The sequence below is a fragment of the Actinoplanes xinjiangensis genome, from assembly GCF_003148685.1.
Lineage (GTDB): Bacteria > Actinomycetota > Actinomycetes > Mycobacteriales > Micromonosporaceae > Actinoplanes > Actinoplanes xinjiangensis.
The window spans coordinates 1-54,939 of record NZ_QGGR01000040.1; the positions used below are offsets into that span (position 1 = coordinate 1).

61 protein-coding genes and 1 pseudogene (1 of these 62 only partly in view) are annotated in these 54,939 nt (G+C 70.8%); 31 read left to right on the forward strand and 31 right to left on the reverse strand.

From position 1 onward, the window contains the following. Positions 1–1,001: glycogen debranching protein (locus tag BC793_RS44365; RefSeq protein WP_249037420.1), on the reverse strand; the 1,001-nt coding region annotated here is incomplete at its 3' end. 156 nt (positions 1,002–1,157) lie between these two features. Between BC793_RS44365 and BC793_RS44370 the strand changes: the two genes are divergently transcribed. Beyond that, positions 1,158–1,766 (forward strand): TetR/AcrR family transcriptional regulator, encoded by a 609-nt coding sequence (locus BC793_RS44370; RefSeq protein ID WP_158319554.1) that lies wholly within the window; start codon positions 1,158–1,160, stop codon positions 1,764–1,766. A 31-nt stretch (positions 1,767–1,797) separates the two neighbouring features. Here BC793_RS44370 and fdxA read toward each other — a convergent pair whose 3' ends face one another. After that, positions 1,798–2,121: a ferredoxin gene (gene fdxA, locus BC793_RS44375; RefSeq protein WP_109602664.1), complete on the reverse strand. Its 324-nt coding sequence runs from the start codon at positions 2,119–2,121 to the stop codon at positions 1,798–1,800. Between the two features lie 202 nt (positions 2,122–2,323). Between fdxA and BC793_RS44380 the strand changes: the two genes are divergently transcribed. Continuing rightward, entirely contained in the window at positions 2,324–2,674 is a 351-nt protein-coding gene (locus tag BC793_RS44380) for a hypothetical protein (RefSeq protein ID WP_109602665.1), read from the forward strand. A 239-nt stretch (positions 2,675–2,913) separates the two neighbouring features. Here BC793_RS44380 and BC793_RS44385 read toward each other — a convergent pair whose 3' ends face one another. Beyond that, positions 2,914–4,500 (reverse strand): FG-GAP repeat domain-containing protein, encoded by a 1,587-nt coding sequence (locus BC793_RS44385; protein ID WP_109602666.1) that lies wholly within the window; start codon positions 4,498–4,500, stop codon positions 2,914–2,916. A 190-nt stretch (positions 4,501–4,690) separates the two neighbouring features. On the opposite strand from BC793_RS44385, the gene BC793_RS44390 reads away from it, so the two are divergent. Beyond that, positions 4,691–5,341 carry a class I SAM-dependent methyltransferase gene (locus tag BC793_RS44390; RefSeq protein WP_109602667.1) on the forward strand — a complete coding sequence of 217 codons (651 nt, stop codon included), beginning with the start codon at positions 4,691–4,693 and terminating at the stop codon, positions 5,339–5,341. Between the two features lie 46 nt (positions 5,342–5,387). On the opposite strand, the gene BC793_RS44395 is transcribed toward BC793_RS44390, so the two are convergent. The 3 genes from BC793_RS44395 to BC793_RS44405 form a co-directional block, all read right to left on the reverse strand. Next, positions 5,388–7,172 (reverse strand): DUF1996 domain-containing protein, encoded by a 1,785-nt coding sequence (locus BC793_RS44395; RefSeq protein ID WP_109602668.1) that lies wholly within the window; start codon positions 7,170–7,172, stop codon positions 5,388–5,390. Between the two features lie 132 nt (positions 7,173–7,304). Further along, on the reverse strand, positions 7,305–8,630 hold the full coding sequence (locus BC793_RS44400; RefSeq protein WP_109602669.1) for a hypothetical protein: 1,326 nt from the start codon (positions 8,628–8,630) through the stop codon (positions 7,305–7,307). Next, complete coding sequence (locus BC793_RS44405) at positions 8,627–9,676, reverse strand: NAD-dependent epimerase/dehydratase family protein (RefSeq protein WP_239170671.1); 1,050 nt, start codon at positions 9,674–9,676, stop codon at positions 8,627–8,629. The genes BC793_RS44400 and BC793_RS44405 overlap by 4 nt, the downstream gene beginning before the upstream one ends. A gap of 156 nt (positions 9,677–9,832) precedes the next feature. On the opposite strand from BC793_RS44405, the gene BC793_RS44410 reads away from it, so the two are divergent. The 9 genes from BC793_RS44410 (at position 9,833) to BC793_RS50000 (ending at position 16,415) form a co-directional block, all read left to right on the forward strand. Beyond that, positions 9,833–10,492, forward strand: coding sequence for a glycosyltransferase family 2 protein (locus BC793_RS44410; RefSeq protein ID WP_109602670.1), 660 nt, complete (start codon positions 9,833–9,835; stop codon positions 10,490–10,492). Continuing rightward, positions 10,489–11,139 (forward strand): TIGR04282 family arsenosugar biosynthesis glycosyltransferase, encoded by a 651-nt coding sequence (locus BC793_RS44415; protein WP_109602671.1) that lies wholly within the window; start codon positions 10,489–10,491, stop codon positions 11,137–11,139. Before BC793_RS44410 ends, BC793_RS44415 begins: the two co-directional genes overlap by 4 nt. Beyond that, a complete protein-coding gene (locus tag BC793_RS44420; RefSeq protein WP_109602672.1) occupies positions 11,136–11,777 on the forward strand; it encodes a methyltransferase domain-containing protein in 642 nt (213 codons plus the stop codon). Before BC793_RS44415 ends, BC793_RS44420 begins: the two co-directional genes overlap by 4 nt. Next, positions 11,750–12,958 carry a molybdopterin-dependent oxidoreductase gene (locus tag BC793_RS44425; protein WP_109602715.1) on the forward strand — a complete coding sequence of 403 codons (1,209 nt, stop codon included), beginning with the start codon at positions 11,750–11,752 and terminating at the stop codon, positions 12,956–12,958. Before BC793_RS44420 ends, BC793_RS44425 begins: the two co-directional genes overlap by 28 nt. Then, a complete protein-coding gene (locus BC793_RS44430; protein ID WP_109602673.1) occupies positions 12,955–13,401 on the forward strand; it encodes a hypothetical protein in 447 nt (148 codons plus the stop codon). Before BC793_RS44425 ends, BC793_RS44430 begins: the two co-directional genes overlap by 4 nt. 10 nt (positions 13,402–13,411) lie before the next feature. Further along, positions 13,412–14,122, forward strand: coding sequence for a response regulator transcription factor (locus BC793_RS44435; protein ID WP_109602674.1), 711 nt, complete (start codon positions 13,412–13,414; stop codon positions 14,120–14,122). After that, positions 14,119–15,132 (forward strand): sensor histidine kinase, encoded by a 1,014-nt coding sequence (locus BC793_RS44440; protein WP_109602675.1) that lies wholly within the window; start codon positions 14,119–14,121, stop codon positions 15,130–15,132. The genes BC793_RS44435 and BC793_RS44440 overlap by 4 nt, the downstream gene beginning before the upstream one ends. 76 nt (positions 15,133–15,208) lie before the next feature. Then, positions 15,209–16,177, forward strand: coding sequence for an aldo/keto reductase (locus BC793_RS44445; RefSeq protein ID WP_109602676.1), 969 nt, complete (start codon positions 15,209–15,211; stop codon positions 16,175–16,177). 70 nt (positions 16,178–16,247) lie between these two features. Next, a complete protein-coding gene (locus BC793_RS50000; RefSeq protein ID WP_158319555.1) occupies positions 16,248–16,415 on the forward strand; it encodes a hypothetical protein in 168 nt (55 codons plus the stop codon). A gap of 62 nt (positions 16,416–16,477) precedes the next feature. On the opposite strand, the gene BC793_RS44450 is transcribed toward BC793_RS50000, so the two are convergent. Then, on the reverse strand, positions 16,478–17,272 hold the full coding sequence (locus tag BC793_RS44450; protein WP_109602677.1) for an RNA polymerase sigma factor SigF: 795 nt from the start codon (positions 17,270–17,272) through the stop codon (positions 16,478–16,480). Between the two features lie 213 nt (positions 17,273–17,485). Here BC793_RS44450 and BC793_RS44455 point away from each other — a divergent pair, with 213 nt between their 5' ends. The 5 genes from BC793_RS44455 (at position 17,486) to BC793_RS44475 (ending at position 19,975) form a co-directional block, all read left to right on the forward strand. Continuing rightward, a complete protein-coding gene (locus BC793_RS44455; protein ID WP_109602678.1) occupies positions 17,486–18,094 on the forward strand; it encodes a flavodoxin family protein in 609 nt (202 codons plus the stop codon). Between the two features lie 127 nt (positions 18,095–18,221). Then, a complete protein-coding gene (locus tag BC793_RS44460; RefSeq protein ID WP_109602679.1) occupies positions 18,222–18,653 on the forward strand; it encodes a phage holin family protein in 432 nt (143 codons plus the stop codon). Next, positions 18,650–19,033 carry a DUF3618 domain-containing protein gene (locus BC793_RS44465; protein WP_109602680.1) on the forward strand — a complete coding sequence of 128 codons (384 nt, stop codon included), beginning with the start codon at positions 18,650–18,652 and terminating at the stop codon, positions 19,031–19,033. Before BC793_RS44460 ends, BC793_RS44465 begins: the two co-directional genes overlap by 4 nt. A gap of 67 nt (positions 19,034–19,100) precedes the next feature. Next, complete coding sequence (locus BC793_RS44470) at positions 19,101–19,514, forward strand: hypothetical protein (RefSeq protein ID WP_109602681.1); 414 nt, start codon at positions 19,101–19,103, stop codon at positions 19,512–19,514. Positions 19,515–19,621: 107 nt separating this feature from the next. Further along, the gene (locus tag BC793_RS44475) at positions 19,622–19,975 is read left to right on the forward strand and encodes a VOC family protein (RefSeq protein ID WP_109602682.1); all 354 of its coding nucleotides are present in this window, start codon (positions 19,622–19,624) and stop codon (positions 19,973–19,975) included. Positions 19,976–20,015: 40 nt separating this feature from the next. Here BC793_RS44475 and BC793_RS44480 read toward each other — a convergent pair whose 3' ends face one another. Then, a complete protein-coding gene (locus tag BC793_RS44480; RefSeq protein ID WP_109602683.1) occupies positions 20,016–20,684 on the reverse strand; it encodes a cytidylate kinase family protein in 669 nt (222 codons plus the stop codon). 154 nt (positions 20,685–20,838) lie between these two features. On the opposite strand from BC793_RS44480, the gene BC793_RS44485 reads away from it, so the two are divergent. Continuing rightward, the gene (locus BC793_RS44485; RefSeq protein ID WP_109602684.1) at positions 20,839–21,063 is read left to right on the forward strand and encodes a hypothetical protein; all 225 of its coding nucleotides are present in this window, start codon (positions 20,839–20,841) and stop codon (positions 21,061–21,063) included. A 94-nt stretch (positions 21,064–21,157) separates the two neighbouring features. Here the strand turns inward: BC793_RS44485 and BC793_RS44490 are convergent, their stop codons facing one another. The 10 genes from BC793_RS44490 to BC793_RS44535 form a co-directional block, all read right to left on the reverse strand. Beyond that, positions 21,158–21,955 (reverse strand): SigB/SigF/SigG family RNA polymerase sigma factor, encoded by a 798-nt coding sequence (locus tag BC793_RS44490; protein ID WP_239170674.1) that lies wholly within the window; start codon positions 21,953–21,955, stop codon positions 21,158–21,160. A 247-nt stretch (positions 21,956–22,202) separates the two neighbouring features. Next, a complete protein-coding gene (locus BC793_RS44495) occupies positions 22,203–22,910 on the reverse strand; it encodes a GAF and ANTAR domain-containing protein (RefSeq protein ID WP_109602686.1) in 708 nt (235 codons plus the stop codon). Between the two features lie 190 nt (positions 22,911–23,100). Continuing rightward, positions 23,101–23,559, reverse strand: a complete 459-nt coding sequence (locus tag BC793_RS44500; protein WP_109602687.1) for a hypothetical protein — start codon at positions 23,557–23,559, stop codon at positions 23,101–23,103. Positions 23,560–23,562: 3 nt separating this feature from the next. Beyond that, entirely contained in the window at positions 23,563–25,881 is a 2,319-nt protein-coding gene (locus BC793_RS44505; protein ID WP_109602688.1) for a molybdopterin oxidoreductase family protein, read from the reverse strand. A gap of 11 nt (positions 25,882–25,892) precedes the next feature. Next, entirely contained in the window at positions 25,893–26,291 is a 399-nt protein-coding gene (locus BC793_RS44510; RefSeq protein WP_109602689.1) for a ChaB family protein, read from the reverse strand. Between the two features lie 147 nt (positions 26,292–26,438). Then, positions 26,439–27,155 carry a GAF and ANTAR domain-containing protein gene (locus BC793_RS44515; protein WP_109602690.1) on the reverse strand — a complete coding sequence of 239 codons (717 nt, stop codon included), beginning with the start codon at positions 27,153–27,155 and terminating at the stop codon, positions 26,439–26,441. 52 nt (positions 27,156–27,207) lie between these two features. Then, positions 27,208–27,936: a GAF and ANTAR domain-containing protein gene (locus tag BC793_RS44520; RefSeq protein WP_109602691.1), complete on the reverse strand. Its 729-nt coding sequence runs from the start codon at positions 27,934–27,936 to the stop codon at positions 27,208–27,210. Positions 27,937–28,095: 159 nt separating this feature from the next. Beyond that, positions 28,096–28,509, reverse strand: a complete 414-nt coding sequence (locus BC793_RS44525) for a CBS domain-containing protein (RefSeq protein WP_109602692.1) — start codon at positions 28,507–28,509, stop codon at positions 28,096–28,098. Positions 28,510–28,574: 65 nt separating this feature from the next. Further along, positions 28,575–29,306 carry a cytochrome c oxidase assembly protein gene (locus BC793_RS44530; protein WP_203896619.1) on the reverse strand — a complete coding sequence of 244 codons (732 nt, stop codon included), beginning with the start codon at positions 29,304–29,306 and terminating at the stop codon, positions 28,575–28,577. Beyond that, positions 29,303–29,755, reverse strand: coding sequence for a DUF2243 domain-containing protein (locus BC793_RS44535; RefSeq protein WP_109602717.1), 453 nt, complete (start codon positions 29,753–29,755; stop codon positions 29,303–29,305). Before BC793_RS44535 ends, BC793_RS44530 begins: the two co-directional genes overlap by 4 nt. A 108-nt stretch (positions 29,756–29,863) precedes the next feature. Between BC793_RS44535 and BC793_RS44540 the strand changes: the two genes are divergently transcribed. Both BC793_RS44540 and BC793_RS44545 read left to right on the forward strand, forming a co-directional pair. After that, positions 29,864–30,289, forward strand: coding sequence for a hypothetical protein (locus tag BC793_RS44540; protein WP_109602718.1), 426 nt, complete (start codon positions 29,864–29,866; stop codon positions 30,287–30,289). After that, a complete protein-coding gene (locus BC793_RS44545) occupies positions 30,286–31,455 on the forward strand; it encodes a zinc-dependent alcohol dehydrogenase (protein ID WP_109602693.1) in 1,170 nt (389 codons plus the stop codon). Before BC793_RS44540 ends, BC793_RS44545 begins: the two co-directional genes overlap by 4 nt. A 13-nt stretch (positions 31,456–31,468) precedes the next feature. On the opposite strand, the gene BC793_RS44550 is transcribed toward BC793_RS44545, so the two are convergent. From BC793_RS44550 to BC793_RS44570, 5 genes are all read right to left on the reverse strand, one after another. Continuing rightward, positions 31,469–32,458 carry a radical SAM protein gene (locus tag BC793_RS44550; RefSeq protein WP_109602694.1) on the reverse strand — a complete coding sequence of 330 codons (990 nt, stop codon included), beginning with the start codon at positions 32,456–32,458 and terminating at the stop codon, positions 31,469–31,471. 55 nt (positions 32,459–32,513) lie between these two features. Further along, positions 32,514–32,867 carry an STAS domain-containing protein gene (locus BC793_RS44555; protein WP_109602695.1) on the reverse strand — a complete coding sequence of 118 codons (354 nt, stop codon included), beginning with the start codon at positions 32,865–32,867 and terminating at the stop codon, positions 32,514–32,516. Positions 32,868–32,947: 80 nt separating this feature from the next. Continuing rightward, positions 32,948–33,241, reverse strand: coding sequence for a hypothetical protein (locus tag BC793_RS44560; RefSeq protein ID WP_109602696.1), 294 nt, complete (start codon positions 33,239–33,241; stop codon positions 32,948–32,950). Positions 33,242–33,301: 60 nt separating this feature from the next. Further along, positions 33,302–34,102 carry an MBL fold metallo-hydrolase gene (locus BC793_RS44565; protein WP_109602697.1) on the reverse strand — a complete coding sequence of 267 codons (801 nt, stop codon included), beginning with the start codon at positions 34,100–34,102 and terminating at the stop codon, positions 33,302–33,304. A 59-nt stretch (positions 34,103–34,161) separates the two neighbouring features. Then, positions 34,162–35,412 (reverse strand): PP2C family protein-serine/threonine phosphatase, encoded by a 1,251-nt coding sequence (locus BC793_RS44570; RefSeq protein WP_109602698.1) that lies wholly within the window; start codon positions 35,410–35,412, stop codon positions 34,162–34,164. A 278-nt stretch (positions 35,413–35,690) separates the two neighbouring features. Here BC793_RS44570 and BC793_RS44575 point away from each other — a divergent pair, with 278 nt between their 5' ends. From BC793_RS44575 to BC793_RS50010, 4 genes and pseudogenes are all read left to right on the forward strand, one after another. After that, the gene (locus BC793_RS44575; RefSeq protein ID WP_203896620.1) at positions 35,691–36,410 is read left to right on the forward strand and encodes a GAF and ANTAR domain-containing protein; all 720 of its coding nucleotides are present in this window, start codon (positions 35,691–35,693) and stop codon (positions 36,408–36,410) included. Then, positions 36,391–37,578, forward strand: a complete 1,188-nt coding sequence (locus BC793_RS50005; RefSeq protein ID WP_158319556.1) for an ATP-binding protein — start codon at positions 36,391–36,393, stop codon at positions 37,576–37,578. The genes BC793_RS44575 and BC793_RS50005 overlap by 20 nt, the downstream gene beginning before the upstream one ends. Positions 37,579–37,595: 17 nt before the next feature. Next, positions 37,596–37,952 (forward strand): annotated as a pseudogene (locus tag BC793_RS44585) (VOC family protein). A gap of 567 nt (positions 37,953–38,519) precedes the next feature. Beyond that, positions 38,520–38,696 (forward strand): hypothetical protein, encoded by a 177-nt coding sequence (locus tag BC793_RS50010; protein ID WP_158319557.1) that lies wholly within the window; start codon positions 38,520–38,522, stop codon positions 38,694–38,696. Between the two features lie 151 nt (positions 38,697–38,847). Here the strand turns inward: BC793_RS50010 and BC793_RS44590 are convergent, their stop codons facing one another. From BC793_RS44590 to BC793_RS44610, 5 genes are all read right to left on the reverse strand, one after another. Beyond that, on the reverse strand, positions 38,848–39,360 hold the full coding sequence (locus tag BC793_RS44590; RefSeq protein ID WP_109602699.1) for a hypothetical protein: 513 nt from the start codon (positions 39,358–39,360) through the stop codon (positions 38,848–38,850). Between the two features lie 63 nt (positions 39,361–39,423). Further along, entirely contained in the window at positions 39,424–40,134 is a 711-nt protein-coding gene (locus BC793_RS44595; protein WP_146246747.1) for a hypothetical protein, read from the reverse strand. 117 nt (positions 40,135–40,251) lie between these two features. Next, positions 40,252–41,742: a sensor histidine kinase gene (locus BC793_RS44600; RefSeq protein ID WP_109602701.1), complete on the reverse strand. Its 1,491-nt coding sequence runs from the start codon at positions 41,740–41,742 to the stop codon at positions 40,252–40,254. A gap of 105 nt (positions 41,743–41,847) precedes the next feature. Further along, entirely contained in the window at positions 41,848–43,455 is a 1,608-nt protein-coding gene (locus BC793_RS44605) for a GGDEF domain-containing protein (RefSeq protein WP_109602702.1), read from the reverse strand. A gap of 40 nt (positions 43,456–43,495) precedes the next feature. After that, entirely contained in the window at positions 43,496–44,341 is an 846-nt protein-coding gene (locus tag BC793_RS44610; protein WP_109602703.1) for a transporter substrate-binding domain-containing protein, read from the reverse strand. Positions 44,342–44,417: 76 nt separating this feature from the next. Between BC793_RS44610 and BC793_RS44615 the strand changes: the two genes are divergently transcribed. Together BC793_RS44615 and BC793_RS44620 are read left to right on the forward strand one after the other, a co-directional pair. Beyond that, positions 44,418–45,992, forward strand: a complete 1,575-nt coding sequence (locus BC793_RS44615) for a methyl-accepting chemotaxis protein (protein WP_109602704.1) — start codon at positions 44,418–44,420, stop codon at positions 45,990–45,992. Positions 45,993–46,109: 117 nt separating this feature from the next. Then, positions 46,110–46,574, forward strand: coding sequence for a beta-sandwich lipoprotein (locus tag BC793_RS44620; protein ID WP_203896621.1), 465 nt, complete (start codon positions 46,110–46,112; stop codon positions 46,572–46,574). Here BC793_RS44620 and BC793_RS44625 read toward each other — a convergent pair. Together BC793_RS44625 and BC793_RS44630 are read right to left on the reverse strand one after the other, a co-directional pair. Continuing rightward, a complete protein-coding gene (locus BC793_RS44625; RefSeq protein WP_203896622.1) occupies positions 46,567–46,944 on the reverse strand; it encodes an ankyrin repeat domain-containing protein in 378 nt (125 codons plus the stop codon). The two genes, BC793_RS44620 and BC793_RS44625, sit on opposite strands and share 8 nt — an antisense overlap. Positions 46,945–46,978: 34 nt before the next feature. Beyond that, positions 46,979–48,223 (reverse strand): low temperature requirement protein A, encoded by a 1,245-nt coding sequence (locus BC793_RS44630; RefSeq protein WP_203896623.1) that lies wholly within the window; start codon positions 48,221–48,223, stop codon positions 46,979–46,981. A gap of 187 nt (positions 48,224–48,410) precedes the next feature. Here BC793_RS44630 and BC793_RS44635 point away from each other — a divergent pair, with 187 nt between their 5' ends. From BC793_RS44635 to BC793_RS44650, 4 genes are all read left to right on the forward strand, one after another. Then, the gene (locus BC793_RS44635; RefSeq protein WP_109602705.1) at positions 48,411–49,478 is read left to right on the forward strand and encodes a DUF2855 family protein; all 1,068 of its coding nucleotides are present in this window, start codon (positions 48,411–48,413) and stop codon (positions 49,476–49,478) included. A gap of 156 nt (positions 49,479–49,634) precedes the next feature. Next, entirely contained in the window at positions 49,635–51,215 is a 1,581-nt protein-coding gene (locus BC793_RS44640) for a cellulase family glycosylhydrolase (RefSeq protein WP_109602706.1), read from the forward strand. An 85-nt stretch (positions 51,216–51,300) separates the two neighbouring features. Next, positions 51,301–52,131 (forward strand): carbon-nitrogen hydrolase family protein, encoded by an 831-nt coding sequence (locus tag BC793_RS44645; RefSeq protein WP_158319558.1) that lies wholly within the window; start codon positions 51,301–51,303, stop codon positions 52,129–52,131. After that, the gene (locus tag BC793_RS44650) at positions 52,128–52,874 is read left to right on the forward strand and encodes a L,D-transpeptidase family protein (protein ID WP_239170675.1); all 747 of its coding nucleotides are present in this window, start codon (positions 52,128–52,130) and stop codon (positions 52,872–52,874) included. Before BC793_RS44645 ends, BC793_RS44650 begins: the two co-directional genes overlap by 4 nt. Before the next feature lie 69 nt (positions 52,875–52,943). Here BC793_RS44650 and BC793_RS44655 read toward each other — a convergent pair whose 3' ends face one another. Further along, positions 52,944–53,987: a glycoside hydrolase family 26 protein gene (locus BC793_RS44655; RefSeq protein ID WP_239170676.1), complete on the reverse strand. Its 1,044-nt coding sequence runs from the start codon at positions 53,985–53,987 to the stop codon at positions 52,944–52,946. A 349-nt stretch (positions 53,988–54,336) separates the two neighbouring features. Here BC793_RS44655 and BC793_RS44660 point away from each other — a divergent pair, with 349 nt between their 5' ends. Further along, a protein-coding gene (locus BC793_RS44660) for a hypothetical protein (protein ID WP_109602708.1) crosses the window boundary here: on the forward strand, positions 54,337–54,939 show its 5' portion. 54 nt of this gene lie beyond the right edge of the window; the window shows 603 of its 657 coding nt (coding positions 1–603); its start codon is at positions 54,337–54,339; its stop codon lies beyond the right edge, outside the window.

Consider the following 54,939-nt stretch of genomic DNA (forward strand, 5'->3'; position numbering starts at 1 on the left):
TCCGTCACCCAGTACCGCAGACTGTCCATGATCAGCCGCAGCGACTCGTGATGCCGCACGTTCAGACTGTTCCCGGTACCCGTGGTGTCGTAGTAATACTGCTTGTCCTCGTCGACCAGCCGGTAATACGCCGGATTGTCGATACCCCGGAACGACAACGTCGGCCCCAGATGATTGCCCTCCGCGGTGTGGTTGTAGACCACATCCAGAATGACCTCGATACCGGCCTGATGCAGAGCCTTCACCATCGCCTTGAACTCCTGCACCTGCCCGCCGCGGCCACCGAACGAGGTGTAGTCGTTGTGCGGGGCGAAGAAGCCGATGGTGTTGTAACCCCAGTAATTGGTCAGACCGCGCTCGATCAGCCCGCTGTCGTGCACGAACTGGTGCACCGGCATCAGCTCGACCGCGGTGATGCCGAGTTGCTTGAAATGCCTGATCATCGCCGGATGGGCCAGGCCGGAGTAGGTGCCACGGACATCGTCGGGCACGTCCGGGTGCCGGACGGTCATGCCCTTGACGTGCGCCTCGTAGATCACCGTCTGATGGAACGGGATCTTGAGCGGCCGGTCGTTGCCCCAGTCGAAGAACGGACTGATGACCACGGACTTCATCGCGCCAGCCGCGGAATCCATGTCGTTGACGGAGGAGGGATCACCGAAACGGTACGAGAAGAACGACTCGTCCCAGGCGATGGTCCCGTCGACGGCCTTCGCGTACGGGTCCAGCAGCAGTTTGCTCGGGTTGCAGCGCAGTCCCCCGGCCGGGTCGTACGGGCCGTGCACCCGGTACCCGTAGCGCTGACCCGGCACGATCCGCGGCAGGTAGCCGTGCCACACCATCGCCTCGCGCTCCGGCAACTCGATCCGCGTCTCCGTACCGTCGTCGGCGAACAGGCACAGTTCCACCTTCTCCGCCGACTCGGAATACAACGCGAAGTTCGTTCCGCCCCCGTCGTAGGTTGCGCCCAGTGGATAGGGCACACCGGGCCAGATTCTCATCATCGACTCAACTCACATTTCGGACCGGACAAGGTCGGCGGGTTACCCGCGGGTCGGGCCTCCATGCATGGCGGACGGCCTCTTCTGCGCGGACACGCCGGACGGCACCGGCACCCCATCCAGCAGGAACGTTCGTTCGCGTTTAGGGTTCGTGCCATGCCACGCGTATCCGAGCAGTACCGGGAGCAGCGCCGCGGTGAGATCGTCGCCGCGGCGGCGCGCCTGTTCGCCGTCAACGGCTTCCACGCCACCTCGATGGCCGACGTCATCGCCGAGTGCGGCCTGTCCGCCGGAGCGGTGTACCGGTATTTCGCCGGCAAGGACGACCTGATCCTGGCGGTGTCCGAGGCCGCGCTGACGGCCGCGGACGAGGCATTTCAGGCGTTGCTCGCCGACGGCGCCGCGCCGTCACCCCGGCACGCCCTGACCTTCCTGATCCGGGTCATCGACGAGCGGGTCGTCCACAACACCGACACCGGCGTGGACGTGAGCCGCATCGGTGTACAGGTGTGGGCCGAGGCGCTGCGCAACCCCCGGATGGCGGCCCGCGCCGACGAGGTCTACCAGCGCCTGCGCGGCTACTTCGCCGAGGTCGCCCGGCGTCGGCAGGCCGCCGGCAAGCTGCCGGCCGACGTGGTTCCGGAACAGATCGGGGCGGCCATGCTCAGCCTGGTGCAGGGCTACATCCTCCAGCGGCTGCTGATCAGCGACACCGACACCGAGGACTACCTGGCCGGTGTCACCGCCCTGCTGACGGACCGGTGAGCGTCTCCCGCAACCCGGGGATCGGCACGGGTCACGGTGCCTGCTGTGGCGCCAGTGCGGCCACCAGGGCATGGTCCCGCGGCAGCGGCCCGACCAGAGCGGCCCCGCCCGGCGTACCGATCTCGTCGAAGAACTCGGCGTTGACGGCCTGGTAGGCCTTCCACTGCGGCGGCAGATCATCCTCGTAGAAGATGGCCTCCGCCGGGCAGATCGGCTCACAAGCACCACAGTCGATGCACTCGTCGGGATTGACGTACAACATACGATCACCCTCATAGATGCAGTCGACCGGGCATTCGTCGACGCATGCCCTGTCCTTGAGGTCCACGCACGGAACGGCGATCACGTAGGTCATACCGGCGAAGGCTAGAACTTCAACCGGGGTTCACCTCAAGCCGGAATCCGGGATCGTCCGGATGCCCCGGCCCGGTGCCGATCCACCACGGCTTCCGCCGCCACTCCGGCGACGGCGGCATGGTGGCGGTACCGCACTGGGCGGCCCGATCATCGCTGCGGTTACGCTGGGTCATCAACAAGCCGAGGAGTGTGGTTTGCAAATGATCGATGTGCAGGAGTTCGCTCGGCGGCTCAGCACCCTGGGAGCCAAGGAATTCACCAGCGACGACGTCGTCGACCTGGCGATCGCCGCCGATGTGCGCATCAGCTCGGACATCGACATCGACGGCACCCTGGCACAGCGCCTGCTCGACCGCATCACGCCGCCCGTGCCGGTCACGGGGGCGGAGATGGCGGCGTCGGAGTGGCCGCCACCGGTCTCCCAGCGCCCCGCGGCGCCACCGGTGACCTTCTCCAGCCCGGGCGCGGTGGACGGTCCCGCCGACCAGCCGAGCCACTCCGGGCGGCCGCGCACCGGCCGGCGGCCCGACTCGCGCCGATCGGGCCGGTGACCGGGAGACGGAGACCGGCGAGGCGCCGCACCGGCCGGGCCGCCAGGCTCGCCGGAGCACGCCCCCGCCTGTCCGGCGTCGCCCGGACCCTCCGCTCGGGCTGAAGGCCGGGTGCCGCCTCGTGGGGTGGCCGGCCTTCAGCGGTGACCGACGCAAAGGGGTGGCCGACGCGGAGGCCGCGTGTCACCGATGTCCGGCCGCCTCGACGCCGGATCGGGGCGGCCCCCGCGTGCGGCGGCCTATCCGCCGAGGATGACCAGTTCGGTGCGGCCGCTGGCGGTGCCGGTCTTCTGCACCATCATCAGGTCCGGACGGCGGTCGGTGTTCCAGTCGGTGATCAGCAGGTCGAGGTGGGCCGAGACGCCGGGTGCGGTGTCGGCCCCGGCCAGCCGGCGCTGGAGGTTCGCCGCGCCGTCGAGGACCGTGAGCCGGGTCCTGCCGTCGGCGGTGACCGACGCCTGCATCACGACCAGGTCGGGGCGGCGGTCGTTGTTGTAGTCCGTCACGGCCACCCGGTGGTCGGGGTTCGCCGCCTCGGTGGTGACGATGGTCGGCGTGAGGTGCCGCTGGAAGTTCGAAGCCCCGTCGAGGACCTGCACCTGGATCTTGTTGCCGGCGGTGCCGGACGTCTGGATGACCACCAGGTCGGGCCGGGAGTCGCCGTTCCAGTCGGTCACCGCGAACCGGTGACGGTCGTCGGTGGCGGTCAGCGCCGTACCGGCCTGCTTCAGCAGCAGCTGCCGGAACGCGGACGCCCCGTCGAGGATGCTCACCTCGGTGTGGCCACTGGCGGTGCCGGACCTCTGCACCACCATCAGGTCGGGGCGGCTGTCGCCGTTCCAGTCGGTGATCGCGTACGCGTGCCGGTCGTCGGTGGCCTCGAGTGCGGTGCTGCGGGTCAGCAGGAGGGTGGCGAAGTCGGTGGCGCCGTCCATGATGCGGACCTCGGTCCGGCCGGTGGCCGCCGACGCACCCTTGACGAGGATCAGGTCGGGGCGCTTGTCGTCGTTCCAGTCGGCCAGTGCCAGGTCGGTGCGCCCGTCGAGGGCACCCAGTTCGGTGCCCGTCGCGACGAGCGCCTTCTGGTACGGGCCCGACGGCACCGCCGGGACTGTCGTCGGTGCCGGCGCCGCCGGTGCGGGCGCGGCCGGCACGGAGGGGGCCACGGTCCACAGTTTCGCCACGATGAGCTGGGCGTCGTGTGCCTCCGGCGTGTACGCCAGGGGGTACGCCGACCGCTGCACCGTCTGGCAGATCGCCCCGATGTCGCCGGTCATCCAGCTGTCGCCCGGATACTTGCGCAGCATCGAGCTGAGGAACGCGTTGGTGGCGTACTCCGGGTCGACCAGCTGATCGGGTCGTCCCCATCCCTGCGAGGGCCGCTGCTGGAACAGGCCGAGGCTGTCGTGGTCGTAGGCGACGGCGTGGTTGTGCAGGGTGCTCTCGGCGATCGCCGTGGTCACGGCGATGATCGCCGCGCGGGGGCCGAGGCCGCGGGCCTGGACGGTGCCGATGATCGCGCGGGCGCAGGCGATGCTGCGGCCGTTCACCGACGCGCCGAGCCGGGGCCCGTTCATCGACGGCCGGAGTTGGTCGGCGATCGCCTGGTCGGCTGCCGTCACGGTGCCCGGCAGGCAGGGTGCCTGCGCCGCCGCGGCCGGCATCGCGGGCAGGCCGGTGTGCACCGGTACGCCCGCCTGTGCGGTGACGGGCGGGTAGAGCACCGCCGCCGCGATCGTGGCCGCGGACAGCACCCGCGGGCCGGTGTGGGATCGGCTCGGCGCGGCCGCCCGCCGCTGCCGGGATCGTGTCTGTTTCGATGCCATCGTTGCGCTGACCCCCGTGTCGAGCTACGTGCTGCACCAATGTGCCACACATCCTCGTTCACCCGAAAGGCGTACCGCCGCGCGGGCTGTCCGGTTCCCGGAGACGCCGGGGGCGGGCGGCACGGATCGATGCCCGCCCCCGCCCGGGAGCCGGTCGACGGCGGCGGGCGGGTGGGGCCAGGATGGCCCGATGACCCGGGACTGGTTGCGCTGGCACGAGGACTACGACACCGCCGGTTCGTCGCTGGCCCGGCGGCTGGAAGTCGTCCGGCGACACCTCGGGCGGGCGTTGACCGAGGCGCCGGCCGGGCCGGACGGGAGCCGCAGTCTGATCAGTCTGTGTGCCGGCGACGGCCGTGACGTGCTGCCCGTCCTGGCCCGGCACGCCGCCGGCCGTCAGGTCCGTGCCGTGCTGGCGGAACTGGACCCGGAGCTCGCGGGACGGGCCCGATCGGCGGCCGGCCGGCTGGGTCTGGCCGGGGTCGACGTGCGAACCGGCGACGCGGGTCTGGCGGATGTCTACCTCGATGCCGCACCCGCACACGTGGTGATGGTGTGCGGGGTGTTCGGCAACATCAGCCGCGAGGACGTGAGCCGTACCATCGCGGCCCTGCCCGCCCTGTCGGCCGCGGGTGGATTCGTGATCTGGACCCGCGGCCGTGGCACCCAGGACACCGACCCGAGTATGGCGATCCGAGCCGGGCTGCGGGAGCACGGCTTCGCCGAGATCGCCTTCGAGGAGCCGGCGGACGCCCGGTTCCGGGTCGGCATGCACCGGCTGATCGCCGCGCCGGTACCGGCGCGGCGACTGTCCGGGGAAAGGCTCTTCGCCTTCGCCTGAAGCCTGCGCCCCGGCCCCGGTCACCGCCGGCGCCGGGACGGTGCCGTCATGAGCAGTTCTTGGCCTTGTTGATGCAGGTGGTGATGCGCTGCATGGTCTGGGCGGAGTTGACGTTGATGAAGTCGTTGTGGTCGGAGAACGGGTTGTGGTTCTCCTCGGGGAAGGAGTCGAGGGCGTACTGGCCCTTGACCTGGACGTCCTGGGGGATGTCGTAGGCGACGGTGATCCGTAGTTGCGGGATGGCGCGGAAGCCCTGCGGGCAGGCGCCGGTGGCCTTGTCGGCGAAGGCGACGTGTTTGCGGTGGTTGTCGCTGTCGATGTTGCTGCCGTCCCAGCAGCCGGGGAAGTCGTGGACCCGCTGCACCTGGCTGCCGCGCGGGCAGATCGGGTACTTGTCGGAGAGCCGGTCGGTGAAGCCGGAGCAGGTCCAGGTGGCGCGGGCGTTGGCCGGTCCGCGGCTGGTGGGCTTGGCGTCGCCGGTGAGCGCCCGCAGGAACTTCGGCATCGGTGTCACCTTGCTGACCGGGTTGCCGCGGTACTCGATGAGCACCTTCGCCGGACGGACGATGCCGCCGGTGTTGCCGGGCAGTTCGAGGTTCGGTCCCTGCGGATCGGGCAGCGCCGCGGGGCTGGTGGGGGCCGCGCCGGTGGGGGCCGCGCTGGGGGCGGCCGGCGTGCCGGGGGCGGCGGGACTCTGGTTCAGCGTGCAGCCGGCGAGGGCCTCCAGGCCCTGCGGGCGGGTGCCCTGCCTGCCGATGGCGATGCCGATCCGGTCGAGGACGGCGGTGCGCTTGGCCTTCAGGGGGCCGAGGATGGCGTTGTCGATGAACGCGGCACCGCCCTGGCCGCGAGTGGTGACCAGGCGTTCGTTGGCCTCGGAGATCTGCCGGTCGAGTTCGTCGAGGTTGCGGTTCACCTCGGCGAGGGCACGGTCGGGTACGCCGGGCAGCCGGTCGCGGACGGTGGGGCACTGGACCCGCGGATTCGCGGCCTGGCCGGCTTTGACGCCCGCGGCGTGGGTGGCGCTGTGCATCGCGGCGTGCATGGCGTCGTAGCTGACGTCGCAGTCGACGAGCGAGACCAGGCCGGGCCGGTTGCCTCCGGCGGCGGTGACGGCGGCGCTGACGTCCTTGATCAGCGCCGCGCGACGGGTCCGCAGCGAGTCGAGGACCTGCTTGTTGACGCGGGCGTCGATGCGGCCGCGGCTGACGGTCATCCGCTGGTTGGCGTCGGTGGTCAGCCGGCCCAGCTCGGTCAGGAGGCCGTCGACGCGGGCCCGGGCCCGGGCGGGTACGGCGGGCAGCCGGTCACCGACGGAGGGGCAGACGACCATCGGCTGGGTCTGGGCGAGGGCCTGCTGGACCTGGCTGCCGCTGCGGACGGACCTGTCGATGCGCACGACGGGCCAGAAGTACGACGACTTGTCGCCGTTGCGGCAGGTGGTGCCGGACGCGTCGAGGTCGGCGTTGGAGGAGTCGGCGGTGATCGCCAGGTTGCCGACGAAGTCATGGACGTGTTCGGCACCGTTCTTGATACCGGGCTGGGCCACCGGGTTGTCCGGGCTGAACTTGCCGTTGCCGTTGGTGCCGCAGTTCACCGTGAACCGGCCCGTCGACCCGGTGGCGGCCGGTTTCGGGTTCTGCACGTTGGGCTGCACGTTCTGGATCGCGACGAACTGGTCCAGGCTGGTGGCCGCGTCGGCGGTGCCCTTGCCACCGGAGGACACGAAGGTGACCGTGAGCGCCCCGGTGGCGGCCAGGACCGCCGCCGCCATGGCCAGCCTCGCCGGCCGTGACCTCATCAGTGGGGACCAGGTCCTTCTGCGTTTCATGGGGGATCTCCTCGAGGCTTGCGGGGCCGGCGCCGGTGATGCGCCGACGTGCACAGGTACGGGCCTCCGGCGGGAGAAAGATGAACTTCCTCCGGGTACGTCATCATTTGGTAAGAAGTCGCCGGACCGTGGCTACCAGACGGTCAGGAGCAGGTGGTTGACCGTCAGGGCCACCGCCGCCTGCACGGCCAGCCAGACACGGCGGTCGGCGGGCGGGAGCAGCGCCGCCCCGGCCATCAGCCAGACGGCGAACGGCAGCCAGATCCGTTCCACCTCGGCTTTGCTGTAGCCCGACAGGTCGGCCGCGACGATCGCCGCCGCCGCCGCGAGCGGCAGCACCCAGGTGGCGTTGCGGGCACGCGGGCGCACGGCTGTCACCGCCCGGCGCAGGATGACCGCCGCCGCGGGACCGGCGCAGACCGCCATCAGCGAGAGGTTGGCCCAGACCCAGTAGCCGTAGGCGCGGTCGCTGGCGATGCCCTGGTAGTAGCGCTCGATGAGCAGGTGATAGCCGGCGAGCCAGGAGAAGCCGGCGACGGTGAACGCGGCCACGACCGGCACCGCCCCGGCGAACGCCCAGCCCGCGGTACGCCACCGCGGGCCGGCCGCGACGACGACGCCCAGGGCGAGCGCCGCCATCAGGACGAGTCCGTAGGACAGGTAGCAACCGAACGCCAGCACCGCTCCCCCGGCGAAGGTGACCACCGCACGCCCGCGTGTCACGCCGTACGCCAGCAGGGCGACACCGGTGGCCGTCACGCCCGCGAACAGCCCGTCGGCCGACACCCCGGACCAGACCGCGCCGGGGAACAGCACCACGAACGGCACCACGGCACGGGCCGCCGCACCGGTGCCGAGCGACCGCACCGTCTGCGGCACCGCGACCGCCACCAGGCTCGCCACCAGGATGCACAGCACGGCGGCCCAGGCGCCGCCGCCGAGTCCGGCCCGGTCGAGCCAGACGAACACGAGCAGCGCCCCCGGCGGGTGAGCCGACACGTGGGTGGCCCAGGAGTCCGGCTGGAAGTCGAGGATCCGGGTGGTGAACACGGCCAGGGTGGCGGGGATGTCGGTGATGCCGGGGACCTCGTGCAGGTATTCGTGCTCGGTGGTCAGCCGGTCGGCGACGCCGCGCTGCCAGCCGTCGATCAGCGCGAGCGACAGCGTCCACGCCACGGCGCCGGCGTACGACAGGGCCAGCAGCGGCCGCCAGGACATCCGGGCGGCCAACTCGGGGCCCCGCCACCAGACGAGTACGGCGACCAGCAGGGCGAACGGTGTGCCGGGGCCGACGTGCGGCAGCCATTGGGCGAGCAGTGGCGGGGCGCCCGCGTACACCGGCCGTCCCAGCCCGTGCAGGATGCCGCCGACGACGGCGGCCACCGCGAACAGGCCGACGACGGCGGCGGCGGCGATCAGGTCGGCGCGGGCCGGCCGGGTCCGCTGGTCGACGCTCATCCGCGCAGCGCGGCGGTGGCGAACTCGGCGATCCCGTCGGTCAGCCCGACCGTGGCCTGGAAACCCAGTTCGGTCCGGGCCCGTCCCGGTGAGGCGACCACATGACGTACATCGCCGAGCCGGAACTCGCCGGTGACGACCGGGGCCGGCCCGCCGGCGGCGCGCGAGAGTTCGGTGGCCACCCGCCCGACGGTGGCCGGACGGCCGGAGGCGATGTTGTAGGCACGCCAGCCGGTACGCGTACCGGTCGCGTCCAGGGCGGCGAGGTTGGCGGCGGCCACGTCGCGCACGTGCACGAAGTCGCGGCGCTGACCGCCGTCCTCGAACACCCGCGGCGCGTTCCCCGCCTCCAGAGCGGACCGGAAGATCGCGGCGACGCCACTGTACGGGGTGTCGCGGGGCATGCCCGGCCCGTACACGTTGTGGTAGCGCAGGGCCACGGTGGCAGCGCCGGTCTGCCGGGACCACGCCGCGGTCAGGTGCTCCTGGGCCACCTTGGTCGCGGCGTACACGCTGCGCGGGTCCACCGGTGCCTCCTCACTCACCAGACCCGGCTCCAGCGGGGTGCCGCAGTCGGGGCAGGGCGGCTCGAACCGGCCGGCGGCCAGATCCGCGACAGTCCGCGCCCCGGGGCGTACCGCGCCGTGCCGCGGGCAGGTGTAGGCGCCTTCGCCGTACACCACCATGGAGCTGGCCAGCACCAGCCGGTGGACGCCGGCGCGGGCCATCTCGGCGAGCAGGACGGCGGTGCCGAGGTCGTTGCAGCCGACGTATTCGGGCAGGTCGTCGAGGTCCACGCCGAGTCCCACCATGGCGGCCTGGTGGATCACGGCGTCGACGCCGGCCAGCACACCCGCGACCGCCGCCCGGTCGCGCAGGTCGACCCGGTGCAGCGGGGCCCCCGCCACGGTGTCCGGCAGCGGCGCCCGGTGTGCGCCGGGATGGCCGGCGTCGGCGACGGTCACCTGGTGGCCGGCGCCGTGCAGGGCGGTTACGACATGGGTTCCGATGAAACCGGCTCCACCGGTCACGAGTACGTGTGTCACGGCGCCGACGGTAGAGCCGCCGACCGGCCGGCGGGTCCCGTTCGGGCCGCGCCGTCAGCGGATCGTAAGGACTTCCGGGAGCACGTCATCATTCCGTAAGACCTCGTCATCGGCACGTAAGGAAATATCGGCGGATCGCGTCCTAGCGTCCGCTGCATGACCGATGTGGTGCTTCCCTGCCGGGACGAGGCTGCGGCCCTGCCCGGCCTGCTGGCCCGGATGCCGGCCGGCTACCGGCCGATCGTGGTGGACAACGGCTCGACTGACGGATCGGCCGCGGTCGCCCGCGCCCACGGTGCCGAGGTGATCAGCGTCGCCCAGCCCGGGTACGGCGCGGCCGTGCACGCCGGTGTGCTGGCCGCCGACCCGGACGACGGTGTGGTGTGCGTGATGGACGCGGACGGCTCGTTCGATCCGGCGCAGCTGCCCCGGCTGGCCGATCCGGTCCGCCGCGGTACCGCCGAACTGGGTACCGGGCGGCGGCGTCCGGCAGCGCCCGGGGTGTGGCCGCTGCACGCCCGGGTCGCCAACGCCGTCCTGGCCCGCCGGTTGCGCCGTACCACCGGCCTCGACGTCCACGACATCGGGCCGATCCGGGCCGTGCGCCGCGACGACCTGCTCGCGCTGGGGCTGCGTGACCGCCGGTTCGGGTATCCGCTGGAACTGCTGATCGCCGCGGGGCGGGCCGGGTGGCGGGTGGTCGAGGTCGACGTCGACTACCACCCGCGGGCGGCCGGTACCCGCTCCAAGGTGACCGGCACCGTCCTGGGCACGGTCCGGGCCATCCGCGACATGAGCGCGGTGCTGGCCCGATGACCGGTTCGCAGATCCTGCTGATGGCGAAGACCCCGGTTCCGGGCCGGGTCAAGACCCGGCTGTGTCCACCCTGCACTCCCGGTCAGGCGGCCCGGATCGCCGCCGCCGCACTCGCCGACACCGTCGACACCGTCGCCGCGAGCACCGCCGGCACCCGCATCCTGGTCGTCGACGGCGACCACCCGGCGCCGCCGGGCTGGGCGCGGGTCGCACAACGCGGCGGTGCGCTCGGTGACCGCCTCGCCAACGCGTTCGCCGACACCCGGGTGCCGGGCACGGCCACCGTCCTGATCGGCATGGACACCCCGCAGCTCACCGCCGTCCACCTCGACACGGCGCTGCGGCGGCTCGCCGACGTGGACGCGGTACTGGGACCGGCCGAGGACGGCGGCTGGTGGGCGCTCGGCCTGCGCGAACCCGGCCATGCCGAGGTGCTGCGCGCGATACCCACCTCCACTCCGGCCACCGGGGAGCAGACGCTCGCCGCGCTGCGCCGGCACGGTCTGCGCGTGCATCTGCTGCCCCCTCTGCGCGACGTGGACACCGCCGCCGACGCGCTCGCGGTGGCCGCGATGTGCCCGCCGGGCAGCCGTTTCGTCGGTGCCGTCGCCGCCGGGGTGCCGTCACCGACGGCGGTCGTCCGATGAGCGCCGTCGCGGTCTTCGACGCCGCCATCAACCGGGCCGCGGCCGGCATCCCCGCCACGTTCACCGCCCGGCATGCCGGCGGTGGTGTGCTCCGGTTCGACCCGGGCACCTGGTGTCAGGACGTCCTCGCCGGCGACGCGGCGCTGCTGGACCGCTGCACCGGTCCGACCCTGGACGTCGGCTGCGGCCCCGGCCGGCTCACCGGCGCGCTGACCGCCTCGGGCCGGCCGGCTCTCGGCATCGACGTCAGTGCCGCAGCGGTCCGGCTGGCCCGACGCCGCGGCGCGGTCGCGTTGCAGCGCGACGTCTTCGACCCGGTACCGGGCACCGGACGCTGGCGGCACCTGCTGCTGGCCGACGGCAACATCGGCATCGGCGGCGACCCGCGCCGGCTCCTGCGCCGGTGCCACGAGCTGCTCGGGCCCGCCGGGCGCCTGCACGCGGAACTGGCGCCGCCCGGCACCCCGGCCTGGGCCGGTATCGCGACCGTGCAGACGCCGGCCGGGCACGACAGTCCACTGCCCTGGGCCTGTGTGCCCGTCGACGGGCTTGCCGCGCTGGCCTCGACGGCGGCGCTGCGCGTCCTCGGGACCTGGACGGAGGCGGGTCGATGGTTCGCCACGTTGACACCCCGCTGAACCGATGGTGGCGGGCGCCGGTGCCGGCACCACCGGAGACGCTGCGGCGGGGACCGTTCCGGCCCGGACGGTTCGGGTCGGCGCTGCGCTCGGTGCGGTTGACCAGCCTGCTCGGCATCGCCCTCGGGGTGGCGTTCGGCGTCTGTTTCGTGACCGGCCTGATCAGTCATCTGGTCCAGCACCCGCCGGGGTGGTTCTGGTGGCCGTCGCGGCCCGCCGGGCTCTACCGGTTCAACCAGGGCGTGCACGTGGCGACCGGGCTCGCCACGGTGCCGTTGCTCGGTGCCAAACTGTGGTCGGTCTATCCGCGTCTGTTCGCCTGGCCGCCGGTCCGGTCGATCGCCCACGCCGCCGAGCGCGCGAGTGTCGGGGTGCTGGTCGCCGCCGCCCTGTTCCAGCTGGTCAGTGGGGTCCTGAACGTGTCCCGCTGGTATGCGCCGATGCGGTTCTACTTCCCGGCGGCGCACTACTGGGTGGCCTGGCTGGTGGTCGGGGCGATGCTGGTGCACATCGGCGTGCAGCTGCCGGTCGTCCGTACCGCCTTGGCCCGCCACGTTCCGGTGCCGGAGCGGGAGGGGCTGAGCCGGCGCGGGCTGCTCGGTGCCGTCGGCGCCGCCGCCGGACTGATCACCCTGACCACGGTCGGTCAGACCGTCCGGCCGCTGTCGCGCCTCGCGGTCCTCGCACCCCGTCTGCCCCACGTCGGCCCGCAGGGGCTGCCGGTCAACGCGACGGCCACCGGCGCGGGCGTCGCCGGCCTGGTGAGAGACCCGTCGTACCGGCTGGTGGTCACCGGCCCGCGGGGGCAGGTCGGTCTCGACCTGGCCGCCCTCGCCGCTCTCCCCCAGCACACCGCGGAACTGCCGATCGCCTGCGTGGAGGGCTGGAGCGCCTCCGGCCGGTGGACCGGCGTCCGGTTGCGGGACCTGGTGGCGCTGGTCGAGACCGACCCGGACCGGGCCACCGTGCTGGTGGAGTCGTTGCAGACCGGCGGACGGTACCGGTCCGCGACCGTGCCGCCCGAGCACATCCGTGACCCGCTCACCCTGGTCGCGTTGCGGCTGGGCGGCGAACCCCTGCACCCGGACCACGGGTACCCGGCACGGCTGATCGCCCCGAACCGGCCCGGCGTGCTGCAGACCAAATGGATCGGGCGGATCACCGTGCAGGGTGCCCGGTGAGGGCCCGGGTCGTGCTGGTCACCGCCGGAATCCTGATCATGGGGTACGCCGTGGCCGGCGCCGCCGCCGATCCGGACGTGGCGCCGGCCGGGGTGCTGTCGTTCCTCGCTGGGGTCCTGCTCGTCCACGACCTCGTCTGGATGCCGGCCGTCCTCGCCGTGGGCGCCGTGATCACGCGTCTGGTCGCACCGCGCCGGCGTCCCGTGGTGATCGCCGCGACGATCAGCGCCGCCGCTGTCACGGTGGTGGCGTTGCCGCTCGTTCTCGGGTTCGGGCGCCCGGCCGACAACCCCTCGGCGCTGCCGTCGCCGTACGGCTGGAATCTCGCCCTCGTGCTTCTCGCCGTCGTGGCCGTCGCCGCCCTGGCGCGGTGGCGCGGGCCGGCGGGCCGTAAGAATTCCGAAAGGCCGGGTGGGGAGGTACCGGGAGCCGGTGGTGAGTAGCGTGGCCGGAATGGGACATCGGGTGCTGGTGGTCGACGACGACGCCACGGTCAGTGACGTGGTCCGGCGCTACCTGGAGCAGGCCGGCTGTGAGGTCCGGCTGGCCGCCGACGGCGCGGACGGGCTCGCGGCGATCGCCGCGCAACTGCCGGATCTGGTCGTCCTGGATCTGATGATGCCCGGCATCGACGGTCTGGAGGTGTGCCGGCGGATCCGCCGGCGGCTGCCCGGTCTGCCGGTCATCATGCTCACCGCCCTCGGTGAGGAGGCCGACCGGGTCCTCGGGCTGGAGGTCGGCGCCGACGACTACGTGACCAAGCCGTTCTCCCCTCGTGAGCTGGTTCTGCGGATCCAGTCGGTGCTGCGCCGCACCGGCGGGCAGGCGGCCGATCCCGGCCCCGCGACGACGCTGCGCGAGGCGGACCTGACCGTCGACACCGCACGCCGGGTCGCCGAACGCCACGGCGCTCCGCTGTCGCTGACCGTTCGCGAGTTCGATCTGCTGGTCTTTCTCATGCGCCATCCCGGCCGGGCCTGGTCACGGGCGGACCTGCTGGACAAGGTGTGGGGATGGCAGTTCGGTGACCAGTCGACCGTGACCGTGCATGTGCGCCGGCTCCGCGAGAAGATCGAGGCCGACCCGGCCGACCCCACCCGCATCCGTACCGTCTGGGGTGTCGGTTACAGCTACGAGCCACTCGACCCGGGCCGGCAGCGGTGAACGACACTCTGCTCATCGGGTTGTACGCCCTCGGCGCCGGCGGGGTCGTCGGCCTGGCGGGGGCGGGCGCGCTGCGGCTGCTGCGCGGCCGGTCGATCCTCGTCCACGTGCTGGTCCTGCTCGTCGTCACGGTGCTCGCCGTGGTCGCCGGTGTCGGCACGGTCGCCCACGCCATGTTCCTGTCCACCCACGACCTGTGGGTCGTTCTCGTCACGGTGACGGCCTCGGCGGTGATCAGCCTCGCCGTCGGCGCCGTCTTCGGCAGCCGGCTGGCCGCCGCCGCGGTCTGGGCACAGGCGGCCCGGGAGCGGGAACGGCATCTGGAGGCGGGCCGGCGGGAACTGGTCGCCTGGGTGTCGCACGACCTGCGCACCCCGCTGGCCGGGCTGCGGGCGATGGCCGAGGCTCTCGAGGACGGCATCATCGACGATCCCGCCACCGTCGACGAATACCATCGGCGGATCCGGATCGAGACCGACCGCATGACGCAGCTGGTCGACGATCTGTTCGAGTTGTCCCGTATCAACGCCGGCGCACTGCATCTGGTGCCGACGACGGTGCCGCTGAGCGAGATCGTGTCGGACGCGATCGCCGGTGTCGCCCCGCTCGCCGCGAGCCGGCGGATCCGGCTGGTCGCCGCGGACACCGGATGGCCGCTGGTACGGGCCGGTGAACGCGAACTCGCCCGTATCGTCAGCAATCTGCTGATCAACTCGGTCCGGTACACCCCCGCGGACGGGACCGTGCACATCGCCGCGGGCCACGAGCAGGACAGCGTGTGGCTGGCCGTCTCCGACACCTGCGGCGGCATCCCCGACGGCGATCTGGGCCGGGTCTTCGACGTCGCGTTCCGCGGAGAACGCGCCCGCACCCCGGGAACCGACGGATCCGGCGGCGGCGGTCTGGGGCTGGCGATCGTGCGCGGGCTGGTCGAAGCCCACGGCGGCCGGGTCGGCGTACGCAACACCGGCCCCGGCTGCCAGTTCGAGGTGCGCCTCCCTGCCGCCTGACGGTGACGGGCGGCCGCGCGTGCGAGGCTGAGCGGTACGGCCGCCGATACGCGGGGGCGATATGGGAGGTACTGCGGTGGAGTTCACACGTCTCGGCGGGACGGGGCTGAGAGTGAGCCGGATCGGCCTGGGCTGCATGAGTTACGGCCGGGCCGCGGCCGGGATGCACCGGTGGACGCTGGACGAGGAGGCGGCCGCGCCGTTCTTCCGGCAGGCGGTCGAGCTGGGCGTGACGTTCTGGGACACCGCGAACGTCTACCAGGGCGGCACGTCGGAGGAGTTCGTCGGACGGGCGATCACCCGGTTCTCCCGGCGGGAGGACATCGTGCTGGCCACCAAGGTCAGCGGGCGGATGCACGACGGGCCGGGCGGTGGTGGCCTGTCCCGCAAGGCCGTCCTGGAGCAGGCCGACGCCTCGCTGCGCCGGCTGGGCACCGACTACATCGACGTCTACTACCTCCATCGCTTCGACCCGGAGACACCGGTCGAGGAGACGATGCGGGCCCTGGACGACCTGGTCCGGGCCGGCAAGGTGCGTTATCTCGGGGCGTCCTCGATGTGGGCGTGGCAGTTCGCGAAGTTGCAGCATGCCGCCCGGTCCGGCGGGTGGACGTCGTTCGCGGCGATGCAGGACCAGTACAACGTCCTCAAGCGCGAGGAGGAGCGGGACATGATCCCGATGTGCCTCGATCAGGGTGTCGGCCTGACCCCCTACTCGCCGCTGGCGAAGGGCCGGGCCACCCGGCCGTGGGGCGATCAGACGGCCCGGTCGTCGTCGGACGAGGTGGCCAGGGCGTTCGACCGCGAGGTCGACGAACCGGTGGTCAACGCGATCCAGCGGGTCGCCGAGGCTCGTGGCGTCGCGATGGCCCGGGTGGCGCTGGCCTGGGTGTTGTCCAAGCCGGTCGTCTCCTGCCCGATCGTCGGGGCCACGAAGACGCACCACCTCCAGGACGCGGTCGCCGCGCTCGATCTGGTGCTCACCGATGAGGAGATCGCCGCGCTGGAGGCTCCCTACCAGCCGCAGGACAACTACTGGTGGTGATCGCCGGCCGGTCGGCCATCGGATGGCGACCTGTCCCCGTAGAACAACCGTTCGATGCTAGCGTGATCCCATGAACGACCAGAATCGCGACAATTCCGTGCCCGCGCAGGCACCCGCCCCCCGGCCGGGGATCCCGCCGGTGGTGTTCTCCAACCCGGGTGCCGTCGACGACCCGGAGCCCATGCCGGCGCGTCCTCAGCACCGCCGGCCGTCGACGACGCGGCGGCGCGACGGGTGAAGGCACCGATCCGCCGGCGTGGCCGACGGATCGGGACTTCGATCTGAAGAGAGGGAGGGCGCTCAGGCGTCAGCGGCGGCCAGGTGACCGCGCAGCTTCGCCAGCGCCCTGGTGAGCAGCCGGGACACGTGCATCTGGGAGATGCCGATCTGGTCGGCGATCTGCTGCTGGGTGAGGTTGCCGTAGAAGCGGAGCGTGACGATCTTCTGCTCCCGCTCGTCGAGGGTGGCCAGTGCCGGCGCGAGGGCGATACGCGCCTCGGCCTCCTCGAACGCGGTGTCCTCGCCGCCGAGGGTCTCGCCCAGTTCGGTGCCGCTGTCACTGATCGGCGTGGACAGGCTCGTCGAGTTGTAGGCCCGGGCCCCTTCGAGGCCCTCGATGACCTCGTCCTCGCTGATCTCGAGGTGGGCGGCGATGTCAGCGACGGTCGGGGCGCGGCCGAGCGTGTGGCTGAGGGTGTTGTTGGCGGCGGTGATCGCCAGGCGCAGTTCCTGCAGCCGGCGCGGTACCCGTACCGACCAGGTCTTGTCGCGGAAGTGCCGCTTCAGTTCCCCGACGATGGTCGGGATCGCGAACCCGGCGAAGTCGACCCCGCGGTCGGCTTCGAACCGGTCGACGGCCTTGATCAGGCCGAGCACGGCGACCTGGTAGAGGTCGTCGCGGGGCTCACCGCGGTTGGCGTAGCGGCGCGACAGGTGCCCGGCCAGGGGCAGCCATGCCTCGATGGCGAGATCGCGCAGGCCGGGACGCGAGGGGTGGCCGGCCGGGAGTGACGCCATCGCCACGATCAGCTCACTGGCCCGGTCGGTGCTCGTCGCGGCATCGACGGGTACAGCGGTGTCAGCGATGACAGTCATGGGGGGTACTCCTCTGGGTCGGCCACTACGTCAGGAGCGAGAGCCTCCTGCCTGGTTCTTATATCCCCGGCCTTTCGTCAGCGAAAACCAGCCTTTCGTACATCTAAACCAGACTGAAAGAAGGTTGTCTTCAGACGATCTTTACTTCGTTTCGATGGGCCGGTTTCGGGCACCGGGTGAACTTCGTGTTCCCTGGATGACGTCGGGAGTCCCATGCCCACCCTGAAAGCTCTGGTCCTCGGCTGCTCGCTCAAGTCCTCGCCGGCCCCGTCGAGCTCGGAACTGCTCGGCCGCGAGGTGCTGGCCGCGCTCGCCGACCACGATGTCGACGGTGAGTTCGTCCGGGTCGCCGATCACGACGTACGGTTCGGCGTCTCCACCGACGAGGGCGACGGCGACGCCTGGCCATCGATTCGGTCGAAGGTGCTCGCCGCGCAGATCCTGGTCATCGCCACGCCGATCTGGATGGGCCAGCCGTCCAGCATCACCAAGATGATCCTGGAGCGCCTCGACGCCGAACTGTCCGAGACCGACGATCAGGGGCGGCCGTCGATGTCCGGCAAGGTCGCCGTGGTCGCGGTCGTCGGCAACGAGGACGGCGCCCACCACGTCGCCGCCGAGGTGTTCCAGGCCCTCAACGACGTCGGCTTCACCGTTCCCGCCGCCGGCAGTACCTACTGGGTCGGCGAGGCCATGCAGACACTCGACTACCACGACGCCGGCCCTAAACCGGACACCACCGGCGCGGCCACCGCCACCCTCGCGGCCAACGCCGCCCACCTGGCACACCTGCTGGCCGCCACCCGCTACCCGGCCGGGTGAACCGCGCCCATACCCCCTCCAGGCCGGTGAACGCAATCAACAACACGTCGGTCACCGGAGCGGGTCAATCCGTTTTAGCTGCTCGAGCGGTGGGCAACCAGCAACCCGTCAGCAAGGAGGAAGCGTTGTGACAACAAGCGCGGCACATGGCGGTGGGCCGACCGGATCGTCGTCGACGGCGGATCTGGTGAGTCAGGCCGCAGCGCAGATTTCCACACTGGTACGTGACGAGTTGGCCCTGGCCAAACTGGAACTGACCGAGAAGGGCAAGCGGGCCGGCGTCGGCGGCGGCCTCGTCGGCGGTGCCGCGGTGCTGGGCTGGTTCGGCCTGGCCCTGCTGGTGACCCTGGCGGTGGTCCTGCTGGACCTGGCCTGGCCGCTGTGGCTGGCCGTCCTGGTGGTCATGGTGGTCGTGTTCGCCGCCGCGGCGGTGGCCGCGCTACTCGGCCGGCAGAAGCTGAAGGACGCGGCCCCGGCCCTGCCGAGCGACGCGGTCGCCGGTGTGCAGGCCGACATCCGCACGGTGAAGAACGCAGCCCAGAAGGGACGGCACGCATGACCACCCCCGAGGGTGACACGCAGCAGTTGGCCGACGAGATCGCCCGGACCCGTTCGGATCTGGGGGCGACCGTGGAGGCCCTGGCGGCCAAGACCGACGTGACGGCCCGGGTGAAGCGATCCGCGGCGGACGCCGCGGTCCGGGGCCGTGCCCAGCTGGCCGTCGCCAGGATCCGTGCCGCCGAGACCGCCGGCACGGTCAAGAACCGCCTCGCCACCGGTACCGCTCCGGTCCGGGAGCAGGCCCGCACCCTCCAGACGAAGGCGGCCACGGCCGCCCGCCGCCCGGAGGTGCGCCGGAAGGCGGCACCCACTGCCGCCGTGATCGCGCTGGTCGCGGGCGTGATCGTGCTGGTGGTCCGCCGGCGGCGGACGTCCTGATCTCCGCGGGCCGCCTCGGTAGGCCGCACCGCACGAATCTCAAGGTACGAGAAATGGGAGCAGACACATGAAGGTATTGAAGCTGGCCGCCGGATTCGCCGTCGGTTACGTCGTCGGCAGCCGCGCGGGCCGGGAGAAGTACGAGCAGATCGCCGCCTACGCCCGCAAGACGAGCAGCCACCCCACCGTGGTGCAGGCCCAGGAGAAGGCGAAGGGTCTGCTGTCCAACGGTAGCCAGGCGGTCGTCGCGAAACTCCCCCACGCCGACTCGGCGACCAGCGGCAAGTCCGGTAGCGACTCGCACACCACCAGCCGTCCGGCCGCGGTCTCCCCGAGCCCGGCGACGCCGTCGAGCACCTCGAGCCCGGTGACGCCGTCGAGCACCTCGAGCTCGGGCACCTCGAGCACCTCGAGCCCGGCGCGTCCGCCGAAGCCGGCCCGGACGACGCCGTCGACCGTCGGCGGCGACCCGCTGGCGTAATCTCGCGCACTAACGCGGCGGGGCGCAGGTGCATCGGCACCTGCGCCCCGCCGCTTCTCGCCGTCCGGACGGTGTTTAACCGGCCGTCGAGTGGTGATCCGGTCCTCATGGTGAGTGCATTCACACAGTGGACACTGGACGTGCACGATGTCGATCGGATGGCCGCCTTCTGGTCGGCGGCGCTCGGCTACCGGATCGACCGCGGCGACGACGGCGACGCCCACCTGTGGCCGCCGGACGGCGGGCTCAGCGTCTGGTTGCAGCCCACCGGCGTACCGAAGAAGGGCAAGAACCGCAATCATCCCGACCTGGTCGCCGCCGACGGGGACGTCGAAGCGGAGGTGTCGCGGTTGCTGGCGCTGGGTGCCACCCGGGCGGACGTCGGGCAGCGGGGTGATGAGGGCTTCACCGTGCTGGCCGATCCGGAGGGCAACGAGTTCTGCCTGCTGCATCGCCGGTGATCCGGCGCACCCGGTTGTTCCCGCTGCCCTGTCCGGGGACTCAGCGGATCTCCCAGGCCGGGCGCTGCGGCTCGTCGTTGTGCACGATGACGTCGGCGCGGTCGGCCGGGCGGGCCAGGGTGGAGTAGAGCCGCTGGGCCGGGAGGTAACGCTCGCGCCAGCGCCGTTCGACATCGGCCCGGGAGGACACCCGGCTCTCGCGCAGCACCGCGCGGTCCACTGTCTTCTCCAGCGGGGTCGACACGAGGATGCGCAGGTCCCACCGGTCGATCAGCTCCGGGCGCATCAGGAAGACGCCGTCGAAGAGCAGCACGGCGCCGGCGGGAACGGTCACCGCCGGCGGTGACAGCACGGCATCCGCCGTACGGTCGTAGACCGCGTGCCGGATGCGCCGGTCACCGCCGGGGCCGAGCGGATCGAGCAGCACCCGGTTCAGCCCCTGGTGATCGTGGGCGTCGAAGTAACAGCCTTCGGCCGAGTACTCACCGCGCCGATATCGCCGCGCCCGGGGGACGAGGAAGTCGTCGATCGTGGCGCGGACGACGTGACGGCCACGGCTGCGCAGCAGGGTGGCCAACTCGTCGGCGAGAGTGGTCTTGCCGGTGGCGGGTGGCCCGTCGACGGCGACCCGGACCGGGTGGGCGACGGTGACGGATCCGACCGTCTCGGTCAGGCGGCTCAGCAACTCGTCGCGGGTGCCGTGGTGCATGTCGTGCCCCCGTCCCGGTCCCGGTCCCGGTCCCGGTCCCGCGACGATCACGGAACCCGACGATAGCGCGGGCGGCCCGTGCCGGCGGTCTCCTCTGGCCGGTCCCGGGGTGGCGGGAGTGGAGTGCGCGTCCGGAGGGTAGGTGCCTGCTGTGATGAACGATGAGCACGATGAGCACACGGCACGGCCGCAGGAGCGCACGACGACGGCCATGCACCGCACCGCGGAGGAGTTGGAGGTCGTCGAGGAGCGCCTGCACGACCTCGCCGAGCGTGCGCGCGGCGCTGATGCCACCGAGCGGCTGCATGCCCTCGGTCACGAGGTCACCGCTCAGGCCGCGGCCATCGAACGGCGTGCGGACATCCTCGACGAGAGATGACCTGCCGCGCTGCCGGCGGTGACCCGTGCCCGGCCGGGTTCGCAGCGGACGCGGGGCGCACGCCACAGCGTGCGCCCCGCGTCGGTGCGGTGCGTCAGCCTTCGCCGAGTTGGACCCGGAGCTTGGCCAGGGCCGCGACGAGCACGCGGGAGACCTGCATCTGGGAGATGCCGACTCGTTCCGCGATGGCCGCCTGGGTGAGATTGCCGTAGAAGCGCAGGAGAACGATGTCGCGTTCGCGTGCGGTCAGGGCCTTCATGGCCGGCGGGAGTGAGACGGTGAGGTCGGTCAGGTCGAAACCGCGGTCCTCGCTGCCGAGCATGTCGCCGAGCTCGAACCCGTCGGCCTCTCCGACGGGTGTGTGCAGTGAGGTCGGACGGTACGCGTGGCCGCTCTCCATCGCCTCCAGGATCGACTCCTCATCGACATCGAGATGCCTCGCGATGTCGGTCACCGTCGGCAGTCGATTGAGGTGGTGTTCGAGTTCCTGCCGGGCGGTGTTGATCGCCAGGCGCAGTTCCTGAAGTCGCCGGGGAATGCGCATGGTCCAGGCGCGGTCCCGGAAGTAACGCTTGACCTCGCCGAGAATGGTGGGGATCGCATAGCTGACGAAGTCGCTGCCCCGGGACGCGTCGAAGCCGTCGATCGCCTTGATCAGCCCGATACAGGCCGTCTGATGAAGGTCTTCGAAGGATTCCCCGCGGTTGGCGTAGCGGCGGGCCAGTCGTCCCGCCATCGGCAGCCACGCCTCGATGGCCCGTGCCCGCAGCTCGGCCCGCCCCGGGTGGGTGGGCGGCAGGGCCGCCATCAGGTCGACGATCTCAGCGGCGCGCCGGTCGGCCTCTTCGGCCTCCGGCGTGAACCGGCGAGGAAGGATTGTCTGGGTGGTCACGGTGTCTCCTCGCATCGCGCGGAAGGGTTCTAACCGGGCGTGCGAGGCACGATCGCGGCGACACCGTCGTCGAAGGCGCCCGCGTGCGAGAGGTCTCGCACGTCCGGGTCGGCGCCTTCTTGACCGACGGATGGGACTCTACCCGAACAGGCGAGGAGCGGCCAGCCGTAAAGATGTCTGAGTTCAACCGTTCGGACTATTCCCCTTCAGCACTGCGAGTAGATTTCGGAGAAGGTGCGGCCGGTGCTCAGGGTCGGCTGCGGATGTCGGCGACCAGCGCCGCGGCGACGTCGCGCAGTTTGCGATTGCTGGTCTGCGAGATCCGGGTGAGCAGGGCGAACGCCTCATCGGCGGAACATCGCTGCTGGACCATGATCATGCCCTTGGCCTGCTCGATGACGGCACGGCTGTCCATCGCGGCCTGCAGGTGGCCCACCATGTCGGCGGTGGTGTGGTAGACGTACGCGTTGGCCAGCGCGACCGCCGCGTACCCGGCGAACGACTGCGCCAGCGCGACCGCATTGTCGTCGAACGCGTGCGGCCGGCCGCCGTAGATGTTCAGCGCTCCGCTGACCTCGTCGATGATCGGCAGACCGACCGAGAGCACACTGCCGGCGCCGGCCGCCGCCGCCCGCAGCGCCCAACCCGCCCAGCGGGTGTCGTTCGCCGCATCGGCCACCATGATCGTGCTCTGCTCCGCCGCGGCCTGCAGGCACGGTCCGCGGTGATGTTCGTACTGCCGTTCGTCCAGCTTCAGGGCCAGGTCGCCGGTGCAGGCCGCGGTGTACGGGCCACTCGGCCGGACCAGGGTGATGGACACGTCGACAGCGCCGGGTAGCGCCCGCCGGGCGACCGACGCGACCCTGCTGAGGATCTCGTCGAGACTGTGCTCGCTGAGTTTGGTGTTGCCCAGGTCGGCGAAGGCCGCGAGCAGGTCCGTGTGATCGTGCGTCATGAATGCGGCGTGGTCCTTGCAGCGGGCACGATGCCATGGTGAGGGCATCGTGGGAGTCGGCGGGAGGGTGGGTCCCGGGTGTTCCGGGACCCGAGCCGCGCCGCTGCTTGACGCCGGCCGGCAGCCCCACGGGACTGCCGTGACGACGATATTACTTACCCGCCGTCCGTTGCCGGGATCCGGCCATGGGTCAGCGGGCGACGACCAGGGCCTGCGGGGCGGCCTGCTTCATCCGGGTACGCAGCCATTGCATCTGGACTGCGGTCTCCTCGTCGCAGCGGGCGACCACCTCGATCAGCTTCTCGTCACGGGCACCGCGGGCCGCCTGTCCGACCAGCGTCCAGCAGATGTCGCACTCGGCGGCCATCAGGTAGAGATCGTGCAGGTCGCGCAACAGGCCGATACCGCCGGTGCGGGTGCCCCGGAACAGTTCCGCGTGCAGGCGGTCCGGCTCGTCGGTGGCCTCCTCGGCGTACCGCTCGGCGAACGGGTGGAGCAGCTCGGCGTGCCGGTCGCAGACCTGCGCCTGCCGCCGGCAGAGGATCGCGACGTCGGGTTCCCCGTGATGGGCGACGGCGACCTGCCGGAACGCGTCGGCGAGGTTGACCTGGGACCGGTGCAGCAGACCGAGGTAGTGGGCGAGATGCACGGGTCAGTGCTCCTTCTCCAGCCGTACCGCCGTGATCTTGAAGATCGGCTGCCGGGAGACCGGGTCCCACGCGGTGGCGGTGAGTTCGTTGGCGGCCCGGGGTGTCCGCCGATCCCCGGGGAGGTCGAAGTAGCCGTAGTGGAACGGCACGAACACCACCCCGGGGCGGATGCCGGTGGTCCGGGCACGAACCCGGATGCCTCCGCGGGGTGAGGTGATCGTGACCCGGTCGCCGTCGGTGACGCCGTGGCGGGCGGCGTCGTCCGGGTGGATCTCCACCCACACGTCCGGGGCGGCCGCGTTCAGCTCCGGCGCCCGGCCGGTCTTGGTACGGGTGTGGAACTGGTGCACCGTCCGGCCGGTGGTCAGCAGCATTGGATAGTCGTCACTCGGCACCTCCGAGGAGGGTTGGTAGTCGGCGGCGTGCAGGAACGCCCGCCCGGCCGGCTCCTTGGCCCGGTACTGCGCGGCGGTGAACTCGGCGCCGGTGGACAGGTCCTGGCCGTACGTCTCGCAGTAGTCCGGATCGGTGTTGAACCGTCCGTCACCGTAGAGCCGTTCGGTGCCGTCCGGGGCGTCGTCGGTGCACGGCCACGGGATACCGCTGCCCTCACGCAGTTTCGCGTAGGTCAGGCCGGTGTAGTCGCAGGGCCGGCCGGCCGAGCACCGCTTCCAGGCCTCGAAGGCCTCCTCCGGGCCGGCCCAGCCGATCAGTGGCCCACCGTCCCGGTCGCGGAAGTCCATCCGGCGGGCGTAGTCCAGGAAGACGTCGAGGTCGGACCGGGCCGCACCGGGCGGGTCGACGGCCTGCTCCGACAGGTGCACGGTGCGGTCCGCGTTGGTGAACGTGCCGGTCTTCTCCCCCCAGGTGGCGGCGGGCAGCACCACGTCGGCCAGTTCCGCGGTCTCGGTCAGGTACAGATCCTGGGCGACGACGAACAGTTCCGGCTGGGTGAGGATCCGGCGGATGCGGGCCAGGTCGGGCAGCGAGACCGCGGGGTTGGTGGCGGAGATCCACAACAGTTCGATCGAGCCCTGTTCGGCGTACCGCCAGATCTGCATCGCGTGGGTCGGCGGTGACCAGTGCGGGATGACCGCCGGGTCGACGTTCCACAGCTCGGCCAGCTCCTGGATGTGCTGCGGGTTGTCCCAGTTGCGCATCCCGGGCAGATCGCCGTCGGCGCCGGTCTCGCGGGTGTTCTGCGCGGACGGCTGGCCGTTCATCTGCAGCACGCCGGCACCGGGCCGGCCGAGCATGCCACGGACCAGGTGCAGGTTGTTCACCGCACACGCCGACGCGGTGGCCTGGTTGGACTGGTAGAAGCCCTGGAGCACGGTGGACAGCAGCCGCCGGGAGGTGCCCAGCAGCTCGGCGGCCCGCTCCACGTCGGCGGCCCTGACGTCACAGATGCCGGCGACCCGGTCCGGCGGGTATCCGTCGACGATCCGGCAGAGCTCGTCGAATCCCGTCGTGTGGGCGGTGACGTACTCCTCGTCGTACCACCCGTTCCTGATGATCTGCCGGAGCAGGCCGTTGACCAGGGCGAGATTGGTGCCGGCCCGGACGGCCAGGTGCACGTCGGCCTCCCGGGCCACCGGGGTCGGGCGGGGATCGACGGCCAGCATCGCCGGCGGGTCCGTGCCGTGCCGGCGGTCGAGCATCCGCATCCAGAGCACCGTCTGCGTCTCGGCGACGTTGTGCCCCCACAGCGCGATCGCGTCACAGTGGTCCACGTCGGCGTACGACCCGGGCTGCCCGTCGGTGCCGAAGCTCGCCTTCAGCGCGGCCGCCGCGGTGGCCGTGCACAGCCGGGTGTTGCCGTCCATGTGCGGGGTCCCGATGCCGGCCTTGCCGAGCACACCGAGGGTGTAGTACTCCTCCAGGAACAACTGGCCGCTGGTGTAGAACCCGAAGCGGCCCCAGCCGCCCGGGGAGCCCAGCAGTTGCCGGGACCGGTCGACGATCCGGTTCATCGCGGTGTCCCAGTCGGTCTCCACCAGCCGCCCGCCCTCGCGGACCAGCGGCCGGGTGAGACGGTCACGGCTGTTGTTCGCCTGCCAGCCGTACAGGTCCTTCGGGTCGAGCCGGCCCCGGTTCACCCGGTCCGCGGCGTGCCCGCGGACCCCGGCGATCCGGCCGTCCTTGACCGCGATGTCCATGGCGTCGCCGTTGGAGTGCAGGATCGACGCGGAGCGGGCCCAGCGGTCCACCTCGTGCTCGGACAGCCCGTCGGCCAGGTGCAGGTCGACCCGCACCGGCCACGGCTCCCCCGGCCCGTACGGCGTCCGCTCACCCCACGGGTCGGCGATGCGGTCAGCCATGCGACGCTCGGTCACTTGTCGCGCGACTTCTTCGTGGCCTTCCGGTTGGCCTTCTGGATGGCGTCGACGAGTTCGGACTTGGTCATTTTGCTGCGGCCGCTGATGTCGAGCTTCTTCGCCACATCCTGGAGATGCTGCTTACTCGCGTTCGCGTCGACACCACCGGCGGTCTTCTTCGGGGTGTCCCGGCCGCCCGCGGCCTTGGCGTCACTCGGGCCCTTGCCGCTCTTGGGCTCCCAGTGGTCGCCGACCTTCTCGAACGAGTGCTTCACCGCGGCGAACGCCGTCCGATGTGCCCGCTCGCCCTCGCCGTACTCCGCGACGGCGGAGTCGTGGGCCTTCACGTACGTGTCCTGCGCCTTCTTCGGCGACCGCTTCAATGTGCCCGGCATGTCCTTACGGGCTGGCATGTGAACCTCCTCCTGACGTGATATCCCTCGATTCCCACCGGGAGCCGGCCGAAACGACGCGGGCGTTCACCGGCGTACGACGCGGAAGGTCTTCAGTTCCGGGTCGGAGGCGTCCGGCAGGACCATGCCGGCGGCGACGCCTGATGATCAGGAGCTCTTCGAGTTCTGCACGCTGTCCACCAGTGCGGCGGCGACGTCACGCAATTTGCGGTTGGTGTCCTGGGACAGTTTGGTCAGGATCATGAACGCCTCCTCGGCGCTGCACCGCCGTCCGCCCATCAGGATTCCCTTGGCCTGCTCGATCACCGCCCGGCTCTGCATCGCCGCCTGCAGGTGCTGTGCCAGGCTGGCGTTGGTGTCATACAGGTGCGCGTTGGCCAGCGCGACGGCGGCGTAGCCGGAGAACGCCTGCGCCAGCTCGATCGCCTCCTCGTCGAGGGCCCGGGCCTCGGTGGCGTAGATGTTCAGCGCCCCGGTGACGTCGGTGTGCACCGGCAGGCCGACCGACAGCGAACTGTGGATCCCGGCGTCTGCCGCGCGGCGGGCGAACTCCGGCCAGCGCGACTCCTCGGCCATGTCGGGCAGAGAGAAGGTGGTGGCCGTGGCGGCGGCGTCCAGGCACGGCCCGTACCCCGCCTTGTACTGCGATTCGTCCAGACCCAGCGCGGACTCGCCGGTGAACACGGCGGTGTGTGCGCCGACGTTGCGGACCAGTGTCACCGACACCTCGGCGGCGCCCGGAATGGTTCGCTGTGCCAGCACCGCGATTCGGTTGAGAACGCCTTCGAGGTCGGTCTCGGCGAGTTTGATGCGGCCGAGCTCCGCGAAGGCTTCGGCGGGGTCCGCCGGGCGGTCATCGGTCACAGCACGCCTCCTGGACGATCGGATTCGGTACGGAACCGGCCGCTGGTGGCGGTCATCGGCGCTCCGCCAGCAGGCCCGTTGCGGTCTCTCTCAGGGTGACACCGGCGGCGGCGGCACTGGCCTGAAGACGGCGATAGGCCTGCTCCGCCGTGCAGTTCTCCCGGCCCATGGTGACCCCGATCGCCCGTTGGATGGTCGCGCGGATCGTATGGGCCTCGACGAGTCCGGCGACCAGTTCCCGGCCGCCGTCGTCGAGGGCCGCCGGTAAGGGCTCGTCGCCGCTCCGATCGTCGAACACGGTCAGGACGGCGTCGATCAGGACGCCCATCGAGGTGTGGTCCCGACCGTAGAGGTTGAGCGCGGCCAGGGTGGCCCCACTTCCCGCGAACAGCGGAATGGACAGGGACGCCCGTAATCCCATGGCGATGGCCTGTTCCCGGAAGCCGGGCCACCGTATGGCGTTTCGGATGTCCGGCACCGCGACCGGTGTGCCCGTGTCGACACTGTCGAGGCAGGGTCCCGCGTCGCTGCTGTACTGGGCGTCGTCGACGGCGCGTGCCAGTTCGCTGCTGGCGGCCACGGTGGCGTATCCGTCGCCGTCCAGCGTCGTGACCGAGGCGTAGTCGGCGGCCTCGACCCGATCGGCGACCAGCAGCGCGACCGTGACGAGCTGCGCCCGGACACCCGCCGCGTCATCCGGGGTGTCGGCCAGGTCGATGAGGCAGCGCGCCAGCGGCCTCGACTCCCGGGGTTCCGTCGCCCCGGACCATTGCATCGTCATGTCGTGTCGTTCCTCCGTGAATTTCGCCTCCGACTACCCACCGTCGTCCGCTCTATTCACGCGAACCCGCCCGGTCACGAGGCGGCCCGTCCCCCGGTGGGTGACGAAGCGGCCCGGGGAACCGGTTCCCGGGCCGCTCAGGTGTCGATACCGAGGGGATCACTCGCTGATGGCGTCGATCAGGTCGCCGACCGGGCGGTCCGGCAGTGCGCGGGCCACGTCGGCGACCGCGACGATGCCCACCAGCTGGTGGCCGTCGATGACGGGCAGGCGGCGAACCTTGTACTGGCTCATGGTGCGCAGGATCTCGGCCGCGTCGTCGTCGGCGCCGATCGTGACGGGCTTGCCCTGCGCCAGGTCGGCGGCGGTCATTTCGGCCGGGTTGCGGCCCTGACCGAGCGCCTTGACCACGATGTCGCGGTCGGTGAGCATGCCGTGCAGCCGGTTGTCCTCACCGCAGATCGGCAGCGAGCCGACGTTGAGCTCGGCCATCTTGCGGGCGGCGTCCGCGAGGGACTCCTTCTCGCCGACGCAGGTGACGTCCGGGCTCATGATCTCACGGGCGGTCGTCATGACAGGAAACTCCTTTCAGGCGCAACAGTGTCGTAACTGCGCGTACCCGTTCCCGGCACGCCCAATCACCGGTGGACCGGTGTCGGTTGCGGCAGCGGTCCCTGCCGGGTCGCCGTGGCCCGGGACGTCCTGGTGGTACGGGACTGGACCACCGCGAAGGCCAGCAGCAGTTCGGCGAGGTCGCCGCCGTAGTACATCAGCGTCGCGCCGGCCTGCTGGTCGGGGCCGGGCGCGGTGGCGTACAGATACTGGGAGAAGGCGGCATGCGCGGCGATCGCCACGCCCAGTGTCACGAGCCGGGCTGTCACCGAGGCCCGGTGCGGTGCCGGGTCGGCGCCGGCGATCACCCACGCGAACAGGCATCCCGCCAGAAGGAAGTGCACGGTCACGAGCGGGTGCGCCATCGCCTGCGGGACGGTGAGCAGCGGCAGCCCGCCCACGGTCAGCAGCAGCGCCGCGATCGGGTGTGTGATGATCCGGACCGGCCGGGACCGCATCACCGCGGTCAGCCGCCGGGCCACCGGGACCGGCAGTGTGCGCAGCAGCAGCGTGACCGGTGTGCCGACGACCAGACCCAGCGGAGCGACCATGGCGATCAGCAGATGCTGTGCCATGTGCCCGGTGAAATCGTGTGCGGGCAGGGCCAGGCCGATGATCAGCGCGACGCAGCCGGCCTGGAACGCGGCGGCGCGCCACCGGTTCCAGCCGGGGACACGCAGAGCGAGGGCGTCGTACGCCAGAGCGAGCGCGACCACCAGCCACGGCCCACTGCCGACCGCCTCGGCGTGCCCGGTCACGAGTCGGTGCGCCGCTGGATCAGCCAGCCGGCGGCGATCAGCGCCACACCGAGCGCGAGGAACCCGAGGTCCCAGGCGAGCTGGTGCGGGCCGCCGTGAACGTGGTGCACGCCGAGGATGTGGTGGTCGATCAGACCTTCGACGAGGTTGAACAGACCCCACCCGACGAGTGCCCAGCCCCAGAGCACGCCGGAGGACCAGGCGCGCCGGTGGTCACGCTGCACCCGCGAGTAGAGGGTGCCGATGCCGGCCAGGACGAACAGCCAGGCGACCACATGGAACAGGCCGTCGGCAAGCGTGTTGATCCGCAGGTTGGGCACCGTATCCGGGGAATACCGGCTGGAGACCATGTGATGCCACTGAAGCACCTGGTGCAGCACGATGCCGTCGAGGAACCCGCCGAGGCCGATGCCGAGCAGGATGCCGGGGGTACGCAGCAGTTGTCGCATGGTGTGCGTACTTCCCACTGACGGTCCGGGATCACGTCATCGATCTCGGATGTGCCGTTTGGTTCCCGTCCAGTGCGGTATGGCGGTGGTGAGGGAAAGGAGACGGCTGTGAGCCGTACCGGAAAATTGTTGTTGATTGCCGTGCCCGTGGTGGCCGGCGCCGCGGTAGCGGCCCGGAGGCGACGCGTGCCGGGCGCCGGCGAACAGCGGCGACGGCACGTGGTGACCGTCTTCCGGCCGTTGGCCGAGTTGCAGGCGGAGCCACTGCCCGGATCGCTGAAGGAGATCGCGGACGACGTGGAGATCACGCTGTCCGCCGCGCCCGGTGGCCGGGGCACCGAGATCGCCGTTCGCATTCCCGAGGGTTCCAGCGTCAGCAGCGGTGATGTCCGCCGCGCCCTGCGTGAGACCCGTTCGTTGATCGAGGTCGGCGACGTACTGCTGCCCTACGGCCCGCCGACGACGGTGCCGACGCTGCTCAACCGGCCGTTGCAGACGGCCACCCGGCACGGCCGTGAAGGAGGACTGCTGTGAAGGCGTTGCAGTGGCAGGGCGTCAACAAGCTGGCCGTGGGTGAGGTCCCCGACCCGGAACTGCGCAACCCCGGTGACATGATCGTCAAGGTCGGCAAGACCGTCACGTGCGGTTCGGACCTGCACCTGCTCGGCGGCTACATCCCGTTCATGGAGAAGGGCGACGTGCTGGGGCACGAGTTCCTCGGCGAGGTCGTCGAGGTCGGCCCGGACGTGCACAAGCACCGGGTCGGTGACCGGGTGGTGGTGTCGTCGTTCATCGCCTGCGGCAGCTGCTGGTACTGCGATCAGAAGCTGTTCTCGCTGTGCGACAACGGCAACACCAACCCGGCGATCACCGAGACCCTGTGGGGGCACGCGCCGGGCGGCTGTTTCGGCTACTCGCACGCGATGGGCGGCAACGCCGGCAGCCACGCCGAGTACGTCCGCGTCCCGTTCGCCGACGTCGGCGCGTTCGCCGTGCCCGACGAGGTCAGCGACGAGCGGGCCCTGTTCGCCTCGGACTCCGCCTCGACCGGCTGGATGGGTGCCGATCTGGGCGGCGTCAAGCCGGGCGACGTGGTCGCGGTCTGGGGTGCCGGTGCCGTCGGCCAGATGGCCGCCCGCGCGGCGGTCCTGCTCGGCGCCGACCGGGTCATCGTCATCGACCGCCTCGACAACCGGCTCCAGCAGGTGGAGAAGTTCATCGGCGCGGAGACTCTGAACTACGAACGCACCGACGTCTCCGGTGAACTGCGCGAACGCAGCGGAGGCCGGGGGCCGGACGTCTGCATCGAGGCGGTCGGCATGGAGGCGCACTCCCCCGGCCCGCAGTTCGCCTTCGACCAGCTCAAACAGCAACTGCGCCTGCAGACCGACCGGCCGACCGCGGTACGCGACGCCATTCACGCCTGCCGCAAGGGCGGATCGGTCTTCGTGCTGGGCGTCTACGCCGGCTTCGTCGACAAGTTCCCGCTCGGTGCGCTGATGAACAAGGGCCTGACCGTCCGCGGCGCGCAGATGCACGGTCAGCGGTACATCCCGATGCTGCTGGAGCGGATGGCCGCCGGCGAACTCACCACCGAACATCTGGCGACCCACGTCATGCCGCTCGACCAGGCACCGGAGGGGTACCGGATCTTCAAGGAGAAGGAGGACGGCTGCGTGCGGGCCGTCTTCACCCCCTGACGTCACGCCCGGTTCAGAAGGTGTGGTGGTAGAGGGAACAGCCACGGCAGACTTCCGGCGGATCGTCGCCCGCCAGACGCCGCCGGAAGTCGCGGTACGCCGCACCTCGCCAGATCTCCGGGAAGCCGGCGTCGTTCAGGTCGCCGAGCGACACCCGGTCGTCGCCCATCACCATGCAGCACGGCTGGACCACGCCGGTGCTGGTGATGTAGGCGGCGTCCCACGGCCAGGTGCAGCCGCCACCGCCCTGATCGGTGAACCGGGGCAGGCGCAGCCGCACGTTCTCGCCGGCCGCCACCAGGCGGGCCTCGGCGAAGGCGGCCTCCGCCCGGGCCAGGTCGGCGGCGCCCCACAGCGCCTGGTCGGCGGTGAAGGCCCGGATCTCGTCGTATCGGCCGGCCGGGTCGGTGTCGTCGAAACTGTGTGACAGGTTCTGGACGCGCAGTTCGTCGACACCGATCCGGCCGAGCAGCCGGACGAGGTCGGGCAGCTCCGCCACGTTGTCGCGCATGGCCACGAAGACCACCCGGATCCAGGGGGTCGCGCTCTGGGCCGCCCGTTTCGCCTGGACGAGGCCGGCCAGGTTGGCGATCACGGTGTCGAAGTTCGCGCCGTCGCGGATCGCCTCATAGGCGCCCGCGCTCGCACCGTCGAGTGACACGTGCAGCCAGTCCACGCGGCTGGCGACCAGTTGCTCAGCTCGCCGCCGGTTCAGCAGCGTCGCGTTGGTGTTGAAGCCGACCCGGATACCGCGGCTCACCGCCGCCTCGATCATCTCCGGCAGATAGGGCGACAGCAGCGGCTCACCGAGGCCCTGGAGGGTGAGCTGCCGCAGCGGGACGTCCTCGACCAGGCGGTGATACAACTCCGGCGCCATCGCCCCGGCCAGCTTGTTGATTGGTGGGCGGTACCGGACCAGGCACATCGTGCACCGCAGGTTGCACGCTGAGGTGACCTCCACCTGGAGGTGGGCGGGTAGCGGCGGATCCAGATCAACCGACATCCGGCCGGTATGCCCGGCCGGAACCACCCGAAACCGAATTCGAGGTACGAGAACTCTACTGTCGCGTGGCTCCGCCCGGCTGCACCGGTTCGGTGCCCGGTTCCCCGACGAGCCGGTCGTAGAGGTCGGTCACCTCCAGGACGATCCGCACCACCGGGCCGGGGGCGTGCAACCGCAAGGTGATGCCGTTCGCGGCGGCCGCGCGCTGGGCCGCCACCAGCATGCCCAGACCCGAGGAGTCCAGGAACGTCACCGCACTCATCTCGAGGTCGAGCCGGGTGCAGTCGCGTCGGTCGATGACCTGCTGGACCACCTGGCGCAGCAGGCCCGCGTTCTCCAGGTCCAGTTCGCCCTCGGGCGCCAGAACGACCGTGTCGCCGTCCCGTTCGATCGTGCAGTCGAAAGCCATCGACACCTCCTAGTCGGCGGGTGGCTACCCGCCCGGCGGGAACCCAAACACGCCGGTCGATCAAGAGGTGCGAACCGGGATCAGGGCCGGGGCGCCGTACGGGTCCAGTTGCGTTCGCCGCGCCGGCTGGTGGCGGCCACGCACCGGGGACATATGTAGCCGATCCGGTCCTGCTCGGTGAGCACGTCGGACGCCCGGAAGTCGAACGGCACGTGCGGGAACCGCCGCAGACGCGTACGGCTCAACGCCAGACCGCAGAGTGTCTGGTTGGTGCCGGGCCGCCAGGCGTGGGCCTCCCCGCCCGGCTGCCGGACACCGTCCTCGGCGATCCACTCACTCGATGCCGCGACGGAGGCGGCCGAACCACGTCTCATGCCGCCGGTATTCCCTTTCCACGGACCGGTACACGGGCCATTTCGGTACGCTCGCCGGGACTATCGGGGGCTGACGGACGACAACTCCACGGTCTCGCCGCGGGTCATCGGCCGGACGCCGGTGAGCGACCGGTCCCGGCACTCGGCGAGGAAGTCACTGAGCGGCGACTTCATCACCCGGTAGTCGTCGTAGTGGATCGGCAGCGTCAGCCGGGGCCGGATCAGGCCGGTCAGGTCGGCCCCCTGCCGGCCGTCCATGGTCAGCAGCAGACCGAGCAACCGGGTGCCGCCGAGGTGGATGAGCATCGCGTCGATCTCGCCGCATCGCTGCCGGATCTCGGAGAGGAACGGGCGGTACAGCGTGTCGCCGGTGATGTAGAGCCGGAGCCTGCGCTCGCCGTCCACCTCCCATTCGATCAGCGAGCCCATCACGTCCGGCAGCAGGCGGTCGACGAACCCCGGACCGTGCCTGCCGGGCAGGGCGGTGACGCGCAGCAGCTGACCGTCGCGCCGCCACTCCCGGGCGTCCCAGGTCGGCAGGCCGGTGGCGGTGAAGTCACGCCGACGCAGGCGCCGCTGCGCCTGGACGGTGGTGACGATCGGCAGGGTCGCGGGCAGCGCCCGGCGCGCGGCGCGATCGAAGTGGTCGGCGTGCAGGTGCGAGAGCAGGACCAAGTCGGGCGACGGCAACTGGTCGTAGGTCATCGCCGGATCGCGCAGCCGCCTGGTCCAGGCCCCGTAACCGAGATAGGCGCGGCTGCCGGCCGGCCCGAACGCGGGATCGGTGAGCAGGGTGAACGCGCCGACCCGGAGCAGGGTGGTCGCGTTACCGATGAAGGTGACGCTGGCGTCCGCTGTCATGCGCCGCGGCTACCCACGGTCGGGGCGGCCAAACACCGGCCCGGCGGCGCACGAGGCCGTCAGCCGGTGACACCGCCGAGCGGTTCCCGGTTGTCGGCCTCCGGCAACTCGGTGTCGGCGGCGGGCGGGGCCGGGTCACGCCATTGGGCGATCAGTACGGTGGCGTCGTCCTGGAGGCGGTCGTCCTGGTGGTCGAGGATCGCGTGGACGAGCCGGCGGGTGGTCTCCGGCAGCGGCAGCCGGTCGGCGATGGCTCTGACGGCGAAATCGACGAGCCGGTCGATGCCGAAGTAGTCGCCGGTGACCGACCGGGCCTCGGTGACCCCGTCGGTGTAGAGCAGCACGTGGTCGCCGGGTTCGAGGCGCTCCTCCACCACGACCGGCGGCCGGTCGCGGCCGAGGGAGACCGGCAGGGCGGTCGGCGTGGGCAGCACCTTCACGGCTCTCCCCTGCCGGATGATGATGCCGCTGGGGTGCCCGGCCGAGATCACCTTCAGCAGCCCGGTGCGCTGGTCCAGTTCGGCGAGAACGGCGGTGATCAGGCCGCGCCGGTCGTGCTCGCGTACCGCCTGGTCGATGTGCCGGTAGGTGCCGGCCAGATCGGTGCCCGCCCGCCGTGCGCCGCGATAGGCGCCGAGCGCGAGCGAGGCCAGCATGACCGCCCGCATGCCGCCCGCCGACCCGTGACCGACGGCGTCGAACAACGCCATGTGGGCGATGTCGCCGTTGACGGCGTAGTCGAACGCGTCACCGCCGACGTCGTAACACGGCTCCAGCACCCCGCTGATCACCAGATGGCCGGTGGAGAACGTCAGAGGCGGCAGTTGAGCGCGCAGCACCTCCGCGGCCAGGAGCATCGGCTTACGGCGGCGCAGCCGCTCGATGGTGTCGCTGTACAGACTGCGGGTCACCATCAACTCGGCCAGCAGCGCCGACACGGTCGCGCAGTCCTCCACCATGTCGTCGCCCACCGGGCCGGCCAGGACGACTTCCAGCACACCGAGGCGTTCGGCGCCGTTGACCAGCGGCAACCAGAGTCGCACCCCGTCGGCTTCGGCGGCACTCGTGCAGGGCTCGAGCGTGGTGAACGCCCGCCCGGCCAGCGTTCCGTCGACCATGAACGGTTCGCGGGGCGGCGCGTCGCCGGCCACCAGCGGCAGCAGCCAGCGCTGCTGAAGGTCCACCACGTAGGCGATCATCGCGGTGGCCCCGACCATCGGCGCCGCGTGCATCGCCATCTGCGGCAGGTCGTCCGGCCGGGCATGGTGCGACTGCCGCAGAAGCCGGCGCAACGCCTCGATACCACCCATACGGCGCCCTCCTCGTATTCCTGCGCCTGAGAGAGTCTGCCGTATCCGATCCGCCGCCGCCGAGGCAGCCGCCGGAGGGACGATTCGGTCAAGCCTGCACACTCGCCGGGACGCGTGGGCGCGTAGTGTCGGGGTGAGCGCTGTGCTGTCCGGTGTGACCTCGATGTGACACCGGACGAAGACCCGGGACCCGTAGTGACGCTACCGAGGCAAGCCGGAGGTCGAGGCCATGACGGGCACCCTGGACAGCGCGATGACGGACCCCGCCGGTGACGGTCGTGCCCTCCGTGTCTAGTGCCGCGCACCGCACCCGGGTGGCGCAGCTCGTGGCGGCCCACGGACCGGACGTCGGCAGGTTGTGTGATGCCTGCGTGGCCGGACTGCCCGGGGTGGGCGGGGCGGGCCTGGCGGTGATGACCTCGTTGCCGGCACAGCATGTCCGCTACGCCAGCGACCCGGTCAGCGCCCAGGTCGAGGAGCTGCAGGTGGTGCTCGGACAGGGTCCCTGCGTGGAGGCCTTCGCACAGGGCACGCCGGTGCTGGCCACCGACCTGACCGACGGTCACTGGCTGAGCCGGTGGCCGGCGTTCGCACCGGCCGCGCTCGGGGCCGGGGCGCGGGCCCTGTTCGCGCTGCCCCTGCACGCCGGGACGGCACGCCTGGGAGTGATCGACCTCTATCGGGACGGGCCGGGCACCCTGGCCGGTGAGGATCTGGCGGAGGCGCTGGCGTTCGCCGACGCGGCGACGCAACTTCTGCTCGCCGAGCAGCTGCCCGGCGGCAGCCTGCCCGGCAGCGGGCGACTGTTCTCCCACCGGGCCGTGGTGCACCAGGCCACCGGCATGGTCAGCGCGCAGCTCGGTGTGCCGATGGACGAGGCGTTCCTGCGATTGCGGGCCCACGCGTACGCGACGGAACGCCACCTGGACGACGTTGCCGGCGATGTGGTGGCCCGCCGGTTCCGATTCGACGAAACGGATGACGATGCGAGTTGGTGACGACCACGACCGGGGCACGACGTTGGACACGGCACCCGGGCAGGCGGTGGCGCAGACCCTCATGGACCTGTCGGACCTTCTGATCGCCGACTACGACGTCATGGACTTCCTGCACCTGCTGACCCAGCGGTGCGTCGAACTGCTGCCCGGAGTGCGTGCGGCCGGCATCACCGTCACCGATCAGCGTGGCGGCCTGCGCGTGATGGCGGCCTCGTCCGAGCCGGCACACCTGCTCGAACTGTTCGAGACGGAGACCGAGGAGGGACCCTGCATCGCCTGCTACGTCCGGGGCACACCGGTCACCGACCCGGACCTCGACGAACGCGATCCTCGCTGGCCGCGGTTCGCCGCCCGGGCCCGGCGCGACGGGTTCCGCGCGGCCCACGCCCTACCGGTACGGCTGCGCGATGAGGTCATCGGCGTGCTCCATCTGCTCTCCGCCCGGCCGGGACCGCTCGACGACGCCACCGCCAGGACCGCACGAGCCCTCGCCAACACCGCCACCCTCGGGTTGCTGCAGCACCGGGCCGTCGAGTACCGGCAGATCCTCGCCGAGCAACTGCAACACGCCGTGACCAGCCGCGTCCTGATCGAACGCGCCAAGGGCGTCATCGCCGAACACCTCGATCTGGGCATGGCCGCCGCCTTCGACGAACTGCGCCGCTTCGCCCGGCAGGCCGGCCACCGGCTCGTCGACGTCGCCGAAGCCGTCGACGCCGGCGATTTCGACGGCCCGCAGGGCACCGACCGGCGCCGGCTGCGGGTCCTGATCGTCCAGCGTTTCTCCTTCGACACACTCGGGCTGCTCCGCGACGGCATCTCGGCCGCGGTCCAGCGGCGCGGCCTTCGCGCGGAACAGGTGTACGAGTTCGTCCTGGCCGTGCACGAAGCAGCCACCAACGCGGTGGTCCACGGTGGCGGTGACGGCCGACTGCTGCTGTGGCTGGCCGGCAAAGACCTCTACGCCGAGATCAGCGACCACGGCACCGGCTTCGACGAGGACCACGGCGGCGTACCGGCCCGCCCCAGCCCGGAGGCGCGCGGCGGCCGGGGACTCTGGCTGATCCGGCAGGTCTGCGCCGGGCTGCACATCCACACCGGCGCGACCGGAACCCGCCTGCTGCTGCGTTACCCGCTCGACTCGCCTCTCGCCACGGGCCGGCAGTGATCTAGACACCCGCCCCGGTGCCCGTCACCGGCCCCGACTTCCTCTCGCTCCAGGTCCGCGTCCCAGGCGTTCTACGAGCAGTACCTCGGCCTGGTCCGCTCGCCGGCGGGCCGCCGCACGCCGTCGTCTTCCCGACGACGCCGATCGCGTTCGCGCTCCGCGACATCGTTCCCGGCACCGATCTGGCATCCGTCGCTCAACCCGGCATCGGGGCGGCGAGTCGGCTCCACGCCACCGACGTCCAGGACATCCACGACGCCCTGGTCACCGACGGCCACCCCATCGTCGCCGCACCGATCGACGGCCCCTTCGGCCGGACGTTCACCTTCGCCGACCCCGACGGCTACCGGATCACTCTCCACGACCGCAGTTGACACGCCCGGAGGGAACGCACGGAAGTACACCGAGCCAAGACGTGCCGCCCTACGCCGCAACCGCGTGCGCCAGCGGCGAGACGGGCGGAACCGTCGCCGGGACGACTCTCACCCGAGCTGTGACCGGGCTAACACAGAATTGCGATCTCCACTTAAAGGACGAAAAGGAAAATTTAGTCCTGGCCCACGGTCACGAAAATCCGCATTCAACGCCCCGGATCGCGTTCGCGGTGCAGGAGCCATCACATTGAGCAGCACAAATAACTCACCGTGACTGTCAACTCGAGAATGACAATGTCGTATCGCGAGTGGTACTGTGTTTTGCTTTTGGCGAATTTGCTGCGCGGTGCTTGCCCTATTAGCGTGGACTCCGACGTGCAGGGCTCTATCAAAAGAGTAAGCCCCCGGTTGCCTCCGGGGGCTCTACCAGCACGTCGTCGCCTGCTGCCCATCGCGTAATAAGCAAGGAGGTAACACCGTGCCTTCGTTTGGACCCTACACCGTGTCGACCATTTTCGGCACCTGGGGCACTCGGCAGGTGCTCGTCATCAGCGCGGCGGAAAGCGCGTGACAGCCACGGTCGCGTTCATCGTCTTCTTCGTCGGCGCGCTTTTGATCGCGGCCGTCACGGGGCTGCTGGCTTCGCGACTCCGTTCGTCGGCAATCGGCATTGTGTGCATGACCGCCGGCGCGTTCGTCACCACGCTCACGCTGAGCATGACCTCCTACCAGTTCCTCCACTGACCCTCCCACAGGGTGGCGAGGCGGATCGGCGGGCTCAGCGAATCCGTCGATCCGTTTCTCGCCTGGCCGTTACACCCTCGATCCTTCCAAGGACCGGCGGACCATCGAATACCGGCCCGGGGTCATCGGCCGTCGGCCCGGCCGCGGAGGGTCATTCTTCGTCGGTCGGCCCCGGCGCCTCGGGCTCGGTCTGCTCGGCCGTCGGCGCCTGGCGGTCGAGGCGCAGCGCGTCCAGCCGGGCCTGCGCACGCTGCACCGCATCCCGGGACCGGGCCAGCAACGCCTCGCTGCGGTCGATCCGGGCGACCTCACGGGCGAACGCTCCCTGGATCCGCTCGATCGGATCAGGTTGCGCGGTCTCCTCGTCGCCGTCCCGCACCTGGCGTTCGTCCAGCAGCCGCTCACGGACGCTGGCGTTCGCCTCCCGCCCGTCAGCGATGGTCTCCCGCTCGTCGGCCCGGCGACCGCGTTGCTCCGCCGCGACCTCCCGCTCGGCGACCAGGCGCTCCCGCTCCTCGATCACCCGCCGGCGTGCGGCCAGCGCCGTCTCCAGCGTGGCGAGCCGCTGCTCCCGGGCGTCCAGCAGGCGCTCGCGGGCATCGAGCCTCTGCTCCCGCTCGTTCAGGAAACGGTCGCGCTCGTTCCAGCGGTCATCGGGAAACACGCATTGATCGTAAGTCCGTCGGCCCGCCCACGACGCCCAGCCCCTCCGGCGCGGCCGGTCGGGTCATCGAGGGCCCAGATTCCGGGTGATCAGGGTGCTCGCCGCCTCCAGCAGGGAGACACGATTGTCGGCGGCGTGCAGGCGGAGCGACAGGTAGGCGCCGGCACCGTCGACCCGCGCGCCGAGGGTGATCATGTCGAGTGCGAGTTGGATGGTGGCTCGTACCGCGAGTGCCTCCGCGAAACCCGCCACGAGTTCCTCACCGCCCTCGTCCAGCGGTCTGAGGCTCTCGCGGTCGGGCCAGGACAGTTCCGGGTCGTAGGCCACGCAGAGTCCGGCGGTCATCGGCGCCATCGCGGCCGGATCACGGCCGTACAGGTCGAGGGTGGCGACCGCCGTACCGCCGCCGGTGAACACCGGCACCGACACGATGCTCATGCCCATGCCCGCGGCGGTCTCCCGGAATCGGGGCCAGGTGATCGTCGTCGTGGGCCTGCCGGTGGGCGACGGCGCGTCGCCGCCGACGTGGGGCACCGCGTCCTCGACCGCATCGACGAGCCGGGAATCGGTGGCCACGGCGCAGCAGCCGTCGTCCGGCCGGGCCGCGATGGCGGCGTAGTCGACCGCATCGATGCGGTCGGCGGCCAGGTGGGCGAGGCCGTCGAGCCGGTCACCGATGTCGGGCATGTCGTCCGGTGTCTCGGCGAGTGACACGAGTGCCTGCGCCAACGGGCGCGGCGCGCCGGCCGGGTTCTGAGCCCATGGAGATGCCATCAGACGCTCCTCCCCGTCTTCGGTCGTCTGGTGAAGCCATGGACGTACCCCGGCGGGCGGAATCCACACGACTTCGTGTCTCTCCCGTCACGCGTGCCGCGTCGGGAGCGGACGATGTCAGGACGGGGGTGCCGCGGCCGGCACGGGCGAGCGGTCCGACACCGCGGGCGTGCCGCCGTCGGGTCGGACGGTGTCACCGGCGAGGGTGAAGACGAACGCCGTCCCGTGCGCCCTGTCGGTGTCCACGCGGATGTTGCCGCCGTGGTGTTCGACGACGCGTTTGCAGATGGCCAGGCCGATACCGGTGCCGGAATACTTCTCCCGCGGGTGCAGACGCTGGAAGATGACGAAGATCTTGTCGGTGAACTCGGGGTCGATGCCGATGCCGTTGTCGGCGACGGTGAAACTCCACGCCCCCTCCGCCGAGGCCGCGCTGATCGTCACCTGCGGCGGCCGGTCGGGGTGGCGGAACTTGAGGGCGTTGCCGATCAGGTTCTGCCACAGCATCACCAGCAGGGTGAGGTCGCCCTGCACGGTCGGCAGCCGGGGCCGGTCGATGCGGGCGCCGGTCTCCTCGATGGTCGTGCCCAGGGTCTGTTCGACCTGGTCGAGCACGGCATTGAGGTCGACGGGCCGGTTGCCGTCGTAGACCCGGCCGATCCGGGAGAACGTCAGCAGGTCGTTGATCAGCCGCTGCATGCGTGTCGCTCCGTCGACGGCGAAGCCGATGTACTGCTGGGCGCGGTCGTCGAGGGAGTCCGCATAGCGGCGCTGGAGCATCTGACAGAACGACGCCACCTTGCGCAGCGGCTCCTGCAGGTCGTGCGAGGCGACGTAGGCGAACTGCTCCAGGTCGGCGTTGGAGCGGGCCAGGGCGTCGCGGGTCTCGCCCGCGGCGACCAGCGCCTGCACGAGCCGGCCGCGCATGGCCTCCACGTCGTGGCCGAGGGCGGCGATATCGGCCGGTCCGTGTGGCGACAGGTGGTGGTCGAAGTCGCCGGCCGCGACGATCCGCACGGCGGCACCGAGCCGGGCCAGCGGGCGCAGCACGACCAGCCGCAACACCACGGCGATGGCGGCGACGGCGGCGAGCAGCAGCACGGCCAGGCCGAGGAAGACGGCATTGCGGGTCTCTCGCGAGTCGTTGAGTGCTTCCCGGCCCCGGGTACGTTCGTCGAGCAACGCGGTATCGAACGCGGACAACCGGGCCTGCACCGCCGCGAAGGTGTCCTCCCGCAGGGCAGCGGTGCCGAGCGGCTGCCGGCCGTCCACCAGCGGCTCGGCGGTGTCGCGCCGCCATTGCGCCGCCGATCCGTTCAGCTCGTCGAGTTCAGCGAGCAGGGCCGTCTCCCCGGCGAGCAGTTCGCGCAGCCGGGTGGTGGACGCCTGTTCGGCGGCGATGCCGGAGCGGTACGGTTCGAGCAGTTCCGCCCGGCCGCTGAGCACGAAGGCGCGCAGTCCGGAGGCCTGGTCACCGAGGGCGTCGTCCAGCTCCATGACGGCGATCCGGGCCGGGGAGATGCGATCGTTGAGCCGGTTCGACACCGCCGTCGTGTCCGCCAGCACCTGTGTGCCGAGGCCCGCACCGGCCAGGATCAGCACGACCATACCGGCCAGGATGCACGCGAACCATGCCTGACTCGTCCACCGTCCGGTGGGCCTGCTCGATGTCACAGGTGCACCGTACGCGAGACTCCGGCCGGGCCCAACGCGTCACTCCCCCGCCCGAACCGTCCCGCCGGCACCGGCGCCGTGGGCGCTGACGATCCGGTCGCGGCCACCGGCTTTCGACTGGTAGAGGTACGTGTCAGCCTCGCGCAGCATGTCGGCCGCGGTGCCGTGGCCGTGCGGCGAGATGCTGACCCCGATGCTCGTCGTGACCGGCAGGTCGCCGGTGATCGGCCGCCAGTCGTGCCGGCGGATCGTCTGGCACAGGCGGGTCATCTCCTCGACGGCGTCCCGGCCGTCGACACCCGGCATCACGAACAGGAACTCCTCGCCGCCCAGCCGTGCCCCGAACGCGGCGTCGATCATCTGGGCGCGGGCGGTGAGCATCTCGGCCACCTGGCGCAGCACACGGTCGCCGGCCTCGTGGGAGCAGGTGTCGTTGATGCGCTTGAAGTGGTCGAGGTCGAGGAGGGCCACCGACACCGGGGTGCCGTTCTCGGCGGCACGCTGCAACAGCACCGGGAGCTCGGTGTCGACGAACCGCCGGTTGTAGAGCCCGGTGAGCGGGTCGCGCATGGCGAGTTCCCGGGCCTCCTCGGTCTCGTACATCACCGCGAGGATGCGGGCCCGCGCGTCGCGCTGCGCCGAGTGCAGCCGCATCGTCGCGTCGTGGAAGTCCTGGTGTGCCCGGAACGCCTCCTCGAAGCGGCCGGCCGAGGCGAGCAGGTCGGCCCTCACCCGTTGCGCGTCCACGTCGACCGATGCCAGGCCCCGTTCGGCACACAGGTCCCGGCAGCGGCGCAGAGCCGCGGCCGCCCGGTCGAGACGGCCGGCCCTGCGGTAGGCCTCAGCCAGCGTCACCAGGCAGCTGGCGACGGAGTTCGCTTCCTCGTACTGATTGTCGTAGGCCTTGTCCGAAGGTTTGAGGATGGCGATCGCCTCGGCGAGACGGCCGGTGGCCACCCAGACCTTCGCGACGGTGTCCCGGGTGCTGTCGTCCAGCGTGAGCCCGTGCTCCTCGAAGAGGCCGAGCAGGCGTTCGGCCGCCGAGGTGGCCGCCGCGTACTCGCCCGCCTGGCACTCGGTGTAGGCCAGGTTGTTCAGGATGATCAGCCGCGCCTGGACCTCCAACGGCCCGGCGGCGAGCCGCTCCGCCTCCGCGTAGCGGGCCCGGGCCGCGAGGAAGTCCCCGGTATCCCCGTAGGCGTCGGCCAGCCCCATGACGCAGCGGGTACGCAGCATGGTGGAGGCCGGCGGCGTCATCGCGTTCATCGACTCCATCGCGCGCACCGCGTGTTCCAGGGTGCTGGTGGGATCGCCGAGCTGGCCGAACAGCATCGACAGGTACCAGTGGCTGAGGGTCAGCAGGCGGGGGTGCCGGTGGGCGGCGGCCCATGCGTGGACGTCGTGCAGGATGCGGCCGGCGGCCGGCAGATCACCCTGACGGCCCAGCATGTCGGCTTCGATCAGCCGGCTCCGCTGCCACAGGTCCTCGCGGTCGAGACGCCGGGCCAGGGCCTGGACATGACCCATCCGTACGATCAGGTCGAAGGGGTCGTGGTCGTGGCGGGGCCGTTCCTCGATCGCCTCGATCTCGGCCGCCAACTGCTCGCCCGTGGCCTCAGCCCGGCTGAGTCCTGCCTGCACCACCATGCGGCTACCATCGGCCGGCGCCGGCCGTTCATGACGGGTTTCAGGCGCCGCCGTTGACCGCCCCGGTACGCAGCGCGCCTTCCTTGACCTTCCACTTGTCGAGCAGGGCGTCGTAGGTGCCGTCGTTGATCAGTGAGTACAGCGCCGTCTGCACGGCCGTGGTCAGCGCCTTGCGGTCCTTGGCGACGCCGATGCCGTACGGGATGGCCTCGATCTGCGGTCCGGACAGCTCCAGCGCCGGCATCTTCTCGACGTCGAGCGCCGCGATCGGGAAGTCGTTGAGCGCGGCGTCGGCCTTCTTGGCGGCCACGTCCGCGGAGGGCCGGGAGCTGAGCACGACGGTCAGGCCCTTGCGGCCGCAGGCGTCCTGCTGGGCGCGGGCCATGTCGACGAAGACGGTGTCCGGCTGGGCGGCGACCCGGCGCCCGCACAACCCGGCCATGCCCCCGATGTCACCGGCGCCCTTGGGTACGACGATGGACGTACCCGCGTTGAGGTAGTCGACGAAGTCGGCCTTCTCCTGCCGCTGCGACCGGTCGAACATCGAGGAGATCGAGAAGTCGATCTCGTGTTTCTGCACCTGGTCGAGCAGTTCGCCGAACGGTACGTTGCGCCATTCGATGGTGAGCCCGAGCCGGCCGGCGATCGCCTCGGCGATGTCGACGTCCAGGCCGGTGAAGGCGGAGCCCTTCATGAACGTCATCGGCTCGAACGTGGGATCGGTGCCACCGGTCAGGCTGCCGCGCTGCGCGATGTCCGCGGGCAGGGCGGCACGTGCCTCGGCGAGCCGGTCGACGGGCACACCGGTGTCGTCCTGCGATGCCGTGCACCCGCCGGCACCCAGCATCGCGACCGCGACCGCGGCCGCCAGGAAGCCGATCCGCATGACGACCTCTCACCACTTTTAACCAAATTCTCCTTTTTGTACGGCCAGACACTACCGTGCATCAGAGGAGGAAGCCGTGACCTTCACCATTCGGCGCCAGATCGCCGCACTCGCCGCAGCCGGTTTCGTGCTGGTCATCGTGGCCGGGGCGATCGGATACCGGGGCACCTGGGCCATCGCCGACGAGCAGGCCACCGCCCGCAAGGCCGCTTCGGCGCTCACCGCCGCCCAGTCGGTCGACAAGGCACGGGCTCTGTTCCGCGGCAACATCCTCGCCACCCTGGTGACCAACAACGCCACCGAACGTCAGACCGTCCTCGACCTGCTCGGCGAGAACGTCGCCCAGGCCCGCGCCGGTATCGACGACGTGATCCGCTACCTGCCGGAGGTCCGCCCGGCAGCCGACGCGGTCCTGCCGGTCCTGGACGAGCTGATCGCCTCCGGCCAGCGCATCGTCACCCTGGCCAGCCGGGTGGCGTCCGATCCGACCCGCAAGGCGGCGCTCGCCGCGCGCCCGGCCTACGACACCGTCGACGCCAAGGCCGCCGACGCTCTCGGCGATCTCACCGGGGCGATCACGCTGCGGGTCGGGCAGGCGTACGAACACGCGACCTCGGTGGCCCGCAACGCCCAGACCCTGACCGTGATCATCTGCGCCCTGGCGGCCCTGCTTCTGGGTGGATCCGCGCTCATGCTGGCCCGCCGGATCGCCCGCCGGATGAACCACAGCCTGACCGCGGCGCGGTCCATCGCCGAGTACGACCTGACCGCCGACGCCTCGCTGCCCGGCGGTGACGAACTCGCGCAACTCGGCGCCAGCCTGAACGCCATCGTCGGGTCGCTGCGTACCGCGATGGTGGAGATCGGCGGCAACGCCAACTCGGTGGCCGCCGCCTCGGAGCAGTTGACCGCCACCAGCCGGCAGCTGGCGCAGGGTGCCGGTACCGCGTCCGCCGAAGCCGACCGCGCCCGCACCGAGATCAGCCGGGTCACCACCAGTGTCAGCGAGGCGACCGAGGCGGCCCACGGCCTCGAGTCGTCGATCCGCGAGATCACCGCGGCGGTCAGTGAAGCCGCCGCCGTGGCCCGGGAGGCCGTCGACCTCGCCGAGACCACCAACCAGACCATCGAGCGCCTGCGCAGCTCCAGTGACGAGGTCTCCGCCGTGGTCAGCATCATCACGGCCATCGCCGAGCAGACCAACCTGCTGGCCCTCAACGCCACCATCGAGGCGGCCCGTGCCGGTGAACACGGCAAGGGTTTCGCCGTGGTCGCCGGCGAGGTGAAGGATCTGTCCCAGGAGACGGCCTCGGCCACCGGCGACATCTCCCAGAAGGTCGCGGCCATGCAGCGCGACACCACCGGCGCCTTCGACGCCATCAACCGCATCAGTCAGGTCATCGACCGGATCGATCAACTGCAACAGTCGATCACCCACGCCGTGGCGAACCAGACCCACGCCACCGGCCAGATCGTCACCAGCGTCAACACCGCGGTCCGCTCCGCCAGCGGCGTGGGCGGCTCGATCGACAGCGTCGCCGAGGCCACCACGGTGACCCACCAGGCAGCCGGCCAGACCGAGTCCGCCGCCACCGAACTGGCCCAGCTCTCCCATCAGCTCCGGCTGGTCTCCGACCGGTTCCGTCATTGACCCGGCGGCGCCTGAACTAAAGATTCGCTCAATTACGAGCGGCACCGCGGTGGAATAGGCGCGTTCATCGACATTCTGTCCATACGGAAGATGTGCGCGACCGGATGGAGAAACCCGATGAAGCTGGTACGAGAATCCCGTTCCGCCATCGCGGTGGTGGAGTCCGGCCGCACGCCCGCATTCCGGCGGATCACCGGGCGCCGCTCCACCGCGACGTTCCTGGCCCTGGCCACCGGTCTCGGACTGGCGCTCTCCGGCTGCAGCTCCGACGCCGACGTGGCCTCGGAGAACCTGTCCCAGGCCGCGGAAGACTTCAAGATCAACCGGCGGGTCGTGTTCTACAACGGCATCACCGACAGCTACATCCTCTCGATCGAGGGATTCTGTTCGGTGGAAACCGAGGAGAACAACAAGCTCACGGTCACCTGCAAGGTGGGCAACGACTACAAGAAGCACTTTCTCGGCCGCTCGGACAACGTGACCTGGTTCGCGGAGCAGCTCAGTGCCGCGAATGTCAGCACCGATCACTACAAGGTGTTCTTCAAGCCGTCCTCGATCGTTCCGGACGTCGACGTCAAGTAGGCGATTGCGGCGGCCTGCCGGCCGGTGCCGTCACCGTTCCCGTTCGGCGGCGGTCGCGGCACCACTGTCGCGCAGCCGCCCAGTGCAGGGGTGTCTCGGTATGCGGGCCGGTGAACCGGGCGTCGACGTCCGCTCCGGCCCCGGCCAGCACGGCGACCGTGGTGGATCCGTTCGGATAGTGGCCCGGCCAGTCCGTGGCCACGTGCAACAGGGTCCGCGACGCGCCGCCGTCGTCGAGCCGGGCCGTGGCCAAAGCGGGGTTGTCGGCCAGCAGCCGCCGCAACGCCGCCAGGTCGCCGCCCCGGATCGCCTGCACCGCGGCGATCGCCAGCGGGTCTTCCGTGCCGAGCACCACCGAGCCGGTCGTCACGGGGCACACCCTAACCCGGCGGTGGCCCGGCCCGTCATCTGTTCGCGGGCGCAGCGGCTCCACTGTGTCCGGTCGGCTGCGCCGGCCGGCGCAGCCGGGTCTCGAGGGTGACCGCCACGACGGTGATGACCGCGACGACGGCGAGGGTGACCAGGGCGGGCAGCGCCGTGCCCAGCACAGCGACCGGGGCGACCAGCAGGGCCGCCACCGGCAGGGCCGGGTCGAGGCGGCCGGTGGTACGCCACCGGAAGGCCGCCTGGGCGAGCAGGTGCATGACGATGCCGCCGACCAGGGCGATCAGGGCGACACCCTTCAGGGGATCGGTCAGCGCGTGCGCCTGCTCGTCGCCGACGTACTCGAGGGTCTTCTTCAGGCCCAGGGCGAGCAGCACGATCCCGGCGACCAGCGGCAGATGCAGGAAGCTGTAGGCATCGCGGGCCAGGCCGGCACGCTGCTGCCCGGTGACCGCGGCCAGGGCGTGCTCGCCGGCGGCCGCGCTGATCCCGAAATAGGCCCACCAGAGCCCGCCGGCCAGCGCCAGGCCGAGGGTGGAGGCCACCACGATCGGCCAGGAGATCGGCAGGCGGGCGACGCCGACACCGATCGCCACGATCGACTCGCCCAGGGCGATGATGACGATCAGGCCGTGCCGTTCGGCGAAGTGACCGGCGGACCGGATCCGCCAGCCCCGTGCCCCGCCGAAGTAGGTTCCGGCGTAGTCGACGGCCAGGGCGGCCACCCACAGCCAGGTCCGGGTCGCGCCCTCGGCCGCGCCGGCGGCCAGCAGCAGCGCCGTTCCGCCCAGCATGGCGGGGGTGAACCGCAGCAGCTGGCCACGGAGGCCGGCGTCGCCGCGCGACGAGACGTAGAACAGCAGCAGGTGCAGGGCACGGAAGGCGAAGTAGCAGACGGCCACGACGACGGGACCGGACAGGCCGCCGGGGGCGTCGTCGAAGGCCTCGGGGATGGTCAGGGCGAGGACGAACATCACCGCCATGGCCGCGAACATGCCGAACCGTGCAATGCCCTGGTCGGCCTGGACCAGGTTGGCCAGCCACGCGTACCCGGTCCAGCTCCACCACAGCAGGGCGACCAGGAGCAGCCCCCTGAGCAGGCCGACGCCGCTGAGCTGGGCGGCCATCGTGGCGGTGACCTGCGTCAGCGCGAAGACGAACACCAGGTCGAAGAAGAGTTCCAGCGGCGAGACGGCACCGGCTTCGGTCCGAGGTCGCACCGGTGGGTGTGCCCGGTCGCCGACGGCGTCGTGGTGCTGGCTCACTGGGCGCCTCCTGGGGTGACGGGCCGCGGTCTGCGCGGCGCCACCATGTAAGCATGTAATCACCGTCGGCGGTGTCCCTGTCACCGGCTCGTGGCGGCGGGCCGTCAGGTGTCAACACCATCACCAGTGTAATTTTGCACTCTCAGTGCACTTGTAGGCCCCCAGCAGGCGACATACGGTCTGATCCATGTCTCGACCTTGGACTTTCGCCGTCGCGCGCGACAACCTGAAGCAGACCGTCCTGGCCGACACCGAGGTGCCGGACCTCGGCGACGGCGAAGTCCTCCTGCGCGTCGACCGGGTGGGCCTCACCGCCAACAACGTGACGTACGCCGTCCTCGGCGACGCGATGCGCTACTGGGAGTTCTTTCCCCCCGAACCGCGCGGTCTCACCGCACAGTGGGGCCTGCCGCCACTGTGGGGCTTCGCCGAGGTCGCCGCGTCGGCCGTCCCGGACGTGCCGGTGGGCCGCCGGGTCTACGGCTACCTGCCGCCCGCCAGCCATCTCGTGGTGCGACCGGACCGGATCGACCACGCCGGCTTCCGCGACGCCGCCGCACACCGCGCCGAACTGCCGTCGCCCTACAACGCGTACCGGATCACCACCGGCGACGCGGTCTACCAGCCGGACGCCGAGGATCTCCTGATCCTGTACCGGCCGCTGTTCTTCACCTCGTTCATGCTCGCCGACCAGGTGATCGACAACGACTTCTACGGCGCCCGGCAGATTCTGGTCTCCTCGGCCTCCAGCAAGACCGCGTACGCCGCGGCACTGCAACTGCACGGTGCGGGGCCACGTCTGGTCGCGCTGACCTCGCCCGGCAACGTCGCGTTCACCGAGTCGCTGGGCTGCTACGACTCGGTGATCTCCTACGACGACCTGGACCGGATCACCCGGACGCCGACGGCCTATCTGGACCTCTCGGGTGCACCGAACACCCGCGCCGCCCTGCGTGAGCGGCTCGGTGACCTGCTCGTGCGGGACATCGCCGTCGGCCTGACCACCCAGGTGCCCAACGCCGCCGCGGCCGGCGAGGTGTTCTTCGCCCCGGTGCAGATGCGCAAGCGCCGCCAGGACTGGGGCCGTGACGGTCTCGAGCAGCGGTTCACCCAGGCGTGGAGGAGTTTCGCCGGCACGGTCGCCGGCTCCGTGGACGTCGTGGTCGGCAACGGGCCGGACGACCTGCGCACGACCTGGCTGACGGTCCTCGACGGGCGGGCCGCACCGCGGACGGGCCACGTCGTCCAGATGTGAGGGTTCGCCCGAAAGGCGGCACGCGGCGCCCAACGGGATAGAAGGCGGCGGATACCTTCGCGCGTGCGTCAGGCATAGTATGCGTAATCCCCTCCCCCGCCGGAGTCGCCACCCACCCCCATTGGGAGCGCTCCCGAACTCGAAGGATTCATCCCCATGTCTCGAACACGAAAAGTGCTGTCCGCGGCCGCCATGGCGGTGGTCGCCGTCGGCGGTTCGGTCGCGGTCGCGCTCCAGGCGAGCGCGGCCGCCGGCTGCCGGGTCGACTACACGGTCACCAGCCAGTGGCAGGGCGGCTTCGGCGCCGACGTGAAGATCAGCAACCTGGGCGATCCGATCACCCAGTGGAACCTGGCCTTCTCCTTCGGCACCGGCCAGAGCATCAACCAGCTGTGGAACGGCTCCTTCACCCAGTCCGGCACCGCGGTCACGGTGCGCAACGCCTCGTACAACGGGGCCATCGCCACCAACGGCAGCGCGTCGTTCGGCTTCAACGGCGCGTTCACCGGCACCAATCCCGTGCCCGGTGCGTTCACCCTCAACGGCACGGCGTGCACCGGCGGCGTGACCACCCCGAGCAGCTCACCGGCCACCTCGCCGAGTACCTCCCCCAGCGCGTCACCGAGCACGTCGCCGAGCACCGGACCGGTCACCGGCGGCGCCGCGCAGCTGGTCGCCGACATGGGCAAGGGCTGGAACCTGGGCAACCAGCTGGAAGCCAACGTCAACGGGGTGCCCAGCGAGACGGCCTGGGGCAACCCGGTCGTGACGTCGGCGCTGATCGATCGGGTGAAGGCGGCCGGGTTCAAGACGATCCGCATCCCCGTCTCCTACCTGGGCAAGATCGGGGCGGCACCGAACTACACCGTCGACACCGCCTGGCTGAACCGGATCCAGGAGGTCGTCAACCTGGCCCACGACCGCGGCCTGTACGTGCTGATCAACATGCACGGCGACGGCTACAAGTCGGTGGGCGGCGCCTGGCTCATCTGCGACGCGTCGTCGCAGACGGCGATCAGGGAGAAGTACCAGAAGGTCTGGCAGCAGGTGGCGACGAGGTTCCAGAGCTACAGCGGGCGCCTGATCTTCGAGTCGATGAACGAGAACTTCGACGGCCAGTACGGCAACCCGACCCAGCCGTGCTACTCCAACATCAACGCCTACAACCAGATCTTCGTCGACACCGTCCGGCGTACCGGCGGTACCAACGCGTCGCGGTGGCTGCTGGTGCCGGGCTGGAACACCAACATCGACCACACCGTCGGCAACGGTTTCGTGCTGCCCACCGACCAGTACCGGGCGGCCACCATCCCGAGCACCGAGCAGCGCATCATGATCTCCGTGCACTACTACGACCCGTGGGACTTCGCCGGGACCGAGGACGGCACCATCACCCAGTGGGGACCGGCCGCCACCAACCCGGCGAAGAAGTCGACCTGGGGCCAGCAGGACTTCATGGACGCGCAGCTGAAGAAGATGTACGACGCGTTCGTCGTGCGGGGCTACCCGGTCTTCGTCGGTGAGTACGGCACGATCGACAAGACCACGTTCGACTCGACGAACAACAGGTACCGGGCGGACTACGCGCGCACCCTCGTCGCCACCGCCAAGAAGTACGGCGCGGCCACCGCCTACTGGGACAACGGCTACAACGGCCAGTACGGGTTCGGCCTGTTCGACCGCAACTCCGCCACCGTGACACAGCAGGGCATCATCGACGCCATCATGAGTTCCTGACCGCCGCCCGGAGGGTGTCCACGCCGACGGCGGACACCCTCCGGGCGCACCGGGACGGACAGAGCACCACGTCGGGAGAATGAGCGTGACCGATCGGATCCGCATCGCCGTCGCGCAGACGCCGGTCACCGTCGACCCGGCCGTCAACGGCACCGCCATCCGCTCCGCGATCAGGCTGGCGGCCGACAGCGGCGCCCGCCTCGTCCACTTCGCCGAGGGCGCGCTGAGTGGCTACGCCGGCGCGGCCAAACCGCACTACGCCGGATGGCACGTCGACTGGACAGCGGTCACCCGCGAGCTGACCGCCACGATGACCCTCGCCGGTGAACTCGGCGTGTGGGTGGTCGTCGGCGGCAACCACCGTCTCACCGGCGCCCGTCGGCCCCACAACGCGCTGTGGGTGATCGACGACAACGGCGACCTGATCGACCGGTACGACAAGCGCCTGCTGTCACACGCCGAGATCACCGGCTTCTACACCCCCGGCGACCACGTCTGCACCTTCGAGGTCGACGGGTTCCGGTTCGGCTGCCTGCTCTGCATCGAGGTCAACTTCCCGGAACTGTGGCTGGAGCAGGCCGGCCTGGGCGTCGACTGCGTGCTGTTCTCCAGCTTCTCCGAGGACCCGGTCTTCGAGGTCATCGCCCGGGGGCACGCCGCCACCAACAACGTCTGGGTCAGTATGGTCGTGCCGTCCCAGTGCGCCCATGCCGCACCGTCCGCGCTGATCGGCCCGCACGGCCACGTACTGGGCCGCCTCCGCCCGGACGGCCCCGGCGTGCTCTGCATCGACCTGGACCGCACCGATCCGGATCTGGACTTCGCGCTGAACAAGGCCCGCCCGTGGCGTGCCCGGGCCCGCGCCGATTACGGGGTGCGGATCCCCGGCGGAGTCTGTCAGGATCGACACCCGTGAGACGTCTCGCGGTGGTCCTCGCGCTCCTGATGACGGCGGTCCTCGCCGCGGCCGCGCCGGCTGCCGCGGCATTGCCGGACGAACTCGCCCACGTCGGCGGCGCCCGCCAGGTGATCGTGGTGTCCGGCAACAGCTGGACGTCGACGTATGCGACGGTGCGCGCCTTCCAGCGCGGCGCGGACGGCCGGTGGCGGCAGGCGTTCGGCACGATGAAGGCCCGCACCGGGTACGGCGGCTGGAAGTGGGCGTCGAGCCGCCGTCAGGACACCGGCCAGACCCCGGCCGGAACGTTCACCCTCACCCAGGCCTTCGGGGTACGGGCGGACCCGGGAACCCGGCTGCCGTACCGCAAGGTCGACGGCAACGACTACTGGGCCGGCGACAACCGGGACGCCAGGACGTACAACCTGTTCCAGCCGTCCGCGTCGCGGACCCGCACCTGGCGTGTCTCGCAGGCCGAACGCCTCGCCGCCTTCCCGAAGCAGTATGCGCACGCCGTCGTGATCAACTTCAACACACCCTCAGGGGTACGGTGGGACGCCGCCCACGGTCAGTACGTCGCCACGAAGAAGGCCGACACCCGCCGCGGCTCGGCGATCTTCCTGCACGCCAGTGGCAGCGGCTCCACGGCCGGTTGTGTGTCGGTCGCCAGGACCGACCTGGTCCGTCTGCTGCGCTGGCTGAACCCGGCCGCCAAGCCCCGCATCGTGATGGCCCCGGCCTCGGCCATCCGCCGAGCCTGACCGTCCCCGCGCGGCCGGCCGGGCGCAAACGACTGAGCCGCCACCCGGTGGGGTGGCGGCTCAGTGGCGTCAGCGCAGCTTCACGTTGAAGATCGGGTCGGCGGCCAGCCTACGGAACGCGGCCAGGCTCGCCTTGGTGCTGTCGATGCTGATGTCCCGGTTGCCCTGGTCGTCGTTCTTGGTGTCGAAGTGCACGATCGCCTTGATCGCGGGCCGCTTGACCAGCTGCGGCAGGACACTGTTGTAAACGGCCGACTTGTCGGTGGCCCGGCCGATGCGGTGGTAGCCACCCCACTCGGCGATCATGATCGGCTTGCCGGCGTGCTTGGTGGTCGCCCACTCGTAGAAGCCGAGGCCGCCGCCCTTGGGCCTGCGGTCGAGCAGGTCACCGAAGGTGCCGAAGTGGTAGTAGCCCTTCTCGACCGAGACGTAGGAGTCCAGCCCGATCCAGTCCACCACGTCGTCGCCCGGGTAGAGGTCCTTCCACCAGGACTGCGCCATCCACTTCTCGTTGCCCATGTAGGCCATCACGTTCACCACGTTGCCGGCGCCCTGGGCGCGCAGCCGCTTGATGGTGTGCCGGTACATGGCCGCGAAGTCCTTGGCCTCCCAGCCGGAGCCCTTGCGGGCGACGACGTCGTTCTCCGGCTCGTGGTTGAGAACCAGGAAGACGTTCTTGCCGTACGCCTTGATGCGGTCGGCGAACGCGTCGATCCGCTTGTTCTGCTCACCCTTGGCGACCTTGGCCCAGTTCGAGCCGTACGCGATCTTCCAGTTCAGCAGCAGCACCCGCGGCTTGGCCGCGTCGTTGGTCATGGCGATCTCGGCCTTGGTCGGGAACGCCTCGTCGCCCTTGTGGTACGTGTGGAAGATCGTCGCGGTACGGCCGCTCAGCTTCTCCCAGTTGCGGTGCTCCAGGTCGCGGGGCTTGCTGGTGAAACCACCGGCCGCGCCGCCCCACAGCACGCCGCAGGACGGCACGAGCTTGGCGTCGGTGGTGCAGTTCTCACCGGTGCCGGCCGCCGCGGCGGCGTTCGGCGCCAGAACGGTGGTGACACCCGCGATTACGGCGGTCAGAGCTGTCAGGAACATCGGCAGCTTGGCGCGTCGCAAAAATCTCTCCCCCTGTTGTCCGGCCTCGTGTCGGCCGGGCATGTGAAAGAGATTCCAGGTCGGCGGTTGCCCGTCGAGTACCCGTACCGGTGCCGCCCGGTAGCGGGATCACAGGCCCCGGGGCGAACGACTCGCCACGGATGATCGGCGCCCGAAGACGCGACTTGATGAACAGCGGTCAGAAGGACGCCGGCCGCTGCCGCTGCGAGTTCCTGCGGTGGCAGACATCCCGTAGGCCGCCGGTCAAGCAGTCGGCTTGATTCGGCGCAGGCAGCCGAACCCACGCGACCGGCCCGAGGTTCTCCGGGAATATCCCTTCCGCCGATCGGACCGCACATAGCGTCGGGGAATGTCCAAGACTCTCGCCATCCACGGTGTCGCCGCCGCACTGGTCGCTGCCCTGTCCGCCGTCCCCGCCACCGCGGCTCCCGCTGGGCCACCCGACCTCGAGCGCCTCAGGGCCGCGCTCCTGGCTGAGCCGAAGATGCCGGACGGCTACCGCATCGAGCTGATACCCCTGATCCCCGAGGAAACGAAGATCTACGGCTACTGGGACGAGTGCGCCTACGACCGGGGGGAGCCTTCCCCTGAGGCGGTCGCGGTGAGCGCCTTCCCGTTGAGCATCACCAAAGGCGACGCGTACATCAAGCTGTGGGTCGGTGTGCCCGGGTCGTACTTCGCCCGCGAGGAGGCCAGGAAGCTGGCAGATTGGCCCACGAAGTGCCCGGAGTTCACCATCGACATGGCCGAGGTCGACCACCGGATAACTCGGCTGCCCATGCCGGCCGTCGGAGACGCCTCCGCCGCAATCATCGATCATTGGAGCGTCCTGACGGACCAGGGCACCCTCGGCGAAGGCCGCAACTTGGAGGCGGCGGTCGCCGTCGGCGACATTGCCATGACGTTCGAGTCGAGCCCTACGGAGGACGACGACGAGATCGCGACGGACGCC

Bases quoted from the DNA above. Each gene is read 5' to 3' on its own strand.
- BC793_RS44470 (WP_109602681.1), top strand. From the start codon at position 19,101: ATGAAGGTATTGAAGCTGGCCGCCGGATTCGCCGTCGGTTACGTCGTC.
- BC793_RS44480 (WP_109602683.1), bottom strand. From the start codon at position 20,684: ATGCACCACGGCACCCGCGACGAGTTGCTGAGCCGCCTGACCGAGACG.
- BC793_RS44370 (WP_158319554.1), top strand. From the start codon at position 1,158: ATGCCACGCGTATCCGAGCAGTACCGGGAGCAGCGCCGCGGTGAGATC.
- BC793_RS44420 (WP_109602672.1), top strand. From the start codon at position 11,136: ATGAGCGCCGTCGCGGTCTTCGACGCCGCCATCAACCGGGCCGCGGCC.
- BC793_RS44390 (WP_109602667.1), top strand. From the start codon at position 4,691: ATGACCCGGGACTGGTTGCGCTGGCACGAGGACTACGACACCGCCGGT.
- BC793_RS44380 (WP_109602665.1), top strand. From the start codon at position 2,324: ATGATCGATGTGCAGGAGTTCGCTCGGCGGCTCAGCACCCTGGGAGCC.
- BC793_RS44475 (WP_109602682.1), top strand. From the start codon at position 19,622: ATGGTGAGTGCATTCACACAGTGGACACTGGACGTGCACGATGTCGAT.
- BC793_RS44395 (WP_109602668.1), bottom strand. From the start codon at position 7,172: ATGAAACGCAGAAGGACCTGGTCCCCACTGATGAGGTCACGGCCGGCG.
- BC793_RS44610 (WP_109602703.1), bottom strand. From the start codon at position 44,341: ATGCGGATCGGCTTCCTGGCGGCCGCGGTCGCGGTCGCGATGCTGGGT.
- BC793_RS44505 (WP_109602688.1), bottom strand. From the start codon at position 25,881: ATGGCTGACCGCATCGCCGACCCGTGGGGTGAGCGGACGCCGTACGGG.
- BC793_RS44525 (WP_109602692.1), bottom strand. From the start codon at position 28,509: ATGACGACCGCCCGTGAGATCATGAGCCCGGACGTCACCTGCGTCGGC.
- BC793_RS44640 (WP_109602706.1), top strand. From the start codon at position 49,635: ATGTCTCGAACACGAAAAGTGCTGTCCGCGGCCGCCATGGCGGTGGTC.
- BC793_RS44555 (WP_109602695.1), bottom strand. From the start codon at position 32,867: ATGGCTTTCGACTGCACGATCGAACGGGACGGCGACACGGTCGTTCTG.
- BC793_RS44495 (WP_109602686.1), bottom strand. From the start codon at position 22,910: ATGACGCACGATCACACGGACCTGCTCGCGGCCTTCGCCGACCTGGGC.
- BC793_RS44520 (WP_109602691.1), bottom strand. From the start codon at position 27,936: ATGACGATGCAATGGTCCGGGGCGACGGAACCCCGGGAGTCGAGGCCG.
- BC793_RS50005 (WP_158319556.1), top strand. From the start codon at position 36,391: ATGACGATGCGAGTTGGTGACGACCACGACCGGGGCACGACGTTGGAC.
- BC793_RS44425 (WP_109602715.1), top strand. From the start codon at position 11,750: ATGGTTCGCCACGTTGACACCCCGCTGAACCGATGGTGGCGGGCGCCG.
- BC793_RS44385 (WP_109602666.1), bottom strand. From the start codon at position 4,500: ATGGCATCGAAACAGACACGATCCCGGCAGCGGCGGGCGGCCGCGCCG.
- BC793_RS44595 (WP_146246747.1), bottom strand. From the start codon at position 40,134: ATGGCATCTCCATGGGCTCAGAACCCGGCCGGCGCGCCGCGCCCGTTG.
- BC793_RS44560 (WP_109602696.1), bottom strand. From the start codon at position 33,241: ATGAGACGTGGTTCGGCCGCCTCCGTCGCGGCATCGAGTGAGTGGATC.
- BC793_RS44565 (WP_109602697.1), bottom strand. From the start codon at position 34,102: ATGACAGCGGACGCCAGCGTCACCTTCATCGGTAACGCGACCACCCTG.
- BC793_RS44510 (WP_109602689.1), bottom strand. From the start codon at position 26,291: ATGCCAGCCCGTAAGGACATGCCGGGCACATTGAAGCGGTCGCCGAAG.
- BC793_RS44400 (WP_109602669.1), bottom strand. From the start codon at position 8,630: ATGAGCGTCGACCAGCGGACCCGGCCGGCCCGCGCCGACCTGATCGCC.
- BC793_RS44465 (WP_109602680.1), top strand. From the start codon at position 18,650: ATGACCACCCCCGAGGGTGACACGCAGCAGTTGGCCGACGAGATCGCC.
- BC793_RS50000 (WP_158319555.1), top strand. From the start codon at position 16,248: ATGAACGACCAGAATCGCGACAATTCCGTGCCCGCGCAGGCACCCGCC.
- BC793_RS44600 (WP_109602701.1), bottom strand. From the start codon at position 41,742: ATGGTCGTGCTGATCCTGGCCGGTGCGGGCCTCGGCACACAGGTGCTG.
- BC793_RS44415 (WP_109602671.1), top strand. From the start codon at position 10,489: ATGACCGGTTCGCAGATCCTGCTGATGGCGAAGACCCCGGTTCCGGGC.
- BC793_RS44455 (WP_109602678.1), top strand. From the start codon at position 17,486: ATGCCCACCCTGAAAGCTCTGGTCCTCGGCTGCTCGCTCAAGTCCTCG.
- BC793_RS44605 (WP_109602702.1), bottom strand. From the start codon at position 43,455: ATGGTGGTGCAGGCAGGACTCAGCCGGGCTGAGGCCACGGGCGAGCAG.
- BC793_RS44485 (WP_109602684.1), top strand. From the start codon at position 20,839: ATGAACGATGAGCACGATGAGCACACGGCACGGCCGCAGGAGCGCACG.
- BC793_RS44450 (WP_109602677.1), bottom strand. From the start codon at position 17,272: ATGACTGTCATCGCTGACACCGCTGTACCCGTCGATGCCGCGACGAGC.
- BC793_RS44620 (WP_203896621.1), top strand. From the start codon at position 46,110: ATGAAGCTGGTACGAGAATCCCGTTCCGCCATCGCGGTGGTGGAGTCC.
- BC793_RS44570 (WP_109602698.1), bottom strand. From the start codon at position 35,412: ATGGGTGGTATCGAGGCGTTGCGCCGGCTTCTGCGGCAGTCGCACCAT.
- BC793_RS44535 (WP_109602717.1), bottom strand. From the start codon at position 29,755: ATGCGACAACTGCTGCGTACCCCCGGCATCCTGCTCGGCATCGGCCTC.
- BC793_RS44635 (WP_109602705.1), top strand. From the start codon at position 48,411: ATGTCTCGACCTTGGACTTTCGCCGTCGCGCGCGACAACCTGAAGCAG.
- fdxA (WP_109602664.1), bottom strand. From the start codon at position 2,121: ATGACCTACGTGATCGCCGTTCCGTGCGTGGACCTCAAGGACAGGGCA.
- BC793_RS44410 (WP_109602670.1), top strand. From the start codon at position 9,833: ATGACCGATGTGGTGCTTCCCTGCCGGGACGAGGCTGCGGCCCTGCCC.
- BC793_RS44550 (WP_109602694.1), bottom strand. From the start codon at position 32,458: ATGTCGGTTGATCTGGATCCGCCGCTACCCGCCCACCTCCAGGTGGAG.
- BC793_RS44435 (WP_109602674.1), top strand. From the start codon at position 13,412: ATGGGACATCGGGTGCTGGTGGTCGACGACGACGCCACGGTCAGTGAC.